The sequence below is a fragment of the Pseudomonas sp. lyk4-R2A-8 genome, from assembly GCF_030209095.1.
Taxonomy (GTDB): domain Bacteria; phylum Pseudomonadota; class Gammaproteobacteria; order Pseudomonadales; family Pseudomonadaceae; genus Aquipseudomonas; species Aquipseudomonas quebecensis.
On sequence record NZ_JARVSS010000004.1, the window covers coordinates 1 to 57,671 of the forward strand.

Annotated in this window: 25 protein-coding genes, 1 tRNA gene and 1 pseudogene (1 of these 27 running past the window's edge); 9 read left to right on the forward strand and 18 right to left on the reverse strand. The window is 61.7% G+C overall.

The window, feature by feature from the left end; genetic code table 11:
• The coding region (locus QRN10_RS04495) for a hypothetical protein (protein ID WP_285427913.1) at positions 1 to 239 on the forward strand (239 nt) is incomplete at its 5' end.
• A 766-nt stretch (positions 240 to 1,005) separates the two neighbouring features.
• Here the strand turns inward: QRN10_RS04495 and QRN10_RS04500 are convergent.
• The 3 genes from QRN10_RS04500 to QRN10_RS04510 are packed head-to-tail and all read right to left on the reverse strand — an operon-like array spanning position 1,006 to position 18,689.
• Positions 1,006 to 1,359, reverse strand: coding sequence for a hypothetical protein (locus QRN10_RS04500; RefSeq protein WP_285427914.1), 354 nt, complete (start codon positions 1,357 to 1,359; stop codon positions 1,006 to 1,008).
• Positions 1,356 to 16,934: a two-partner secretion domain-containing protein gene (locus QRN10_RS04505; RefSeq protein WP_285427915.1), complete on the reverse strand. Its 15,579-nt coding sequence runs from the start codon at positions 16,932 to 16,934 to the stop codon at positions 1,356 to 1,358. Before QRN10_RS04505 ends, QRN10_RS04500 begins: the two co-directional genes overlap by 4 nt.
• Before the next feature lie 33 nt (positions 16,935 to 16,967).
• Positions 16,968 to 18,689, reverse strand: a complete 1,722-nt coding sequence (locus tag QRN10_RS04510) for a ShlB/FhaC/HecB family hemolysin secretion/activation protein (protein ID WP_285427916.1) — start codon at positions 18,687 to 18,689, stop codon at positions 16,968 to 16,970.
• Between the two features lie 76 nt (positions 18,690 to 18,765).
• Here QRN10_RS04510 and QRN10_RS04515 point away from each other — a divergent pair, with 76 nt between their 5' ends.
• Positions 18,766 to 18,936 (forward strand): hypothetical protein, encoded by a 171-nt coding sequence (locus QRN10_RS04515; RefSeq protein ID WP_285427917.1) that lies wholly within the window; start codon positions 18,766 to 18,768, stop codon positions 18,934 to 18,936.
• 73 nt (positions 18,937 to 19,009) lie between these two features.
• Here QRN10_RS04515 and QRN10_RS04520 read toward each other — a convergent pair.
• The 3 genes and pseudogenes from QRN10_RS04520 to QRN10_RS04530 form a co-directional block, all read right to left on the reverse strand.
• Positions 19,010 to 19,435: pseudogene (locus tag QRN10_RS04520) on the reverse strand (ParA family protein); the annotation flags it as partial.
• Between the two features lie 121 nt (positions 19,436 to 19,556).
• A tRNA-Asn gene (locus QRN10_RS04525) sits at positions 19,557 to 19,632 on the reverse strand.
• Positions 19,633 to 19,692: 60 nt separating this feature from the next.
• On the reverse strand, positions 19,693 to 20,589 hold the full coding sequence (locus tag QRN10_RS04530; RefSeq protein ID WP_181075640.1) for a LysR family transcriptional regulator: 897 nt from the start codon (positions 20,587 to 20,589) through the stop codon (positions 19,693 to 19,695).
• Between the two features lie 101 nt (positions 20,590 to 20,690).
• On the opposite strand from QRN10_RS04530, the gene lldD reads away from it, so the two are divergent.
• A complete protein-coding gene (gene lldD / locus QRN10_RS04535; protein WP_266246224.1) occupies positions 20,691 to 21,833 on the forward strand; it encodes an FMN-dependent L-lactate dehydrogenase LldD in 1,143 nt (380 codons plus the stop codon).
• Positions 21,834 to 22,106: 273 nt separating this feature from the next.
• Complete coding sequence (locus tag QRN10_RS04540; protein WP_181075644.1) at positions 22,107 to 23,033, forward strand: GGDEF domain-containing protein; 927 nt, start codon at positions 22,107 to 22,109, stop codon at positions 23,031 to 23,033.
• Between the two features lie 21 nt (positions 23,034 to 23,054).
• On the opposite strand, the gene QRN10_RS04545 is transcribed toward QRN10_RS04540, so the two are convergent.
• The 5 genes from QRN10_RS04545 to trhO all read right to left on the reverse strand — a co-directional run bounded on the left by QRN10_RS04545 (position 23,055) and on the right by trhO (position 29,837).
• Positions 23,055 to 23,834 carry an iron-containing redox enzyme family protein gene (locus QRN10_RS04545; RefSeq protein WP_409567544.1) on the reverse strand — a complete coding sequence of 260 codons (780 nt, stop codon included), beginning with the start codon at positions 23,832 to 23,834 and terminating at the stop codon, positions 23,055 to 23,057.
• Between the two features lie 77 nt (positions 23,835 to 23,911).
• A complete protein-coding gene (locus QRN10_RS04550; RefSeq protein WP_285427919.1) occupies positions 23,912 to 26,374 on the reverse strand; it encodes an EAL domain-containing protein in 2,463 nt (820 codons plus the stop codon).
• Between the two features lie 72 nt (positions 26,375 to 26,446).
• Entirely contained in the window at positions 26,447 to 28,264 is a 1,818-nt protein-coding gene (locus QRN10_RS04555; RefSeq protein ID WP_285427920.1) for an ABC transporter ATP-binding protein, read from the reverse strand.
• The gene (locus tag QRN10_RS04560) at positions 28,257 to 28,892 is read right to left on the reverse strand and encodes a DsbA family protein (protein WP_181075651.1); all 636 of its coding nucleotides are present in this window, start codon (positions 28,890 to 28,892) and stop codon (positions 28,257 to 28,259) included. The genes QRN10_RS04555 and QRN10_RS04560 overlap by 8 nt, the downstream gene beginning before the upstream one ends.
• Before the next feature lie 3 nt (positions 28,893 to 28,895).
• Positions 28,896 to 29,837, reverse strand: a complete 942-nt coding sequence (trhO, locus tag QRN10_RS04565) for an oxygen-dependent tRNA uridine(34) hydroxylase TrhO (RefSeq protein ID WP_285427921.1) — start codon at positions 29,835 to 29,837, stop codon at positions 28,896 to 28,898.
• A gap of 235 nt (positions 29,838 to 30,072) precedes the next feature.
• Between trhO and QRN10_RS04570 the strand changes: the two genes are divergently transcribed.
• The 3 genes from QRN10_RS04570 to QRN10_RS04580 are packed head-to-tail and all read left to right on the forward strand — an operon-like array spanning position 30,073 to position 42,146.
• Positions 30,073 to 32,811, forward strand: a complete 2,739-nt coding sequence (locus QRN10_RS04570) for a Tc toxin subunit A (RefSeq protein ID WP_285427922.1) — start codon at positions 30,073 to 30,075, stop codon at positions 32,809 to 32,811.
• A gap of 27 nt (positions 32,812 to 32,838) precedes the next feature.
• Positions 32,839 to 37,668, forward strand: a complete 4,830-nt coding sequence (locus QRN10_RS04575; protein ID WP_285427923.1) for a Tc toxin subunit A-related protein — start codon at positions 32,839 to 32,841, stop codon at positions 37,666 to 37,668.
• Entirely contained in the window at positions 37,665 to 42,146 is a 4,482-nt protein-coding gene (locus QRN10_RS04580; RefSeq protein ID WP_285427924.1) for a SpvB/TcaC N-terminal domain-containing protein, read from the forward strand. The genes QRN10_RS04575 and QRN10_RS04580 overlap by 4 nt, the downstream gene beginning before the upstream one ends.
• Before the next feature lie 14 nt (positions 42,147 to 42,160).
• Here the strand turns inward: QRN10_RS04580 and QRN10_RS04585 are convergent, their stop codons facing one another.
• From QRN10_RS04585 to QRN10_RS04595, 3 genes are all read right to left on the reverse strand, one after another.
• Complete coding sequence (locus tag QRN10_RS04585; RefSeq protein WP_285427925.1) at positions 42,161 to 45,046, reverse strand: RHS repeat-associated core domain-containing protein; 2,886 nt, start codon at positions 45,044 to 45,046, stop codon at positions 42,161 to 42,163.
• Positions 45,047 to 45,163: 117 nt separating this feature from the next.
• Complete coding sequence (locus QRN10_RS04590; RefSeq protein ID WP_181075661.1) at positions 45,164 to 45,460, reverse strand: BolA family protein; 297 nt, start codon at positions 45,458 to 45,460, stop codon at positions 45,164 to 45,166.
• A 6-nt stretch (positions 45,461 to 45,466) separates the two neighbouring features.
• Positions 45,467 to 45,985 carry a DUF2059 domain-containing protein gene (locus tag QRN10_RS04595; protein WP_181075663.1) on the reverse strand — a complete coding sequence of 173 codons (519 nt, stop codon included), beginning with the start codon at positions 45,983 to 45,985 and terminating at the stop codon, positions 45,467 to 45,469.
• A 196-nt stretch (positions 45,986 to 46,181) separates the two neighbouring features.
• On the opposite strand from QRN10_RS04595, the gene QRN10_RS04600 reads away from it, so the two are divergent.
• Positions 46,182 to 47,570, forward strand: a complete 1,389-nt coding sequence (locus tag QRN10_RS04600) for a class II fumarate hydratase (RefSeq protein ID WP_181075665.1) — start codon at positions 46,182 to 46,184, stop codon at positions 47,568 to 47,570.
• Here the strand turns inward: QRN10_RS04600 and QRN10_RS04605 are convergent.
• From QRN10_RS04605 to pap, 3 genes are all read right to left on the reverse strand, one after another.
• Positions 47,567 to 48,523, reverse strand: a complete 957-nt coding sequence (locus QRN10_RS04605) for a DMT family transporter (protein WP_181075667.1) — start codon at positions 48,521 to 48,523, stop codon at positions 47,567 to 47,569. The two genes, QRN10_RS04600 and QRN10_RS04605, sit on opposite strands and share 4 nt — an antisense overlap.
• A 114-nt stretch (positions 48,524 to 48,637) precedes the next feature.
• Positions 48,638 to 49,822, reverse strand: coding sequence for a thiolase family protein (locus QRN10_RS04610; protein WP_285427926.1), 1,185 nt, complete (start codon positions 49,820 to 49,822; stop codon positions 48,638 to 48,640).
• Positions 49,823 to 50,061: 239 nt separating this feature from the next.
• Complete coding sequence (gene pap, locus QRN10_RS04615) at positions 50,062 to 51,576, reverse strand: polyphosphate:AMP phosphotransferase (RefSeq protein WP_181075670.1); 1,515 nt, start codon at positions 51,574 to 51,576, stop codon at positions 50,062 to 50,064.
• A 156-nt stretch (positions 51,577 to 51,732) separates the two neighbouring features.
• Here pap and mnmC point away from each other — a divergent pair, with 156 nt between their 5' ends.
• Entirely contained in the window at positions 51,733 to 53,715 is a 1,983-nt protein-coding gene (gene mnmC / locus QRN10_RS04620) for a bifunctional tRNA (5-methylaminomethyl-2-thiouridine)(34)-methyltransferase MnmC2/FAD-dependent 5-carboxymethylaminomethyl-2-thiouridine(34) oxidoreductase MnmC1 (protein WP_285427927.1), read from the forward strand.
• A gap of 53 nt (positions 53,716 to 53,768) precedes the next feature.
• Here the strand turns inward: mnmC and QRN10_RS04625 are convergent, their stop codons facing one another.
• Positions 53,769 to 57,671 carry the 3' portion of an NEL-type E3 ubiquitin ligase domain-containing protein gene (locus QRN10_RS04625; RefSeq protein WP_285427928.1) on the reverse strand. The gene runs 915 nt beyond the window's last position, so the window shows 3,903 of its 4,818 coding nt (coding positions 916–4,818); the start codon falls outside the window, past its right edge — the gene reads right to left on this strand; the stop codon is at positions 53,769 to 53,771.

Consider the following 57,671-nt stretch of genomic DNA (forward strand, 5'->3'; position numbering starts at 1 on the left):
TTCTTTTTCATGAAGATCAAGAGCGTCTTTCCCGGCAATCCGTGAAGAACCAAAAAAAAGCCTGCATCGCTGCAGGCTTTTCCCTATCTGGCTCCACGACCTGGACTCGAACCAGGGACCCAATGATTAACAGTCATTTGCTAGCTGTTAGTCGCAGCGGTGCCACGGAAGAACGTGGTGGAGAGATAAGGTTGCTGCATAGCGTGAGCCGCATGAGCGCAGCACGCCACGAAAGTTAGTCGGGTTGGATTAGGTTGTCAAAGCGTGGCAAAGCAATGACTTGTAGGAAAAGGAGGCGGAGGCAGTCAGCTACTGGATCACCTACGATGCGTGTCTGAGCGGTTCGACTTCCAGATTGCCTTACTTCAAAGTTGTGGCAATTCGTAGTTAAAGTACTAAAGGACAGACTATATTTAAAATTACTAAATCACCAAAGAATGGAATCGTGAGCTGACCTCGTTTGCTGACGCGCTATCCAGCAGCCTTCCTACAGAGGAAAATCCTTCCAACCGCGTAAAACCTGCTCGTAGTCATCCAAACTTATAGTTATTGAGAGGTCCTCATCATAGAGTGAATAAATTTTAACTCAACCTTTCGAAATATGGATTGCCCAGGCATCGCGAGCCCATTCAGTGGAGACCTCATCCTCTCGCCTCACTGCTATCAATCTATTCAAACCCTCGTCTAGCCAATGAATAGTTTCAACAAAAGGTCCCCCATCGTCGATCAATAGGCAAGCAAGAATATCTACATCATCAGGCCCCAACCCATCCGGGCTACACCAAGGTATTGCTGCCCCAGTTAACCCTTCCAAAAAATAACGAATATCTCCCTTACCTCTTACGTCAATGGGTACACGGCCCACTTCAAGATCCCCCACCTCATCTTGATTTCACTAAAACCGGCTATAACTCAAAAACCCATGATCATTTCCTTGAACTTGAATCACAGTAGGCAGCGTACCAGCTGCACACTGAAAATAAATCTGATTTCCTTAGCAAGCTGTCAAAGCTCATACTTAAATATCAACTTTTTGATATCACCAGCTCTTTCAGGATATTTATTCCCAAGAGCAAGCATAGATTCCTTCACGGCCTCCTTAACCACCTGAACACTATAAACACGGGAATTAGGAAAAATACCGCTCATGTCCTGATCAGCTGAGAAAACATAGTGCCCAGAACATGCATCCGGCTCGTATTCAAACTCCCAACCGGGGTCACCAGAAAGCCCTTCCCAACGTATAAACATCCTCTCCAAAAGCCCTTCTAAGTCGCCCTCTGAAAACGCACCGATAGCAAACCAAAGAATCCAATATAACAGATCCTCACTATCTCCCGGCAACTCACCCCACTTCATTTAACAACTCCAATTGGAAATGCAGTCGGAACATACATTTCTCCATCTTTTATATTAATCGGAACCTGAAACCTCAACTTACCAACAATAACTTCCTGCAGTCTCTCACCCGTCGCCTGATACTGAATTAGCGCTCTACGAGCAGCATCACTAGCCATATCCGACATTTCTGGATACACCTTGGGATCGTACACCGTCTTAACCGCATCCTTGGTAGCATTTGGCAGCTTATATTCTACCTTATATATTCCTGGCGCCACTTCAAGTGGCTTACCAGAAATCGTGCCAGAAGCATCTTTCAATGCTTGCATAAAATTTTCCAAATTATGCCCGCCGGATATTTGCTTTCCTGAGATAGCAGCATTGACAAGGTGATCTGCAAGGTCTGTTCGAACAATCCCTCGCCCAATAAAATCAGCGTCAGGCAACAATGTATCTGCTAGCCCTAAATTACTGCCGCTGCCTTTCGCAATTGCTGCTGCGTCATCAACAGCGTTACCTGCCCCAGATAAAACTTTCGACCCACCTGTAAGAACAGGGGCCAGTGCGCCTGCTATGGCTCCGCCATCACCTAAGGCCTCTAAAATTAGCTTACCCCACTGCCTTTGCCGAATATATTGCTCTTTCTGAGCCGTCCATGCCGATTCCCGTAAGCACGAAATGTCACCGCACTTAAGACCCGCTTGCTTCATGTTAATTACAGTATAGATGCTACAAAAATCCGAATCACAATTTTCCAATAGCTTATCGGTAAGGATCTGTTGGGCTTGGTCGTACTGCGCTTGCTCAGCAGGCGTAAAAAGGTTTTGCTTGTCTGCCAACGGCTTCCATTCATCAAGCTTTTCAAGAATGCAGGAAACTCTCCTTTCACAGGTCGCATCAATTTGTTTAGCCAAAGCTTCCTGCTGGCTGTGCTCTAAATAATTGTAAACCGTGCCCTGCTGCGCTACCCAGCCTGCAACCTCTTGGTCTTTTGCACTCCCTCCCAAACCTGCCGCAACCGTCATTCCGATCAATTGAGAAGTCATGGCCAAGAGCCGCTCGTGGGCCGCACCTGGGAACAAGTCGTCCCCAAATGCTTGCACCAGCGCTTTGTTAGCGCCTGCTGCAATAGCACCAGAGGCGAAATCTCCACCCGCAGCCTCCGCGATCAGTCCCCCAACGATCGCGTGTACCGCCACTTTAGTGGAAAGCTCTGAACCAACTAGCTTCGCACCCACCTGCTCATAAATCATTCCAGAAAGAAGGCTCGCACTGAGATCAAGGGCCGCTTGGCCAACATTTCTGGTAAAACTACCGCCATTCACGACGGTTTTAAGCGCAGAATTGACAGCGAGTTGTCTCCCTAAATCTGCTGCGGTGAATGCTCCAGTCACACCAAAAAGCTTTGCTATAGGGCCACTAAGTCCTGCGATCGCATAGCCTTTCAGACTGTCAGAAGATGTCACATCCTTAGCAATCTCTCCCAAATCCCCTTTATTATTGATAGCGCTCGTAGCTGTTTTTACAGCAACTCCTGTGTACACAGCGCTCGCAGCGAGGCCTGTCGTCGAAGTAGCTGCAGCGCCTACAAGTTCAGCCCCCAATCCCCAAGTAAAATAGGTGACTATGATGGCAATCACCAGGGCTGCACCACCGCCTAAACTTGAGTTGTTATATTTGAAGCTCTCGTGAATTTCTTGAACCTTGCGCCAGTCCACGTCACCGCGCTTCTCTGCCTCTTTAAGCCAAGCTAGTTGCGGATCTGCTTTGACCATTGCATCGATAGCTTGGCTGACCGTCTGCTGATTAACGTGTTTTACGTCGATGTTCAGCCCATCGACGGCCTTGATCACAATGCTGCCCTTGGCAGACATCTGAGTCTGCTTGAAAGTCTCGTCGGTGTTACCGGCACCGCTCATGGTGTTCCAGGCGAAGCTGCTTTTGCTCTTTGCATGACTTTCCTGGTGGAGATCCTTCATCCCCTCGAAGGTCACAGCGCCACCACTGACAATCGTCAGGTCTTCTCCACTTTCCAATCTGGCAACCTGATACTTCTGGTCACCCTGGCTCTGAATTGTGAGATCGCCCCCAGACTTGATCTGACTGCCAATGTTTTTGACATCCGTCACTTCGTCGCGCTGGGTTTTTCCTGAGCCGAAACCTCCCCCGCGCTTCATGTCGTACAATGAATAGTCACTGTCTTCAGCGGAAAGTATCCCGAGGTTGTTGCCTGCGACCAGATAGGCTTCATCACCCGAGCTGATACGGCTGGCGATCAACGCCAAGTCTTTACCCGCGCTCAACGTCACATCGCGGCCAGCGGTTACGCTCGTGGATATTTGGCTGACGTGGTCTTCTTGGCGCTTGGTGCTGGATGTCTTGGAATAGGAGTGCTGCTCATCAGCGCCAGAGGCCAAGTAGATATCGCCGCCCGTGCTCATCGATACGTCGCGCTTGGCCTCGATTTCACTGGCAATCGCAGTGAAGTCACGCCCCGCAGTCACTTTCAGATCACGCCCGGTCTCAACACTTGAACCACTCTGGGTAATTTCCTCGGAGCGATTACGCTTGCCCCCATTCATCGTGTCGTGCTGTTGCGCAGCAATCAGATTGACGTCGCGCCCAGCAACGATGGTGGTGTCATTGCCGCTTTGCAGCACGCCACCTTTACTGGTGACGTCACGACCGGCCCTGATGCTCAAGTCGCTGACAGCTTCGATGCGGGCAGCGCTGTCGATGTAATCGTTGTGTTTAGAGAAGCCGATGTTGTAACCCGCACCGGTCGTGGTGCGCTCGTTGATCACGTCGCCGTTGATCGTAGTCATCGACACATCGCGACCCGCAATAATGCCGCCGGACTTGTTGACGATATTGTTGCCGGCAAGCAGGTCCAGGCGGTTGCCAGCTTCAATCAAGCCTCTGTTGATCAAGTCGCTGCCCGCAACTGCCGTCAGGTTATTGCTAGCGCGCAATGTTCCAGCGTTTTCCAGGTCTTTCCCGGCGATCAAGTTCACATCTTGGCCCGCTATCAGCGCGCCATTGGGCGCCAGGCGACCGTCGGCCTGGGCCAGGTACAAAACTGGTACCAGCACTTTTTCTCCGTTGACCACGTGCTCTTCCAGCCAGACGATATCGTGGGTCAGTGCAGCCACTTGCTGCCCCGTCAGCGACACTCCTACCGATAGCCCGAGAGCCTGTTTGCTGCGGATAGCGTTGTCCATCAGGTAACGGAATACCGCCTCGTCCGAGGTCTGGCCGTCGATAAACCGTTGCCCGGTACGCTCAACAATGGCCTGCTGAATCAGGCGCTGTTCATAAAGACCATCACCCAAGCGCTTGGCGCTTTCATCAGGGTTATAGCCTAGGCCTGCAAGCAAGTAGTCTGAGCTCATGAACGGCCTGAGATCAGTGAGTACCGGGTTGGTTTCGACCAAGTATTTATGTGGCTGGGAAGCCGCCTTGCTTGATGGTAGGCCTTCCACACGTGTAATAGTCTGACGACTGACTGGCGAAGGTCCCTCGCCAACAGGCTGGTCTACCGCTGCCACACCCACGACGGCGAGGGCGGCCAGCGGAGTAACACCCGGAATGTTAAGGTCAGGGGCTATAACATCATGCTGACTACCGTCTACGCGAGTTGTGCGATCTACGGGCACACTCAACTCCGGGTGCTGCGATGGCGAGCTTCCTGGTGCGGTTATAGCAATACGAGGATCTCGATCCTCGGGTATAAGGTCGGAAATCTGAGATGCGCTGACAGCCGGAATACCGCTCGACGTCCCGACGCTAATCGCGCCAATTTGAACAATACCCCAGTCGGAGGCTCGTCCTGGCAAGCCTGTACCGGTATCGGCGTTCGCGACATCGGATACATTCACTGCAAGGGAATTCGCATTGACGTTACTCGCCTCGCGGGCGGCGACAGTCACTTGACGAGTGCTAGCCGTGATAAGGCTTGCGCCGTCGAATTGGATCGTACGCCCTTGTTTTTCTGGCATAACTTGTTGGCGCTGAGCCAAGCCAATTTCAGTTGCGCCCATGGTCCAACTTTGCACTTCAGGACGAGCCGGCCCCGCCTGCTGGGTGCTCACGCCCTGCTCGCTCAAGCGAAACAGGCCGTTTTTGCCGCTGGGCAAGCTGAACCCCGCTAGCGTCAATGGGTCGACTTTCTGCTGAGCTAGATCCGGAGGAAGTTGGCGATTGAGGTTGATGATCGTGGAGTTGCCAGTACCTGAAATCTGGGTATTGATGTCGCGAGATGATCCGGCAACGGTTGTACTAAAGGAACGCTCGACACCGTTCGTGATTTTGTTGGCCGCATTGATGGACACATTACCGCCGGCTTGAATAACGGCAGGTACAAAACTGGCCCCTGGAGAAGCAATTATTTTTTCGGCGAACGGTGTGGCGTTGAGGATTTCTGCCGGTGCCTGGACAGTAACCCCCGGTATGAAGTTAGCTTTAGGAACAGACGCGCCTTGCCCTCCCTTTGGCCCGAAATTCAAGTTATAGGTTGCAATAGTTTGATTGCGATAAGTGGGCTGCTTAAGTCCAACGATGCTTTCCTGTTCCGCCGCGTTCCAAAAATGGATATTTCTGTTGTACGTCGAATCGTTGGTTGCGTTGTAGTGGAATATCTGCCCCCACAGCCCCACACTGGGATACATTTGTATGTATTTGAGACTCTGATATCCCCCCATCGCGCTGGCTGTGTTATTAAAGTCGTTAACTGCAATATTGATATCGCTGACAGCGGAAACAGTAGAGTTAAAATTCTCGAATTTGTCGCCCAGCACACTCAGATTTTTGCCCGATACGAGACTGGCCGTCACCTGCTCACCCGTGGCCTCAACATTAAAGTTTTGCTGCCAGACGAGATGGGAGGTGAAAACACCATTCTGTCCGACATAGCTACAGTCAAGGCACCTCACCCCAATCGAGGCAGACACCGCGTTCGTGGCCTTGACATTGAAGCTCTCCATCTTATTCGCCACAACCGCCGCCTTAAGCGACATGTCCCCCGTCGACTCAATCCGCCCCGACAGGTTATCCACCCGCGCTGCACGCTCAACACCGTTATATCCACCCACCTCGACCCCGCCGAGGCTGTAAATATCGCTGTAGGTGTTGGCCAACGTCCCCACCTGCAACTTCATGTCGCCACCGCTGAGCAACAGCGAACCCTCATTGGCCCGAATCCGCTCGTTGGTCAGGGTCTGCGCATTGATCAGTAAATTCTGTGCGCTCGCCACAGTGCCAAAGTTACTGACTCCTCCGGTGTTGATCGTCATGCCACTGTTGGAGGTCAAACGCCCCCGGTTGGTCAACTGCCCGGCTACCGTCACGTTGGTCAGCCCGCCACCGGCCATGCTTGCCGGCTCGTTAAGCGTCATCTGCGCCGCCGATACGTCCAGCGCCCCAACGCTGCTAACCCGTCCATCCCCCTGGTAATCGCTGGTCAACTGCAACGCCAGGCTGCCGTCACTGGCAATCACCCCGTTGTTCGTCCAGTTCCCGCCCTTGCCTTCCAGGCGCTTGGACGCCAACAGTTGACCGGTTTGCGTTTGGGTGAAGTTATTGACGTTAACGTTCAGGCGCCCGGCCTGGATCACGCTGCTATTGGTCCAGGTGTCGGCGTTAAGTGTCAGGCCGCCACGGGTGACGATGCTACCGCCTGCGCCGGTGACGTTGGGCAGGGAAATATCAAAGTTACCCTCGCCCACATGCAACAGCTGGCCGCCGCTGTTCTGGAAGTTGTTCGCCGCCAGGGTCAGGTCGGTGTTGGCGGTTTCCACCACGCCATTGCGGTTATCAAACAGGTTGCCGATCTGGAACAGTGTCTTGCTTTCGCGTCCCAGGGCGCGCAGCTTGCCGCCCTGGTTGTCGACGCTGTCGGCAGCCACGCTCAGGGTTGTATCGCTTTCAATCACACCCGAGCGGTTGGCCAGTGCACCGCTCACGCCCAGGTCGATCGCGCCACCGGCCATCTGCCCGACGCTGTTGTCCAGGTTCTGGCCTGAGACACGCAGCAACCCTTTGGCGAACACGGCGCCGTTGGCGTTGGCGAAGTAGTCGGCGTTGACCACGGTGTCGCCCGCGAGGGCGGCGATGCGACCACCTTGGTTGTCGAGGCTGGCGGCGGTCAGGTTGAGGCCATGGCCTTGGGCGATACCGCCCTGGTTTGTCTGGCCGTATCCGTTACGCAGGACGCCGGTCACCTTGGCGTCCAGCAACCCTTTAAGGCTGGCCAAGGTACCGCCACGGTTATCCAGCGTGCTGGCTTTCAGGCGAGTGTCGCCGGTTTGCGCCAGCAGTTTTCCGCCCTGATTGTCGATGTCACCACTGATGTCCAAGTTCAGGCCGTTCTGGCCTTGCACCATGCCCTTGACGTTGTTCAGGCTGGCAGCGCTCAACTGTACGTCAGCGGTCTGACTGTAGATCAGCCCATCGGCCTGGTTTTGCAGCACACCGATGGTGGTGATTGCCACCCGTTCCTTGCCGGCGATGGTGCCGCGTTCGCTGTTGTTCAGCCCGCCAGCGAACAGCGTCAGTAGACCTTGGCTGGCGATCTGGCCGTCTGCGTCGTTGTAGACCTGGTTCGCCCGTCGCAGCGACAAGGGGCCGAAGCTGGCAAGTTTGCCGCCACCGTTGTTGAGGTTGCCTAGCAGATCAAGGGTCAACTGGCCATTGCTGACCAGGGTGCCGCCGTTGTTAATCAGGTCCGTGCCTGTGAAAGACAGGGCTTGCTGGGCGTTGATCGTGCCGGAGATGTTAGCCAGCGTGGTCGCTTGCATATCAAGGGCGGCGCCACTGTCAATCAGGCCACCGTTAGCATTACTCAGTAGCCCGGAGACCCTCAGGCTCTGTCCCGCGGCGCTGGAGAGAACCCCCTTGTCGCGGTTATCCAGGCTGGCCGCACTGACGTCCAGCCGATCCTGACTGACCAGTGCGCCTTCCGCGTTGTTGAGCAGCGCGCCCGTCAGGCGCACATCCACAGCACCGTTGCGGCTGGACAGCGTGCCTTGATGACCGTTGTCGAGACTCTCACCACTGACGTTCAAGCCTTGCCAGCCGGACATCAAGCCATTCGCTGTGTTAAGCAGACTGCCCGCATTGAGCGTCAGTGTCTGACTGCTGATCAGTTTACCGCTGGTGTTGTCCAGGCTGCGCGCCGTCAGGGAGAAGCTTTGCTGGCTGGAGATTTCACCGCCCTGGTTGTTGAGGTCACGCAGGTTTTTCAGGACCAGCGGGCCGTTGGCAAGGAGCAGGCCGTTACGGTTATCCAGGTCGCTGTTGTTAAGGTCCAGGTTCACGCCCTGGTCGCCGACAATACGACCGCCCGCCACTGCCAGGGCATTGACGTCGATGCCCAGCGCACCTTTGGCCGAAACCTCGCCACCACTGCCGGTATTGAGGCTGGCAGCGGTCAGGTTCAGGCTGCCTTTGCTGTTAATCAGGCCGCCCACGGTATTATCCAGAGCCATGGCGTTGAGGCTGACAGCAGCGCCCAGTACGTTGCCATTCTGGTTATTCAAATCACCGCTTTGTATGGTCAGAGTTTGCGCCGCGTTGATCAAACCCTGCTCGGTGTTCCTCAACAGACCATCACTACTCAACTGCAGGTCACTGCGGCTACTCAAGGTGCCGCCACGGTTGTCCAACGCCGCCGCGTGAGCATTAAGGCTGGCTGCGCCGATCAGGCCTTTGATGTTGTTCAGCGCTTGGTTGACGCGCAGGGTCAGGTCTTGGTTGCTGAGCAGTTTGCCGTCGCTATTATCCAGGCGTTGCGCGGCCAGGGTGAAGGCTTGGCCGCTGGAGATTTCGCCGTGCTGGTTGGTGACGGTGTTGAGGTTGTTGAGCAGCAACGGGCCCTTGGCGTTGAGCAAGCCGCCTGTGTTATTCAACACGCCGTTGTTCAGGTCCAAGCTCAAGCCGGCGTTGCTGAACAGCTTGCCCCCTTGCTGGTCCAGCCCGGTGACGCTGGAGGTCACGCCCTTCTCGCCGCCGATGTTGCCGCCGTTGTTCAACTGGCCGGTAGTCAGTGTCAAGGTGTCGCCGCTGTTGAGGCGACCTCCCTGATTATTCATCACGCCTGTGATGACTGAGACTGGGCCCTTGCCGCTGATAGTGCCCTGTTCGTTGCCGATGCTGGCACTGCGCAGCGTCAGGTTGCCATCGCTGACTAATTTCCCACTGTGGTTATTCAGGATTTCGGTGACGGCGATGTTCAAGCCTTGGGCACTGGAAAGGCTGCCCTCGCTGTTATTGAGGCTGCGCGCCTTGATACTCAGCGTATCTTCACTGCCCAGCACACCTTGGCTGTTGTCCAGGTCTCCTGCTAGTTCCAGCATCAACGGTTGTTGACTGAGCAGCTTGCCGCCGTTGTTGTCCAGCGACGTGCCGGTCAGGGCCAGGCGCTGGCCGCTCATTTCACCCAGCGTGCGGTTGATGATCTGATCAACCGTAAGGCTCAGGCCGCCGTCCGCATACACCACGCCCTTGTCACTGTTGTTCAATTGCTGGCCGGTGACGGCGACGTCGGCGTTGCCGGTCAGCTCGCCGTCGCGGTTGTCGATCATATCTACGTCGAGTTTCAGCGCTTTTGTGGCGCCTACCAGACCATTACGGTTATCCAGCCTGGCGCCGCGCAGGTGCAGGCCTTCGGTGCTGATCAGTTTGCCGTTCTGATTGTCGATGCTCGCGGTGGTAGCCGTAACCTGGGCCTTGCCGGCGATCTCGCCATTACGGTTATCCAGGGCTCCGCCGGTCAGCAGCAAGGCGCCGTCAGCAATCACACTGCCGCGTTGGTTATCCAACAGTTCGGTGGCGCTGATGTTCACATCGCCCCGGCCACTGAGCAGGCCCTCGGTGTTGTTCAAGCGGGTGCTGCGGGCGTCGAGGCCAGCGGCGTTAATATGGCCTTTGACGTTGGCCAGCACCTGGTCAACGCGCAAGGTCAGCGCTTGGTTGCTGATAAGTTTGCCGTTGCTGTTGTCGAGGTTTTTCGCGGCCAGGGTGAAAGCGTTCTGGCTAGAGATTTCGCCGTTCTGGTTGTCGATACTGGCGAGGTTATTCAGCGCCAGGAGGGGAGCGTTAATCACGCCTGCGTTGACCAGTTCGCCGTTGTGCAGGTCGAGGGTCAGTTGCGTGGTGCTGACCAACTCGGCGCCGCCCCGTTGAGTCAGGCCGGTGAAGTTGGCGCTCAGGCTTCCGACGCTGCCGATATGTCCGCTGTTGGTGACTTGGGTGGCCGTGAGGTCGAGGCTGTCTGCACTGGTGACACGCGCGCCAAAGCCGTTTGTGAACACGCCAGTAGTGAGGGTTGTGGTGCCTTGGCTTTTGAGCAGACCGTTGGTGTTATCGAGGCTGGCACTGGTCAGCTTGAGGCCTTGTGCACTCTCGAGGATTCCGCCTGTATTGAGTACGTCCGTGGCACTACTGAGGGTTAGAGGACCGGCGCCAGAGAGGCTGCCGCCAGTGTTATCGAGACGTTGAACAATCAGGTCCATCGAACCTTCACTGGTGAGGTTGCCACGGGTGTTGTCCAGGCCCGCCGACAGTTGCATCGCCAAAGAGTGCTTGGCGCCGAAGGTACCATCAGCGTTATTCAAGCGGGCGCCGGTAAAGCGGGTGCTCTGGGCGAAGACCAGACCCTTCGCTTGGTTGATCACCTCGTCCATCGCCAGCTCCAACGCAGTCCCGGCCAGCAGCTTGCCGCCACTGTTGTCCAGACGCTGACCGCTGAGGTCCATGTTTTGCTGGCTGGAAATTTCCCCGGCGCGGTTGTCGAGGTTGCTGACTTTGAGCTTCAGTGCTTTTGTAGCAGCTATTTGGCCCTTGTCGCTGTTATCCAGGGTGTCGCCGTTGAGGGTCAAGTTGCCCAGGGCGACCAACTCGCCGCCTTGCTGGTTCAAGACACCTACGATGGCCTCCAGATCATCCTGGCTGGCGATGCGACCCTTGGCATTGTTGACGTTGTCCAGCGTCAGGCGAACCGGGCCAATGGCGCTGGCAAGACCGCCCTGGTTATTCAGCGACTGCCCGGCGATAGCCAATGCCTGCTTGCTGTTGAGTACGCCTTCACGGTTGTCTATCTTGCCAATGTGCAGGTTTAGGTTCTGATTGGCACGTACCGCACCACCGCGGTTATCCAGGCTGGCACTGCGCAGGGTCAGAAGGTTTTGCCCGGATAGGCGGCCTGTGCGGTTGTCTACGCTGCCCGCCTGGATATCCATCACGCCTTTGGCCAGTACTGCTCCCTTGGCTTGGTTGTCCAGTAGTCCATTGACCTCCACCGTCAATCTACCATCGCTCACCAGGCTGCCGGACTGGCTGTTATCCAAGCTGGCCGACGTGACATTCAAACGCTGGCCGCTGCCCAAGGTGCCGCCCTGATTGAAGAGTGCGCCGGTGGTGGTCAGGTCGAGGCTGATATCGCCCATCACCTTGCCGCCATTTCGGTTATTCAACGTCATTGCGTTAACCACGCTGGCACCGCTGCTGGACACCTCACCATCGTCATTAAGCAGGTCGGCACCCAGGGTCAGCACTACATCCTTGGAACTGCTGAACACGCCGCTGCTGTTATCCAGACGGGCCGCCTGTGTGGTGATCCCGGCGGCAGAAATCACACCTTTAAGGTTGATCAACGCCAGGTCGATTTTGAGGCTTAACGCTTGATCACTGAGCACCTTGCCGTTGCTGTTGTCAAAGCTTTTTGCGGCCAGGGTGAAAGCATGCCCGCTAGAGACTTCACCGTTCTGGTTAGAGACCGCGGACAGGTTCTTGAGCCGCAATTGGCCTGGCGCATGGATCAGACCACCGGAGTTATTGAGGATACCTTGATTCATGTTCAAGGTCAGGTCGCTGGAGCTATAGAGCTCGCCGCCGCCGCGTTGATCAAGGTCGTTGATGCTGGCAGTAAGAGTTTTATTGCTCGCGATGGTGCCGTCGAAACGGTTATCTACCTGCCCGGCCGTCAAGTCGAGGCGATCAGCACTGGTCAGGCGCCCGCTGTTCTGGTTATTCAAAGTACCGGTGCTGATGCTTACGGCGCCATCGCCCATCAGCTTTCCGCCCTGGTTATCGAAGCTGGCGCTGTTCAAGGTTAGCGCCATGGCGCTCAGCAATTCGCCGTTGCGATTGCTCAGGGCGCCGGTGGTGGTCAATTGCTGCGCCGCTCCACTGCTGATGCGACCGCCGTTGTTGTTCAGCGTGGCGGCTTGCAGCCTCAGACTGCCGCCGCCGCGCACAGTGCCTTGTTGGTTGTTCAGGTGGTCTAGGGTCAGCTGCACCGCGCCATTGGCCAACAAGCGCCCACCGCGGCTGTTGTCGAACTGACCGCTGGTCAGGGATAAATCGGTGACGCTGGAAGCTTCGCCACCCTGGTTGTCCAGGCGATCGAACTGCAAGGACATAGCCTTACCCGAATTCAACAGGCCGCCACCACCGTTATCGAGTTGGTCACCGTTGGCCAGCAATGCCCCTGCCGCCGTTACGCGACCACCGCGATTATCGAACTGACCGATGCTCAGAGTGAGGTCATTATTGCCAGCGATGTTGCCTTTGGCTTGGTTATCCAAGCTGCCAGAGCTCAGGTACAACGCCTGGCCGCTGATCATACGGCCGTTGTGGTTGGTCAGTGCACCGGTATTGTTGAGTGTTAGCGTTTTATCGCTCTGAATGAGGCCGCCGCTATTATCCAGCACCGCACTGGCCAGACGCATGCGGGCGCCGAGGATTTCGCCCTGGTGGTTGTCCAGTGTCGTACCGACCTGAGCGACCAGTTCATCACGGGCCTTGAGTGCACCCTCGGCATTCAGCAAGCTGTTCGCCGACACGTCCAGCGCATTGGCATTGATCAAACCCTTGGTATTGTCCAGTGCCCGGGCAATACGGACGATCAATCCCTGTTCACTGAGCAACTTGCCGCTCTGGTTGTCGAAGCTGTCGGCCGTAAAACGCAGCGCTTGGTCGCTGGAGATTTCCCCGCCCTGGTTATTAACGCTGGCGAGGTTGTTCAGTAGCAGCGCGCCCGGCGCCTGTATCAAGCCGCCTTGGTTATTCAGGTGCCCATGGTTCAAATCCAGGCTCACACCCGACTGGCTATAGAGGCCGCCGCCATTATGCTGGTCCAGGCCAGTCACGCTGACAGTGAGTTGCTGTTGGCTGGTGATACGCCCGCCGTTGCCGTTGTCGACTTGCCCCGCACTCATTGCCAGGGTGCCGTCACTATAGAGCGCGCCTTGATCGTTATTCAACGACGTAGCCAGCATTACACCCAGATGACCCTTGCCATAGAGATTGCCCTTGGCGCTGTTATCGAGGCTGGCGGCGCTTACTTGCAAAACGCTGCCGGCACTGAACAGTCCGTTCTGGTTTAGCAATTGCCCGGCAATGCGTGCGGTCAACAACCCATCGCTGGTCAGCTTCCCAGCATTGTTGTCCAGGCCCGCAGCGGTGAGATCAATGCTCTGCGCCGCCACCAATGTGCCTTGGCGGTTGTCAATCAGGCCCAAACTGTTGAGGGTGATTGCCGTATCGCCTTGCAGCAGGCCCAGGCGATTATCTAGGGACGCACTATTGACCGATGCCGTACGCGCCAACACTTTACCGTTGCGGTTATCCAGTGCCCCATAAATCTGCGTGATCAAACCGTCACCGGCGCTAAGTACGCCGCCTTGATTATCCAGGCTGCCAGCGCGTATATCCAAGGTGTTAGCCGAGACCAGTCCTTGAGCGTTGTCGAGTGCACGAGCGATTCGCACGGTTAGAGCTTGTTCACTGAGGAGTTTGGCGTTGCGGTTATTCAAGGTATCGGCTGCCAGGGTAAAAGCCTGGCTGCTGGAGATTTCGCCGCCCTGGTTATCGACGTTGCCGAGGTTGGCCAGCAACAACTGGCCCGCTGCATTAATCACACCGCCCTGATTGTTCAACTGCCCGTAATTAAGGTCGAGGCTGACATCGCCCTGGCTGAACAACCGACCGTCATTGTGCTGAGCAAGACTCACAACATTGGCCTTGAGAGACTGGTTGGCGCTGATACGACCGCCCTCACTGTTATCGACTTGCCCAGCCTTGAGGTCGAGCCGGGTATCGCCTCGCAAGGTGCCGCGCCGATTGCTCAGCGCACCGTCCACATGCAGGTCCAGGTTATTTTGCGCGAACAGCTTGCCTTGCTGATTGTCCAGGCTGCCAAGGTTGAGATGCAGGTCACCTTGAGCGGCAAGCAAGCCGGTTTGATTGAGCAAATTCCCGGCAATGGCCGCGGTCAACACGCCGTCACTAGTTAACTGACCCGCACTGTTATCCACGTTGGTAGCGTTGAGCGTCAAGCTGTTGCCGGCGGCCAGGATGCCGTGTTGGTTGGCCAGTGCGCCGCTGTTGATAGCGAGGGTTCGGTCGCCTTGCACGCGTGCGTTACTGTTGTTGAGGCCTCCCGTCGTCAGTGCAAGGTCCTTTGCCAATAGCTCGCCATTGGTGTTATCCAGCAAACCGGTAACGGTGAAGTTCAGACTATTGCGAGCGCTGAACTTCCCCGACTGGTTGTTAAGGTCGCCAGTGACTGCATCCAGGCTCGTAGCAGAGACAAGACCCCTTCCATTCTCCAACAAACCCGCGATATGCAAGGCCAGGCCTTGATCACTGAGCACCTTGCCGGAGCCGTTGTCGAGGCTGCTGGCAGCCAGGACAAATGATCGCGTGCTGGAAATTTCGCCCTGTCGGTTATCAACGGCATTGATGTTATTCAGCGTGAGTTGACCACGGGTGTTGATCAAGCCATTTCGATTGTCGAGTTGACCGCGGTTAAGGTCCAGGGTGAGCCCCGTGCTGCCGACGAGATGGCCGCCATCATGTTGGTCGAGGCTACGCAGGTCAGCCGTCATGCCTTGGGCGCTAGCAATCTGGCCGCTAGCGCTGTTATCAACTGCGCTCGCTTTCAGGTCCAGGTTGCCCTGGCTGGTGAGCGACCCCTTCTGGCTAGTGTTGAGCGAACCGGCAGTAATCTGAACAGCCTGGCGCCCGGAAATACGACCACCCTGGTTATTGATCAGGCCCGAGGCATTCAAGCTCAACGACTGCCCCGCCGACACCAGCCCCGCCACGTTATCCAAATAGGCCAGTTGCAAGGTGACCTGTGCCTGGCTCGACAGTTCGCCATTGCGGTTAATAAGTTGCCCGATACCCGCCGTCAAGTTACCGGTGCCGGTAATCAGACCACCCTGGCTGTTGAGCAGTTGATCGGCCGTTATCCCGAGACTGCCCGCGCTGAGAATGCGGCCCTGGTTCTGGTTATCCACGTTCGTCGCGGTCAGTTGCGCATTGCGTTGGGCGCTCAACGTGCCACCCTGGTTTGTGAATTCGCCGGTTTGAACGCTGAGGTCACGACTGGCAATTACGGTCTTGCCAGTGTTGTCCATGGCTTGTGCTTCTAAGTGCACGTCACCTTGACTGTTGCGGCTGTTATCAGCGTTCACGCCCGCTTCGATAATCCCGTTATTGGTCAGCCGGCCACCGGCGTCCAGGGTGATGCTGTCCTTGGCCGCCAGGGCCTGTTGATTGGTCAGCGCGCCTTGGGTTTTCACCGACAAATCGGTACCGGCGTAGACCGCGCCTTTAGCTTCCAGGTTGGCGGTCTTGACTGCTAACGCCGCACCGGCCGAGGTCTGGCTCATGACCACATTGCCCGCAGCATCAATCCGGATATCACCACCGGCAACCATGTCCCCGGACAGTTTCACCCCCACGCCCGCTTCGGTGCCCACCAGCTTGACCGCGCCCACATACATCCCGCCCAGCGCCGACGAATCAATCGCCAGATCCGGCGCCTTGCTGCCGTCCGATGCCCGCGCGGTAGCATTCAGGGTGCGGGCGTCAACATCATTGCGGCCGGTGACGATGGTGAGCTTTTTCGCCTGGATCTGCGCGTTGAGGGTGGTGGCGCGGGTGATGATTTCGAACTGGTCAACGTTGCTGGCATTCAAGCCGGTGCCGTCAATGGCGACGCTGCCTTGATCGACTTGATAGCGGCTGATCTGACCGTTTTCGATCACCGCTTTACCGGTGGTCAATGTCGCTTGTGGCGTGTTGATAAAGCCGCAACCGTTGCAGCTGATGCCATAGGGATTGGCAACGATCACGTGGGCCGATTGCCCCGCCACTTCGGTATAGCCACGCAATTGGCTGGGACTGCCGCCGTTGACTTCATTGAGGATGACGTTGGCGGCGTTGCCGTTGAAGTTCGGGTTGCCAACGATGATGCCGCCAAGCTGGGTCGACTGGGTGCGGCCAGTGGCGTTGTTGAGGATCACGCCGTTGGCGCCGACGTTGTAGTCCTGGAACTGGTTGTGGGACAACCCGCTGCCATTGGGCGCGGCGATGTTGACGATGGGCACGCCGTTGCCCGCTTGCCCAAGCGTAGTGCCCGGTGCACTGACTACAATGCCTTCGGCCTGGGCGAGCAACGGTTGCCAAAACATCGCGTTGGCCAAGATCAACGCCAAGCCACGTTTAGGCAGCCCCAGGAAGTGGGAGCGGCTTTTTACGACAGCAGAAGGCTGGCGCGCAAGGAAGGCGAACTGGCGAACGTCCATGTCAGATCCCGAAGCCCGAAGGCGTTAAGCAATTTAAAGAAAGAAATCCAGGCGGAAATAAACCGGCGCTTCACGTTCAGTGATCGGCCCCGGTCGCTCCAAAGAGTGTGCGAAGGTCACCGTGGCGGCGACGTTCTGGCCGCGCGCGAACAGTTCCACAGAGTTGCTGGTCATCCGTCCGTGTTGTTCGGCGTTATAGCGACCGCGGCTGATCACGCCTTGGTCGTAGCCGAGGCTGGTGCCGTATTCATTGAACGCCGGCTGCAACCACCCGATGGTCACCGGTCGGCTCCAGCGCAGGTCGTTGCGCCAGTAGCCGCCGCTATCGCCGGCCAGGCTTTGATCCTTGTAACCACGTATCGATGACTGCCCGCCCAGGCTCATGCGCTGTGGGCTGAACAGCACATCTTCGCTGCGCTGGCCGGTCATCAGGCTGCTGAAACTGAAGGACTCGCCCCACAGTTTGAAGGGGTACAGGTAGCTCACGGTCGCCGTGTATTTGCGGTAGCGCGCATCGGCCTGGCCGTGGCGCGGATTGTGATTGGCCTGGGCGTCGAACGCGCCAATGCCATCCTGCATACCGAGGTCGATGTTGAGAAAGGAGGTACCGATACGCCGGCCATGATTAATGCCGAACTGGGCTTCGCTGAGCCGGTTACTGCTCAACGCGAGCTTGCTGTCTTCAATGAAGTTGTTAGTGCGCAGATAGGCCACGCCGGCGCTGAGGGATGTTTTGCTCAGGGCGTCGCGATGGATCACTCGCTCCAGGCGCAGTTGGTGGTTCTGGCTATCGCCGGACTGCTTGAAGTTGAAATTATTGGCCTGAGCCAACGAGCGGTATTCGGTTTCGTTGTAGCTGTAATTGAGAGTCCACCAGCCGAACGGCAGGCTGTAATTGAGCATCGAGTTGCGTGAGGTTTTCTGGTGGTCGCTGACTGCATCATGACCGCCGCGCAGCGACAATTGATCCGCTAGCCCAAGCGGATTATCCCAATCCAAGCTGGCGCCCCACTGCTGCTCGCCAGTCGCGCGCTGGCCGCCGTTGTGGCGTGATAGACCGACGCGCCAGGGTTTTTGCGGGGTGTTCTTAACCAATACATCACTGCCACCGACTTGCTTGCCCGGTGCCAGCTCCATCTGCGCCTGGTTGGATGGCAGACGGTTGAGTTGATCGACCATTTGCTCGATTTCGCGCAGGTTAAGTAGGTCGCCGGTTTTTCCCGGGAAGCTCATAGCCAATTGACGGTCGGTGATGCCACTGCCCTCGGCGCCCTTCAATCCTTCGAGTTTGCCTTCGACCACTTGGATCTTGAGAGTGCCGCGGGACAGGTCCTGCTGTGGCAGGTAAGCACGGCTGGTAACCAAACCTTTGGCCAGGTAGCGGTCAGTGATGACCTTAAGCAGTTCGTTGAGCTGCGGCACGCCCAGGCATTGGCCGATGTAGGGCTTGATCAATTCAGTGCGCTCGCCCTCAGACAGCGCGTCAGCTCCGGCGAGCTCAATGGTTTTGATCGCAAAACAACGTGTGTCGACAGGCGCTGTCGGCTTGGCAGCAGTAGCGGTTTTACCGGGCAGGTCCTTAAGCTCTTCGAGGCGGCGTTGTTGGTCTTCGAGAAGGCGATCCTGGCGGTCACGGATCAGGTCAGTAACGCCCGGCGTGTTCTGAGGAGTAGCGCCGTGAGCTGTCCCGACAAAGCCTACGCACAAAAAAGCGGTCAGCAGGCTGAGCCTGGTCTGACGTACCAAACGCCACATGTTTAGATCCCTCTACATGGCTTTGTGCCATTAATGGGCGGCGATCATAGGGTGGCGTTTTAGTGGCGTCAATTAAATGTACAAGTTTGTTTCACCAATGACATACGAACACTTTAATTTTAAAGAAATTAAAGCTTTTAAAATCAATCAGTTAGAAAAATTAAGAACATCCATTCCAAGTCCTTACCAGGCAAAGCAAGCGGGGAAAGTACGCGCCGTGGGGTTGGCTGGCCGTGTTAATGGCTGAAAACAGCTCAATCCTGATACTACTGCCTGATTGAGCTGTTCTTAGAGTTAGGGCTGCCAATGAGGTATCCCCCCATGTGTGCTCCAAGCAAGGCCATCTCCGGCACGATGGAGGGAGCGCCTTGGGTATCGATCAGAATCAGATCAAAGTCCTGCTCGAAAGCAGGCAACAGATTCTTGAGACGAAGGCGTCCGTCAGCAGCATGGAGCAACAAATTTCCCAGCTGATTGAACGGATCATTGGAATGGATCAGTGAGAGATTAGGAATGCAGGTGCGTGAAATGACCTGGTCGGCCCGGGTCTCGTTGTTCGCGATCAGTTGATAGGTTCCACCGGGCGCCTCGTGCAATAGCGCATAGAACGACGACAGCGATGGTTGATTATCCAGATCGATGAGCAGGGTACGGATCCCTGAATCGGCACAGAACGCGCCCAGATTGACGCCAACCGTGGTTTTACCCGGCCCGCCTTTGGTTGAAACGACCGCAGTGACTTTCATGACATTGACCTCGGAATCGTAGGATTTGAGATGCTTTCATGCAGGTCACGCTATGCGCTTTGATCACCCCGGAAAATCCAAGGCAAAAAAAAGCCTGCATCGCTGCAGGCTTTTCCCTATCTGGCTCCACGACCTGGACTCGAACCAGGGACCCAATGATTAACAGTCATTTGCTCTACCAACTGAGCTATCGCGGAATGCGCCGTATGTTACTGATTGAAAAGGAGAAGTCAAGCATTGCCTGGTAAACGGAGCGTTTAGATTCTTTGCGCACTGCCCAGTGGCTGTTCGGCGGCCAGGTCCAGCCAAGCGCGGGCGGCGGGTGGCAAGTGGGCATTGGCGCGCCAGGCCAGGGCGATGTGCCAGTCGGTGTGCGGTTCGTCCAGTGCGATCAAGGCGATGCCGGCGTGTTGATGCTTGTGCGCCAGCATGCGCGGCAGAAAGGCCACGCCAAGGCCGGCGGCGACCAGGTCGACGATGAAGTCGATCTGCCCGCTGCGTGCGGTCACGCGAGGGTTAACGCCTTTGCGTTCACAGGCGGCGAGGATCTTGGCGTTCAGGGCGAAGCCAGCTTCGAACAAAATGAAGGGCGAGTCGGCCAGGTCGGTGAAGTCAATGCGTTCGCGCCCGGCCAAGGGGTGATTGAGCGGCAGCACCGCGATCAGCGGTTCATTACGCACTGGTTGGTAGTCGAACACGTCATCGACCGGCAGCAGCAAGGCGGCCAGGTCCACCTCCCCCGCTTCCAGGCATTCGCGCAGTTTTTTGCTGCCGTATTCGGTCAGTTCGATGTCGATGTCCGGGTAGCGGCTGCGGTAGGTGGCGAACATGGTTGCAAACAGCACGCCGCAGCCCACCGGGGGAAGGCCGATGCGCAACCTGCCACGCTTGAGGCCGCGCAGGTCGTTGATCTCGCTGACCAGGTCGCTGTGTTCGGCCAGCAGTACCTGGGCGCGGCGGTAGGCAATTTCGCCGGCAGCTGTCAGTTGGTTACGATGGCCGAGGCGATTGAGCAGCGGCATGCCCAGCTCCTCCTCCAGGGTCCTGACCGCCTTGCTTACGGTGGATTGGGTCAGGGACACCACCTCGGCGGCCTGGGAGAAGCCGCCCTGGCGCACCACTTCGACAAAGGCGCGCAACGTTCTGAGGTTCATCGGTATTCCCTTGGCGACTGGCAGCCAGTAATAAAAGTTGTTTTTATCATGCCAGAAGTTGGCTTATGGTGGAGCCACCTTGCCCTGTGGATTGACTGTTGATGATCATTTCGTCCGCCTCCGACTACCGCGCCGCCGCGCAGCGCAAATTGCCGCGTTTTCTGTTCGACTATATAGACGGCGGTGCCTATGCCGAACACACGCTGCGAGCCAACAGCGCGGACCTGGCCGACATCAGCCTGCGCCAGCGCATCCTGCGCAATGTGGACAACCTCAGCCTCAGCACCACCGTGCTCGGCCAGACCCTGGCGATGCCGGTGATCCTGAGCCCGGTGGGCCTGACCGGCATGTACGCCCGTCGAGGCGAGGTGCAGGCGGCCAAGGCGGCGGCCAACAAGGGCATCCCGTTCTGCCTGTCGACGGTGTCGGTGTGTTCGATTGAAGAAGTCGCCTCGCAAAGTCCGCAAGCGATCTGGTTTCAGCTGTATGTGCTCAAGGATCGCGGTTTTATGCGCAATGCGCTGGAACGCGCACAGGCAGCCGGGGTCACCACGCTGGTATTTACTGTGGATATGCCCACGCCGGGCGCGCGTTATCGCGATGCCCACTCGGGCATGTCCGGGCCGTTCGCGGCATCGCGGCGCATGCTGCAGGCCGTCACCAAGCCACAATGGGCCTTCGATGTGGGGCTGATGGGCCGCCCCCATGACCTGGGCAATATCTCCAAGTACCTGGGCAAACCCACCCACCTGGAAGACTACATCGGCTGGCTGGCCAGCAATTTCGACCCATCGATCAGCTGGAGCGACCTGGAATGGATCCGCGAGTTCTGGAAAGGCCCGATGATCATCAAGGGCATCCTCGACCCCCAGGATGCCCGGGACGCGGTGAGCTTCGGTGCCGATGGCATCGTGGTATCCAACCACGGCGGCCGCCAACTCGACGGCGTGCTGTCCACCGCCAAAGCGTTGCCCACCATTGCCGATGCCGTGGGCGATGACCTGACGGTGCTGGTGGACTCCGGCATCCGCTCCGGCCTCGACGTGGTACGCATGCTCGCCCTCGGCGCCAAGGCGTGCCTGCTGGGCCGCGCGCCCTCCTATGCGTTGGCCGCCGACGGGCAGCATGGAGTAGAGAACCTACTGGATATCTTCGCTAAGGAAATGCGCGTAGCCATGACCTTGACTGGCGTGACGTCCGTCGCGCAGATCAACCACGATACGCTCGTGCAGGCAGCCAAATAACTGACGTGGCCCGCTGCGCGCCAGCTCGGGCGGTAGGGAAGCGTCATTGATTTAAAAGGATATTTATTTATTTAAACAAAGTGGCATGAATCTCGCTCTAACCTCTTCCAAGCAGGTCGAGCGATGACACGACGTGCGGCGGTGCCCAGGGGTTAAAACCCTCTGCAAAGCGGTTTAGACTGTTCCCCTGTTTTACGTAACTGACGGAACAGCAAGACCCCTCGCACTCGCCACACTCATCGGGCCTGTAAGACACTTAGAGGCCCTACGCTTATGAAAGCTCCTACCCAGACCAACGCAATTGATTTCGACCGCGCCAAATTGCAACGTCTGGGTTTCGGCCAGCCGTCTCTGCCGCCTCGACGCCCTACGACCATTACTCAACTGCGCCAGCAACTGACCCTGCAACTGCAGACCAGCCTGGAACCCGAGCGCATCCTCGGCGTGTTCTTTCGTGAGGTGCAACGCCTGGTTCCGCTGGACGCCCTGCATTACCGTCACGAAACCAGCGACCTGCGCCTGGAATTCGGCCAGCGCGGCCACCACTCCGTGAGCTACAGCCTGAGCCACGAAGGTGAACACCTCGGCGAATTGATCTTTCGGCGCAACCAGCGCCTGACAGAGGAAGAGCTGGGCCAGCTCGAATCGCTGCTGGCCACCCTGCTCTACCCGATGCGCAACGCCCTGCTCTACCGTGCGGCGACCCGCAGTGCCCTGCGTGATCCGCTGACCGAGACCGGCAACCGCATCGCCATGGACCAGACGCTGCAACGAGAAATCGACATGGCCCGTCGGCATATGAGCCCGCTGTCCTTGCTGATGCTGGATATCGATCATTTCAAGACGATCAACGACACCCACGGCCACGCCGCCGGCGATGACGTGCTGCGCAGCGTCGCGGCGACCATCAAAGCGCAATTGCGCAATGTGGACATGGTATTTCGCTTCGGCGGGGAAGAGTTTCTGATCCTGCTGTCCAACACCAGCCGGGAAGCGGCGGCAATGGTCGGTGAACGCCTGCGCAAGGCAGTGCAGGCCCAGGACTATTGGGCGGACGGCAAACGGATCGAATTGACGGTAAGCCTGGGTTGTTCGACTTTGCTGGCCGCCGAGTCGGTCGAAAGCGTGCTGCGCCGGGCCGACAACGCCCTGTATGTGGCCAAGCGCGAAGGCCGCAACCGCCTCGCAATGGCGGGGTAGGCACCCCGCCATCGCATCCTGTCAGGCCTCGCTGGCGACGCGTGCCGTGCGCTCGCGCACGGTGGCGCTCGCGATGCCGGCAGGCTTGTCTTTTTCCAGACGCATGCAGCTTTCCAGGAACAGGTACATATAGTCGTAGCTTTTGCACACAGCCTGGCGCAGCTCCACTTGCAGGGCCTTGCTGGGGTTCATCCCGGCCAGGGTGCAGATGATTTCCAGGGCTTCCCATGGGTGCGCATCGTCGTACTGGGCGTGCATCTTCAACCACTTCATCGCCCGCTTGCGCTCCTCCTCGGGGAAGGCCGCCGCGTACACGCCGGTGGAGCACACCACGGCCGACCACTCCCCGGTCGCGCCCTCGATCGCGTAGTTGGTGGCGGCAATGGCCACGATCAGCGAGTCGGCCGAACTGGTGTGCCAGCACCAATGACTCAACGCGTGCAACTCAGGCGGTACGTTCTGGGCCTGCAGCTCTTCCAGGCTGACGCCATGGGCCGCGGCCCAATTCACCCAATAATCGGCGTGGTTGAGTTCCACGCGAATATTGCGCATCAGCCACCGGCGCGCCATATCCTCCCCAGGATGGCGGGCAAACTTGGTCTTGGTGAGGTTCTGTGCCATGTATAAGGCAAACTGTTCCACCACGGGCCAGCCACCGATGAGGTAGTGGCGCAGGGTACGTGCGCTCAACGTGTTATCGCGCATGCGCTGGTACAGTTCGTGTTCGACCACCCGGCGCTTGCTCTCGCTACAGTCCTGGATCAGTTGCTGTGCCCAGGCGGGGTAACTTGAGGCTTCCATCAGCGGGCCGGTTCTGTTGAATGTGTCGATCACTATAAGGCTCCTTTTTAAGTGTGATTTACAGACCGGCGGTTGTTTCAGCGGAATGTGCCGGGCGCCTTGAGCAACAAAGGCTGCGGCCGCTCGGGTCGACACTGCAGGCTGTCAAAGGTAAACAATTGCGGCTGTTCGATCAGGTAGCCCTGAGCGTAATCCACACCTATGTCGAGCAGTGCCTGTTCGATCTGCGGTGTTTCAACAAACTCGGCAATTGTGCGCTTACCCATGACGTGGCCGATGTGGTTGATCACTTCGACCATGGCGCGGTTAATCGGGTCGTCCAGCATATCCTTTACAAAACTTCCATCGATCTTCAGGAAGTCTACAGGTAAATGTTTCAGATACGCGAACGAGGACATTCCGGCGCAAAAATCGTCCAGCGAAAAGTGGCAACCTAACGCTTTGAGTTCATTAATAAAACGAATGGCGCTGCCCAAATTGGCAATAGCGCTGGTCTCGGTTATTTCAAAACAAATCATTTCCGGCGCAATGCGATAAGTCTCGAATTTCTCATGTAAAAATCCTAAAAAGTCGTCATCTCCGATGGTGATGCCTGACAGATTAATCGCACACATGGCCATAGAACGGCCCGGACGCTCCTGCTGGCAACGGGCTATGATCTTGAACACGTTCTCGACCACCCAACGATCCAGGGATGTCATCAGGCCATAACGCTCGGCCGCCGGGATAAAACTGTCGGGCAGGATGATGCGGCCGGCTTCGTCGTGCAGGCGCAACAGGATTTCGATGTGCCCGCTGCCACCCTCGGTGGGGCCGAGGGCCGCGATTTCCTGGGCATACAGGCAGAAGCGGTTTTCTTCCAGCGCCATGTGCAGGCGCTGCACCCAGGCCATCTCGCCAAAACGCATGGACAGCTCGGAATCGTCGGGGTGATACACCTGCACGCGGTTGCGGCCCTTTTCCTTGGCCATGTAGCACGCCATGTCCGCGGCGCGCAGCGACGCTTCCAGGCTGGTCGGGGTATGGGCGATATGCACCAGGCCGATGCTCACGGTGGTCACGAACGGCCGGCCCTTCCACACAAAATGCAGGCTCTGCACGGTATGGCGCAGGCTCTCGGCGATTTTTTCCGCCGCGTGCGCCGGGCAGTTTTCCAACAAAATGCCGAACTCATCGCCGCCCAGGCGAGCCAGGGTATCGCCTTCACGCAGGTCCGACTGCAACAACGCGCAGATATGCCGCAACAGTTCATCGCCCGCCGCATGGCCACAGGTATCGTTGACCAGCTTGAACTGGTCCAGGTCCAGAAACATCAACGCGTGCCGCGCGCCTGGCTGACTGGCCGCAGGATGCAGCACCTGCTCCAGGCGGAATTCGAATTCGCGGCGGTTGGCCAGGCCGGTCAGGGCGTCGTGGGTTGCCTGCCATGACAGGTTGGCAATGTATTGACGCTCCTGGGTCATATCATGCAACACCAGCACCGCGCCGCTGACCTGGCCGCCGCTGCGGATGGGCGCGCCCACCAGGGTGACCGACACCGTGCTGCCATCCAGGCGCTGGATGGTCTTGGCATGCTCGCTGCCGCCCCTGAGCTGGCCCTTGACGATGTGCTCGATCAGGGTAAAGGCATCGGGCTGGGCATTGTCATCCAGCAGGTTGAACAGCGCCGCCAGGGGCAGGCCCTGGGCCTGGCTCGACTTCCAATGGGTGAGCGCCTCGGCCGCCGGGTTCATGTAAGTAATGGCGCCATCGACATTGGTCGTAATCACACCGTCGCCAATCGACTCCAGGGTGATCTGCGCCCGCTCCTTCTCTACCTGCAAAGCATTGGCAAAGGCATGACGCTGGGCCAGCAACTTATGGGTGCGCAACAGCGCCAGCACGATCAACCCCAGGGCGGTGGCCAGGTTGGTGATCAGTAACAGCCGCAGGATCACCCGCGAACCTTCGCCCAAGGCGTCGCTGAAGGCTTTGGCGGCCGGCGTCACACCGTCGTTGATCGCGATGATATGCGCCTTCCATTGACGCACATCGTTGGCGTTGACCCGGTCGGCACTGATCGCGGCGTGCATCTCGCGGGCCAGGTTGTCCAGCTGGACCAGGTAGCCATCGCCCACCGTCCATAGCTCGATGGCCTTTTCCAGGTAGCTGAAATGGCGAAAGTTCAGGTACAGCCAGATCAGGCTGGAGACGTCGTCCGGGTGATTGCCGCCCTTTAGGATACCCAGGCGCGCGGCGTTCAGGTCGGGAGTGGGACGATCCAGGGCGATGCGCAGCTCGTGGCCGCCCTGGGGCACCGCAATGGCCTGCTGGTATTTGAGGTAGGTGCTTTCGTCGCGGTTATCGGCGTACAGCGTCAGATAATAGATGGCATCCTTCTGGCCTTTGGACCACAGGCTTTCGCCGCCCACATAACCGCGCACCGCCGAAAGCATGTACAGGCTGACGCAGCCCAGCAGTGCCTGGAACAGCACAACCGCGATAAAGGGCCACACAATGCCCAACAGCCGAGGCGTTCCGAGAGTCCGCTTTCGCTTCATGAAGTCCCTTGCATATGCACCACTGACTACGCACGCTAAAAACCACTTTCATGTCGCACAGCCTAAGCTGAATCAACGCACTTGTTGCAAGTGTCCATAAAGCTTGGCGTATAGGCCGCCATCGGCGATCAGCTGCTGGTGGTCGCCATCTTCGGCAATATGCCCGCCATCAAACACTAATACGCGGTCCGCCTGTTTTACCGCCGACAGACGGTGAGCGATGATCAGTGTAGTACGACCACTGAGAAACCGCGCCAGCGCCTGGTGCAGGTTGTACTCGGTGGCGGCGTCCAGGGCCGAGGTGGCCTCATCAAGGATCACCACTTTCGGCTCGGCCAGCACCATCCGCGCAATCGCCAGGCGCTGGCGCTGGCCGCCGGAAAACCGTACACCGGAACGCCCCACCACGCTGTCCAGGCCCAGGGGCAAAGCCTTGACGGTCGTGTCCAATTGGGCGATTTCCAGCGCCTGCCAGCAGGCCTGGTCGCTGCGATCACGGCCCATGGTCAGGTTGGCGCGTACCGTGTCGTTGAACAGCGCCGGGTGCTGCAGCACCACCGCGACATGCTCGCGAATCATCTCCAGGCCAATCGCCTGCTGGGTGGCGCCACCAAAACGGATGCTGCCGGCCTGGGGCGTATAAAGCCCCAGGAGCAATTGCACCAGGGTACTTTTGCCGCCACCGCTGGCGCCGACAATCGCGACTTTCTCACCGGGAGCGATGCTCAGGTTCAACTGGTCGAGCACCAGGTCTTCGCCGTAGCCGAAATCCAGCCCGCGCACGTCGATGCCGACGGTATCGTGCCCGCTGAACGGATCTTCACCGCCGGGGTATTGCGGCTCATCGGCGCGCGCCAGCAGTTCGTTGATCCGCGTCAGCGCACCGCCCGCCGCGTAATAGGCGTATTGCAGGTTCAGCAACTGTTCCACCGGGCCGATCATGAACCACAGGTAGCTGAACACCGCGAGCATCTGGCCGATGGAAAGGTCGGAAAACAGCACGGTGAGCATCGCCGCCGCGCGGAAGATGTCGATACCGAACTGGAACAGCAGCCCGCTGGCACGGCTGGACGCGTCGGTTTTCCACTGCGAATGGATCGCGTAGTCACGCACTTCCTGGGCGCGCTGGCCGAGTCGGCCGAGAAAGAAGCCCTGGCGGTTGCCGGCGCGCACTTCCTGGATGGCGTCCAGGGTTTCGGTCAGCGCCTGGGTAAAGCGCGAGGTGCTGTCGTTTTCCAGCTTCTTGAGGTGTTTGACGCGCTTGCCCAATTGCACCGTGGCGTAGATCACCAGCGGGTTGAACAACAGGATCAGCAGCGCCAGTTGCCAATGCATCCACACCAGGATCGCCGAGGTGCCGAACAGCGTCAGCATCGCCACCAGAAAGCGGCTGAGGGTTTCACCGACGAATTTGTCCAGCGTATCCAGGTCGGTGACCAGGTGCGTGGTCACCGTGCCGCTGCCCAGGCTTTCGTATTCGCCCAGGGAGATGCGCTTGAGCCGCTCGATCAGACGCACGCGGATGCGGTACACGATGTCCTTGGCCAACCGGGCGAACAGCCGCGCCTGCACCACGTTGAACAGCAGCGCGCCGCAGCGCAGCAACAGGGTCACCAGCAGCATCAGGCCGATATAGCCGGCGGCTTTCTGCCAACCCAGAGGCAGCGCGTGGTTCATCACCTTGAGCGCGGCGTCGCCACGGCCCAGCAGCACTTCGTCCACCAGCAACGGCAACAGCAAAGGAATGGGCACGCTGCACAGGGTCGCCAGCACGGCGACGCCATTGGCGATCCACAGGGATTTTCTGTGACGCAGGGCCAGGCGGCGAATTTCCGCCCAGGTCAGTCGATCGGTGCGCTTGCCGGGTTCTTTATCGGGTTGATCATGCACAGGCTGCTCGCTCCAGCCATCGACCCAGTAACGGCGACAACTCGGACAGCGGCTGGTAGCCATTGGTCAACAGCGCCAGCTGGCCGTCGCGCTCGGCCAGCAGCGTCGGGAACCCGGCGATGCCCAGATCCTGCACCCAGGTGAAATCGGCGGCCGTGGCGGCATGCTGCTCGGCACGGTCGAACTCGCCGGCAAACTCGATTCGCGGGATGCCGGCTTGTTCGGCCAGTTCCACCAGCACCTTGGCCAGGGTCACGTCGCGCCCCTGGACATAAAAGGCCCGCTGGATCAGCCCCAGCAATGTCCACGCGCAATCCGGCGCCAGGCTGCGGGCGGTAACGATGGCGCGGCACGCAGGCTCGGTGTCATACACAAAACCGTCGGGCAACGCCCCTTCGCGCTTGAACGGCTGCCCGGTGGCCTCGGTGACCGCCTGCCAATGTTCAAGGATATAGCGCCGCGTGGTCGGCTCCAGCGCCGCGCCACTGCCGGTCCGCAGGCCGCCCACCACCAGGTGCACGTCGACGCCGGCCGCCTGGGCCTGCTCTACCAGTGCCTGCGCCACCGGGGCAAAGCCCCAGCACCAGGAACACATCGGGTCCATTACATAGAGCAGGCGCGCGGACATGGCTCAGGCCTCGGAAGGGGTTTGCTTGTAGTTGTAGCCAATCGGGTGCGGCATATTGCGGGCCTTGGCCAATTCAATCTGCTTTTGCCGGTCGATGGCGCTGCGACGGGTTTTCTCCGGCAGCTTATCCCAGCAATGCGGGCAACTGATGCCGGCCACATAGTGTTCGGATGCACGGTCTTCCACGCTCACCGGTGTGCGGCAGGCATGACATTGATCGTAGTCGCCTTCGCTCAAGTCGTGGCGCACGGTCACGCGGTTGTCGAACACAAAGCAGTCGCCCTGCCATTTGGTTTCTGCCTGGGGCACCTCTTCGAGGTATTTGAGGATGCCGCCCTTGAGGTGATACACCTCATCGAAGCCTTCGCTGAGCATGAAGCTTGAAGCCTTCTCGCAGCGAATGCCGCCGGTGCAGAACATCGCGACCTTCTTATGCTTGGCCGGGTCGAAGTGGGCTTTGATGTAGTCGGGAAACTCGCGAAAGCTGGTGGTCTTCGGGTCGATCGCGCCTTCGAAGGTGCCGATGGACACTTCATAGTCGTTGCGGGTGTCGATCAACAGCACGTCCGGATCGCTGATCAACGCGTTCCAGTCCTTGGGATCGACATAGGTGCCGACCTGCTTGTTAGGGTCGACGCCTTCGACGCCCAGGGTCACGATTTCTTTCTTGAGCTTGACCTTGGTGCGGTAGAACGGCTGCTCGTCGCAGTACGACTCTTTGTGGTCGAGGTCGACCATGCGCGGGTCGGTCTTCAGCCAGCCGATCAGGCCGTCGATGCCTTCGCGACTGCCGGACACGGTGCCGTTGATGCCTTCTTCGGCGATCAGCAGGGTGCCTTTGATGCCGTTGTCGACCATTGCCTGCAGCAGGGGCTCGCGCAGGGCGACGTAATCTTCGAGGGTGACGAACTTATACAGTGCCGCCACGACAATCGGTTGAGTCATGGGTGTTTTCTCCAGGTGGCTACCCTCGTAAAGGGTGAACCGGATACATAAAAAAGCGGGCCGGGGCGCGCGGCGCGCATTCTAGCAAAACCCTGGCGACGCCGCATCGACACTCAGTCGCCGATATTTCCTCGACACCCGCGCGGCATTGGCCGACCTCGGCACCGAAACCTGCGTGATAGCGTCTGGCGTTGCCCATTGGATCCACCTGTGGGCGCACTGGAAGACCGTCTTCATGCTCACTTCAAGCAGTCCGCTACTGGCCAGACTGGTAGAACGGCCCGTCCCTCCCGGCGAGGGAAAGGTCGACTTCTGCACGGCCCTGCATCAACTCGGCATCACCAGCGTCTTTGACATTGTGCGTCTGCCCCGCGCCGACTTCATCGGCCGACTGGGCCGTTGCAACGATGACGATGGCGCCCAGGCCTACGACACCGCGCTGGCCTACGCCACTCAGCTGCAATGGCTGCACGACCTGCAGCCGGACCATTCAGTGTCAGCCCCGGCACGCGACAAACGCGCGCTGGCGTCCGGCATTACCGGCCAGCCTGAGACAGACTGGGCCAACGCCTGCGCCCCCGACGCCCTGGCCGCGCTCGACTCGCCGGTGGCCTACCTGCGCACGCTGTTTCTATTCGCCCTGCAACTTGAGAAAAACGGCACGGGCACCCAGGACAAAATCCCCCTGGGCCAGCGGCGCCCGGACCTGGAAACCCTGCTGATCGACCACGACAGCACCTTTACCGAACGGCCCTTGCTCACGTTGGTCGATGAGCTGCTGCGCCGGCAGATCACGCTTCATCATCCCGGCCAACACCTCAATCGCCTGCTCAGCACCCGGCACTATCCGCTGGCGCTGCCGTATCACCATCACCACGCCCAGGTTCGCCTGGGGCTGGCGGGCACCGGGTATAGCCTTGGCGAATTGAACTACCGGATCAGCCGGCGCCTGCCCTTCGACGCCGCCGGCATTGCAGGTTACGCCACGGTGCGCGCGCGCAACGCCGATGTGCACTGCCTGATGAACGAACTGAACCCCGGTCAACACACGCTCCTGCTGCAGCCACCGATGGGCGGCAGCACGTTGTTTGAAACCTGTTTCGGCCAGGCGCTGGACCCGGTCACCCGACAGGCAGGCCCGCCGCCGACTCTGCAGGCGCTGCTCGACGCCACCGCAATGGACACCGCCCGGCTGCAGGCACTGCTGGCACAGGAACGCTTCGCCCCATATGCCTCGCCCTCGGCCCGGCACGGGTCGCTGCCCACTTACGGCGCGCGCTATATCAACGGTGGCGGCCAACGGCCGCTGACGTTGACGGGCAACGCCGCGCAGTTGCTCAACGCTTCAGACGAACACTTCGACCGCCTGCAGCGCATGATCCGCCTGCAACAAGGGTTCGACCTGCCATTTGCCGAACTCGACACCTTGCTCGTCAGTGCCATGGCGTGTGAACAGCCGGCCAACACCCAACTGCGCATCCGCCACGCCACCCTGCGCGCCCTCGGGGTGTATCGCTACCTGGCGCGACGCTACACGCTGACGCCGCTGGAATTCGGTGCGTGGCTGGACCGCCTGCCGCTGCAGGCCAGCGCCCCGGCCCAGCCGTTGTTCGACCAGGTGTTCAACCGCACCACGGTGGGCGCGCACGCCCTGGCATTGGACGAGCAACCCTTCGACGCAGCCACCCGACAACAGCTGTGCGCCGCGCTGCAACTGAACGACACCCCCCAGGCGCTGCAACTGCTGATCGACGCCAGTCCGACTCCAGTGCTGCGCAACCTGGCGACCTATACCGCGCTGTACCGGCAGGCGCATATCGCGCGCACCTTCGGCCTGTCGGTGTGGCACTGCAAACAATTGGCCGACCTGCTGGGCCCCTCAACCTGGACCACCCTCACGCGCCCCACCCTGCACGTCGAAGGCCACGGCGCGGCGGATTTCCTCGATGTGCTGATGCAACTGGACTGGGCCGTCACCTGGCTCAACGACAGTCACACCAGCGTGCCCCAACTGCGCCAACGCCTGCTGCTGGAGGCGGACACCGATAACCCGGCCCTGGCACGTTGGGTCGAGTTGCTGCAGCGCCCGCCTTACGAGCTGCCGTCCACCCGCCAACTGGCGGCGCTGTCGCTGCCGCAACCTGGCGCCGCGGACAACCTGGCCGCCATCGAATGGGCCGGGGTGCTGGCCCAGGCGCTCGGCCCGGCGCCGGACCTTTCCCTACCCTGGCAGCCGACGCTTGCGCTGGCCCACGCGATCAACGCCCTGACCCTGAGCCGCACGCCGACCGAGGACGCCGCATTGAAACGCCAAGCCCGGGAAATCCTGGTGCCGCGGCTGCAGCGCCTCGCTGACCAAAGCCTGCGCCTGTGCATTCAACGGCTGTTGGACAACCCGGTGCCGGCCCCATATAGCCGCGAGCTGACGCTGTACTACAACCAACACCTCAACACGCAGAAACAGCCGGTTGTGCTCAAGCACCTGATCCTGCTGGCCCCGGATATCACCACGCTGCTGGCGCTGCCGGTGAACGGCGCGAGCCTGCGGCAGTGGTTGCTTAACCCGCATTGGCTGGACAGCCACCTGACGCCCTCGACGCCGCTGGAACTGAACCTGGGCACGCTCTATCTGCTGCAGCGCTTCAAAGACTGCTGCGATACCTGCGGCCTGACCCAGGAGCGCCTGCTGGCGTTCTTCCAGGCCGCCAACCACCACGACGCTCAAGTCGCTGACGAGCGGCTCAGTCACTGGCTGGGCTGGAGCGAAACGGAGCTGCGGGTGCTCACCGACACCCTGCCCGCCGGCCGCGTGACGGCCATGGACCAATTGGACTGGGTGATGCGCTGCCGACAGGCGTGCGCGGTTACCCGCCTGTCCAGCCAGACCCTGCTGGACGCGAGCGAGCTGACCAGTACCAGCGATTTCAACCAATGGAAAGCGGTGGGCGAAGCGGTTATCGCCGCGCGTCACTGACGGCCGCACCCACCCAGGACTCAAGGAATGACGATGTCAGAGACCCTCGACAGCACCCTCAACCAAGCCCACCGCGATGCCATGCTGGGCTTCTACCTGGCGCACTGCGTCAGCGCGCCATTGAAAGCCGCGCTGCGCACCCCCAACGACCTGTACGACTACTGGCTGCTGGACGTACAAGTCAGCCAGGCCGTGCCCAGCAGCCCGGTGGCCAGTGCGATAACCAGCCTGCAGCATTACATCAACCGTATCCACGGCGGCCTGGAACCCGGCTACGAAACCCAGGGCCCGTCAGCGGATGAAAGCCAGGCCTGGCACGACAGCCTGCGCACTTACCCGTTGTGGCGCGCCACCCAGCAGTTGCGCTATCAACCGCACAACTTCCTCGACCCGGCGCTGCGCGAAGACAAGAGCGCCAGCTTCGAACAACTGGAAGCCGACCTCAACCAGCACCGCCTGCAGCCGGCCACGGTGCACAACGCCGTGCAAGGCTACCTGTCGCGGTTCGAAGCCATCGCCACCCTGCACACGCTCAATGGCTACATCGACGGCGATGTGCGGCAGCTGGATACCAGCACCTATTACTTCGTCGGCAAATCCGCCAGCGACAACCTTTACTACTGGCGTTCGCTCGACCTGTCCAAGCGCTCCAGCGCCCGCCCCGACACACCGGCGCCGCTGGCCTGGACTGACTGGAAGCCGATCAACCTGGCCTTTTGCGCCGACACCCCCGCCCACAGCATCCGCCCGGTGCGGTTCAACAACCGGCTGTTTATCGTGTGGGCCGAGAGCATCAAGCCGGCGCCCTACCACGCCGCGCAGGTAACGGGAAACGGCAATGGCGAGGATGACGATGAAGAGCAACAACAGCGCCAGACCGAATGGCTCAACAGCCGGTTCGTGAAGTTTCGCCTGTGCTTTTCCTATCAGAAGCTCGATGGCAGCTGGAGCGTGCCGCACACGGCATTGGAGGAGCATTGCGTCACCCGCGGCGTCAACGCGCTGACCCGCGCGCAGCTCGCCGGCATCACGCAGACCATCGCGGTGGTCGACGGCCGCACGCCCCATAGCCTGTTCCTCGGCATACGCGCCAACACCCTCAACCATGGCAGCGAACAGCCGGGCGAGTTCTTCCAGGCGGTGAGTGTCGATCAAACGCTGGGAGTGAAAGTCGTGGCGTCCGCCGGCAGCCCTGGACGCTACAAGATCGTGCCGGGCTCGGCCGTTGCGCTGGAGACCATTCGCCTGTTGGAAGCCTACGAGTCAACGCAGAACACGCCCTTGCAAACCGCGCTGCTTGGCGGCCCCGATGAGGACGACGTGTTTTCCAGCGTCTTGCTGACGCCCTTTGCCCATCGCTATTTCGGCCTGTTCTTCGACATCAACCACGGCAACCTGCAATTCAAAGCCAGCGTGGCGCAGGACCCCGCGCTGCCGGTGCTGGCCCTGATCCCGGACACCTCGCCGCCGGTGAAAGACTGGAATTTCGAATACCGCAGCCAGGACATCCTGACCGCCGACAGCCCCCATACGACGGTTGACCCGATCACCCACGAGCTGGTTTTCAGCTCGAAAACCGCCAGGAGTTTCCTGCAGACCTATCGCATCAACCTGACAACCCGGCACGGTGAGGCGAGTATCCATTTGGTCACCGAGTCGGCCATGCATGACGCGGCCAGGGAAGACGTCGCCTTGAGCCATGGCTCGGCCATCGTCCTGGACAGCGGGCTCGTCTCGGAACTGGATGTCACGCACTACGCGCTGTTTTTCAAAAACCCCAAGACCGGCAAGACCTTTGCCAATGCCATCTACGACCTGGGCAGCATGCTGTTGACCCTGTCGGGCCAGGCCGACACGCTGCGCGCCGGACAAACCGCCGACAGGAATGTCACGAGGTATTCACTGGAAGGCAAGTTCATCAACAAAAATGCCTTTCTTCACCTTTATGCCCATGCCCAGGACAACGTCCTGGCGATCCTGGATCGCTACAGCGGCTACTTATTGCCAGGGGACGACTCGTCCAGCAGGAAGCTGCATTTCGTCAATGACCTGAGGCTGGTGTACAGCAGCGCGTCCACCCCGATCCGCCTCTATCGCCACGTGATCATGCAGTCCAGGCTCAAGGACTTGCCCACGCCGCAGGCCGTCGGCAACAACACCATGCATATCCTCAACTTTATCGACACCGAACACGAAAGCCTGTCGGGCTCGGCACCGGAGTTGCCCGCCGGGCATGTCGCGACGGCACGCATAAAACTCCCTGACGGGCAACCGACCTCGGCCGTCACGTTGATCCATGGCGTCATCACCCTGGAGAGCCTGGGCAACGGCGCGCGCGTGCTGGGCTATGCGCTCAAGGCCGTCACCTGCGCCCTGAGCCAGACGCAGAGTATCGACGACCCGGCCCATTCTCCGCGTGTTCAACGCGTGCACGAGGAAACCGGCGAACCCAGCGAGTTCATCGACTTTTCCGCGAGCCTCAAGCCGGCGCTGCCGTCGATCCCACTCACCAGTCGGCTGGCCAGCCGCGTATTCAGCCAGGCCGGCGCCGGTCTTGAACAACTGTCTGCAGGCAGCCTGGCACGACTTGCCGGGGCGGCGCCGCAACCGAGCGACTTCCAGGGCGCGCATGGCCACTGCATGCGCGAACTGTTTATCTATTTGCCCTGGACCCTGGCCCAGCGTCTGCACCAGCAACAGCAATTCGCCGAGGCCGAGCGCTGGCTGCACGCGCTGTTCGACCCACGCCGGCCGGACACCGGGACACTGCGCATCCTGGCGACGGCCCCCATGGAACTGAGCTACGCCTGCCAGCATCCGCAGAGTCCCCATTACCTGGCCCTCAGTTTCCCCAGCTATCTGCGCAAGGCGCTGCACTTGCTCAACGTCGACATCCTGATCAACCGTGGCGACGCGGCCTATCGCCAGTTGAGCCCCGACAGCCTGGCTGAAGCCAAGCTCCGGTATATCCAGGCGCAGAACCTGCTCGGCCCGCGCCCGACGCTGACCCGCGCCGACAGCTGGACTCCGCGCACCCTGGCTAGCCTGGCCAACACGCCGGCCACGGCGATACGCGAACGGGAGCACTCGCCCGAGCAGCACCGCACACTCTTGCGTCAGTGCGGGACGTTCGGCCAGCGCACATGGCTCACCGACAGCGCTTACCTGCTCCGGCCGCTGAACCCGCAACAGGTGGCGCGCTGGGACACGTTGGACAGCCGCCTGCATGGGCTGCGTAATCACCTGGACATCACTGCAAAGCCGTTACGCCAGCCGCTGTACGCCGCGCCGATAGCGCCCGCCGACCTGCTCGCGCGACGGGCCGAGGGTGCCGCCGTGGGCATCGAGGGGTATATGCCGATGCGCCCGGAAGTCGGGCATTACCGCTTCCAGGTGATGGCCGCGCACGCCCTGAGTGCGGTCGACAGCCTGGCGCAGTTCGGCAGCACATTGCTCACCCTGATCGAACGCAAAGAGCAGGCGCACCTGCTGGAGGTGCAGCAGCAGAATGCCTGGGAGCTGGCCCGACTGGTGGTGACCCAACAGGCCCAGGCGCTGATGATCGACGAGAAAAACACCCACGCCCTGCAACGCAGCCGCGCGGTGGTCAAGGCGCGCCTGGACTTCCTTGCCCATCGCCTCGACGAAGGCAGCAGCGCCGGTGAAACCGCTGCCGGCCGACGCTATCTTGAGAGCGCCGCGTGGGAGCGCAAAGTGGCGATTGCCGGCGTCGGCGCCGGTGCGGCCATGCTCGCGCCGAACATCTTCGGCACCTCGTTCGGCGGCATGCGCTTTGAGGGTCTGTTCCACAGCTATCAGGCCTTTGCCCAAGGCGAGGCCAACCGCGCCCGCGCCACCGCGAACGACCTGGACCGCACCGAGCAGTTCAACCGCCGTGCCGAGGACTGGGCCCACGCCGCCCAACAGGCGCGCCTGGAACTGGCGCAGATCGACGCCCTGCTGCAGGCCCAGGCCGAGCAGGAAAAAGCCACCCGCCTGCAACTGCGCAGCGCCCGCACCGCCCTGGCCCACGCGCAATCGGCCTATCAACTGTTGAGTACGCGCGTCTCCAGGGCGCAGCTGTATCAGTGGCTGAATTCGCAATTGGCGACGTTCTATTACGCCCTGCATGACAGCGCGCACTCGTTATGCCTGGCGGCCGAAGCCTGCTGGCAGTACGAAACCGCCGAAGACCGCCGGTTCTTCCAGGGCGACAGTTGGCGGCAGGCCTCACAAGGCCTGCTGAGCGCTGAAGCCATGAAGCTCAACCTGATCAGCATGAACGCGGCCTACCTGCAACACACGCCCCGGGAGCTGGAGATCACCAAAACCGTGTCGCTGCGCGATCGCCTGATCGCGTGCGCGGTCAACATCCCGCAGGCCGGCGCGCCTCTCAGCGGCCAGACTTGGGACGATCACAAGGCCGCGCTGATGCAGCACGGCAGCCTGTGTTTCGAGCTGCCCCAGGCTGTGTTCGACGAGGACTACCCCGGCCACGTGCTGCGTCGCATCAAGCACGTCAGCGTGTCGCTGCCCGGCACACTGGGGCCGTTCGAGGACCTCAAGGCCACGCTGACCCAGACCCGCAACGAGCTGAACGTTGCCGGCGGCGGCACGCGCACCGAATGGCGCGCGCGCCAGCAAATCGCACTGTCACGCGGGCTGGATGACAACGGCCTGTTCACGCTCACCTTCGACAACGACCCGCGCTATCTGCCCTTCGAGTACACCGGCGCGGTGTCGTCCTGGCGCCTGGACTTTCCCCATCCGCAGCGCCAGAAAGACTTGCTGGCGTCGATCACCGACATCATCTTTCACCTGCGCTACACCGCTCGGCCGGCAGGGAGTGACGCATGAATCCGTCTACCGATCTATCGCCCCTGCCGGCGCCGCCGACCACCGCCACCGCCCCGCAAGGCGCCGCCAAAGGCTGGGCCCCGGTCGGCGCCGACGGTGCCGCATGTTTCGAGATCGCGTTACCGATCAGCGCCGGCCGTGGCTACGCACCGACCCTGGCCCTCACCTACCGCAGCGATGCCGGCAACAGCGCGTTCGGCTTCGGCTGGACGGTTGCCGTGGCGGCCGTCACACGCTGCAGCCGTCGCGGCGTGCCGACCTACACCGAAGCGGACACGCTGCTGGGGCCGGACGCCCAGGCATGGATGCCCGAATGCACTGCCGATGGCACGCCGCTGCGCACCCAGCGCGACACCTTCAACCAGGTGCCACTGGGCACGACCTACACCGTGACCCGCCACTTTCCACGCGTGGAGAGCGACTTCTCGCGCATCGAGCATTGGTGCTCGGCCCTTGACGGCGCCGGCTTCTGGTGGGTACAGGCCAGCGACGGCAGCCAGCACCTGTACGGCAAGACCCCGATCGCGCGGATCGCCGACCCCGAGCAACCGCACCATGTCGCGCAATGGCTGCTGGAAGAAAGCCTGAATGCCCACGGCGAACATATCGGCTACCGGTACCAGGCCGAGACCGATAGCCGCACCTTCCCCCATGACAGCCGCGCCCAGCGCTACCTGCACAGCGTTTACTACGGCAACGCCACCGCCCGGGAACAAGAAGCGCCGTACCTGCTCAAGAGCGACGACCTCACCCGCCACGCCTGGCACTTTCACCTGCTGTTCGACTATGGGCAGCGCACCGACGCCTTCGAGCAGCGCCCCAGCTACGCGCCGCGGCACGCGTGGACGCCGCGCGCCGATCCCTTCTCCCGTTATGCCTATGGGTTCGAACAGCGCACCTTGCGCCTGTGCCGGCAAGTCCTGATGTTTCATGCCTTTCCCGACGAGCCAGGCATGGGCCCCGAACCGGTCCTGGTGCGGCGTCTGCTGCTGGAGCATCACCTCAGTCGCAACGGGGTAAACCAACTGATGGCCGTGCACGAACAGGCGGTGGATGCCCACGGCAACCTCACCTGCCTGCCGCCGCAGGAATGCCTGTATCAGGGCAGCACACCGAAACTGGACAGCGCGCGCTATCGGCCGCTTGAGGATTTCCCCGGTTTGAACGACGGTCACCGTTATCAACTGGTGGACCTCTATGGCGAAGGCGTACCGGGGATGCTGTACCGCACCGCTCACGCCTGGTATTACCGCGCGCCGCAGCGGGCCGACGACCCCGCCGATGCCGACGCCGTCACCTATGGTCCGGCCCAGGCGCTGCCCATCAACCCGGCCGGCGAGTCGACGTTCCAGGCCTTGCTGGACGTGGACGGCGACGGCTGCCCGGAGTGGGTAGTGGCACGCCCGGGCATGGCCGGCTTCTTCAGGCTCGGCCCGCACTCGGCGCGGTTTGTGCCGTTCGACGCCATCCCGGTGGAGCTGTTGCACGCCGATGCGGTATTCGCCGACCTGCTGGGCAGCGGCGTGGCCGACCTGGCCCTGGTAGGCCCGCGCAGTGTGCGGCTGTATGCCAATCGGCAAGCCAAAGGCTTCGCGGCGGGCGTCGACCTGGCGCATGCCATCGACGGTGATGACTTGCCCAGTCTGCGGCCCTGCGCCAGCGAGTGGGTGGGGTTCAGCGATGTGCTCGGCAGCGGGCAGCCGCACCTGGTGCGCATCCGCCATGACCGGATCGAGTGCTGGCCGAACCTGGGCCGCGGGCGCTTCGGCAAGGGTCGGGTATTGGCCACGTTGCCATTTCGGCACACCGCGTTCAAGGCGGCCAATGTGCTGCTCGCCGACCTGGACGGCGGCGGCGCCAATGACCTGCTGTACCTGACGCCGGACGCGGTGCGCATCTACCTCAACCAGCGCGGCAATGGCTTCGCCGCCACACCGCTGGTGCTGCCGTGGCCGGCCGGGGTACGGCACGACGACCTGTGCCAGGTCAGCCTGACGGACCTGCGTGGCCAGGGTTTCGTCAGCCTGGTGGTCAGTGTCATGCACCCGCGCCCGCGCCACTGGTGCTACGACTTTTTCGATACCCGCCCCGGCTTGCTGCGCTACACCTGCAACAACCTCGGCACCGTCTCCCGGCTCACCTACCGCAGCAGCGCTCAGGAATGGCTGGATGAAAAACATCAGCGCCAGGCTAACGGCCTGCGCGCCCACTGCCGGCTGCCGTTCGTTATCGATGTGGTCAAACAGCAGGTGCAGCACGACGAAATCACCGGCAACACGCTGACCCAGCGCCTGAGCTATCGGCAGGCGTATTACGCGCCCGAGGAACGCGCCTTTAACGGCTTCGGCCTGGTGCTGCAACGCGACAGCGACGCTGCGCCCGGCGGCCTGCTGAGCAAACGCTGGTTTCACACCGGCCAATCACTCGACATGCCGCGCGACGATTACAGCCAGCACGACCCCCACGCCATCACGCCAGGCCCCACGCTGATCGGGCGGCACACCACGCCCGATGCGATGCAGCCCACCGATCACCACGACAGCCTGATCACCCCGCCCACCCCACAGCAACAACGCGAGGCCGCCTACGCACTTCGGGGGTTGCCGTTGCGGGTCGAAGTGTTCGCCCTCGACGCCGCCGATGGGGTGCCGTTGTCCGTGCAGCAGCACCGCTACATGGTGCGCCGGCTGGCCCCGGCGCATGGCGCACAAGCCTGGGCGCGACTGCTGCCGCTGAGGCTGGAAACCCTGGACTGTCACTACGAGCGCGTGCCCGACGACCCGGTGTGTCAACACCAGCTCAACCTGCGCTGGGATGCCTACGGCAGCCTGGTGCACAGCGTCACGTTGCATCACGCGCGGCGCAAGACCGCCACCGATGCCCCACCCGTGCAGCTCAGCGATGCTCACGCACGCCAGTGGTGGCGCGAGACCCACGACGCGGCGCAACAGCACTATTACCTGAGCGAAACCCTGGCGCAGTGGATTCACCTCCCTCGGCCGGATCAATGGCGCCTGGGCCTGCCCTACCGCCAGCGCAGCAATGCCTGGACGCTGCCCAAGGGCGAATGGCCCTCGGGCCTCGCCCCCGCGACCGTCAGCTACGAAAGGTTTATCGACCGGCACAGCGGGCCGCTGGGGCCGCAGGCGCCTCGGCAATTGAGCGGCTTATCGGTGCAGCGCTACCGCGAACCCGGCGGCAAGGGCCGCACGCTGGACGCGGGCGTCGCCACCGTGCATGCCCTGAGCGATTACCTGGAAAGCGCCGAACTGGGCCCCGACGCCCTGCAGGCCTACGCGCATATTCCCACGCTGCCGGGCCAGCCGGCCTGGGACCGTCAGGCGCAGTTGCAGCACCTTGGCTACCAGCCCATGGCAGTGTTTTTCTTCGCCAATGCCGCAGAGCAAAGCGCACCGCCGGAACTGTGGTCGGTGCGCAGGCGGTTTGCGCGCTACCTCAATGCCAAGCGCTTTTGCCGCCTGCGCAGCTGGCGCCTGACCCAATCCTTGGGCGAAACCACGCTGGAATACGACGCGTACGGCTGCCACGTGCGCCAGGTGACCCAGGCCGACGGCTGCGTGATCCGCGCCACTTACGACTATCGGCTGTTGCAGCCGCTCACGTGGGTGGACCCCAACGGCACAGTGCAGGAAGTGCGCTACGACGGGTTCGGACGGGTCCTGGCCAGCAGTGTCTACGGCCACGAATCCGGCACGGCCACGGGTTTCGCCCCCTTGTCGTCCGCCGAAGCCGCGCAGCCAGCGCCCATCGCGCAGGTAATCGAAGCGCCCGAGGCCGTGCTGGGTAACGCCGCCAGCGCCTGGGTGTACGCGCCTTTCAGTTGGATGGGCACCCTTGCCGAGGCCGACCTGCGACCGGAATGGGTGAGCCAGCACTACCTGTTGCCCGGCGGACAGATCCGCGCAACCGCGCGGCTGCGCCTGCAAAAAAGCCTGTCGACCGCCAGCCAGGATCAACAACTATTGAGCCGGCTGATCAGCCAGGCGCATCGCGAACCGGTGCACTGCCTGACGCTGCAGGCCGATCGTTACCCCGACGATCCGGCCAGGCAGGTTCGCCTGCTGCTCAGTCACTGGGACGGCTTTGGACGCGCACTGCAGAGCAAGCACAAAACCGAACCGGGTCCGGCCTATGCCGTGGCGGTCGACGGCACGCTGATCCTGCACAACCAGCGCATCCGGGAGGTCGACGCCAACCCGCGCTGGCGCGTCAGCGAGCGGGTGGAGTACAACCTGCGGGGCCAGCCGATGCGCGTCTACCGGCCCTATTTCGCCGACCGGCACGGCTACATCAATGACGCGTCGCTGCGCACCGGGGGGCTGTGCGACCAGCACACCTACGACGCGGCCGGCCGCGTGGTGCAGACCCTCAACGCCGACGGCACGCTCAAGCGCACCACCTATTGGGCCTGGTACACCGTCAGCGAAGATGAAAACGACACCGCCGCCGACGGTTGACCCGCCCCCAGGGCTCAGCGCCGATGGGGCTGGCGCACGCCTTCGACGCGGTACCGGCTGCCGCCCAGGTGGCTGACCATCAGGCGGTAAGCGCCGCGCCCTCGTGCGGCGGCATAGCCGTGCAGGTCGGCGGACCACAGGCGATCCTGGTGCTGGTGCCAATGGACCGCACCAAAGCGCCGCTCGCGCAAGTGGCTGAGCGTGAGGGCGATGCTGCGACCGGCGCGGCTGACGGGGTCGACATCGGCGACGGCGCCGCTGTCGATCTGCATCATCGGCAGACCGGCGCTGCTGGCCGTCGACGCCACGCCGGGCAACGTCGCGCCCGGCTTGCGCATCCGGCGCCCGGCACCGGTCGCCTGGATCGTCGGGCCGACCTCGAAGGCACTGGAAGCGCCTGATTTACCGCCGGCGGCCAACGCCTCCCTGACCGGCCCGCGCAGCACAATGGCGCTGTAGCCCATACGCTTGAGCTCCGGGACGGGGTTGCGACTTTCCTTCAGAGCCCTGTCGGCTTGCGCGCTTTCTTCCACCGGCCCCACATAGCCATAGATGCGTTCTTCACGGGCTGACAGGTAGATCGAAACACCCTCTTCAGCGTGCCGACGCTCATAGGCGAAGTTGACCAACCGCGCCGTTTCTTCGTGACTCAAACTGGCCTGTTGCGCCAGTGTGAGCGCCATTTCCGCGACCGACTGGGCAAACAGCGCCTCCTGCGCCTGCGTGTCCTGGTCCTGCGGTTGCAGTTGCCGGTAACCAGCGTAACGGCTGGTGCCAAACAGCACACCGCCCACCAGCCCACCCACGGCGGCACCGGTGGCGGCATTGCCCAGCAACGCGCCGACGCCCAGGCCCACAAAAATAAATGCTGCGAGGAGGATAAGCCCGCCGAGGATGCGCGTGCTTTCGGCGCTGGCCGGCTGCAGGCCCATGAAATCAACCAAAGTCACCGGGTTGTTGGCGGCCATCCGGTAGGGGTTCGATCCGCCCTGCTCGGCGATCGGATCGGGGTTGATCCAGCGCTGCAACCACGGTGCGTAATAGCGAAAACCGTAGTAGTACAGGCCGCTGGCATCGCGCTCCTTGCCGCAATAGCGGCGGCTCCTGTCGCGCACGTCGACGGCACTGTGCGACGCCCACCAGGCGGTGCCGCCGTAGGGAAAGTAGCTCTCCTGGCTGAGCACTTGTGCCTGCTCATCCAGCTCCAGGCTGTGACTGGACTGATGGTCGGCCAGGCAAAAACGCAGCGCCTCATGACGGTCGCCCGGCTCGCGCCCGTGTTCCCACTGCAGAACCTCGACCGTGCACAACGCCAGCTCAAGGCGCACCACATTCAGATGACGCTGCGCGCTCTGGCGGATCTCCAGTCCCGGCAGGTAATACACCCGCGTCGTGCGGCGCTGCCCGCCGACCTGCTGTCGACAGAGCTTGAGCGCGCGCTGGCCGTCACTGGCGTAAACGTAGACTTCGTCGTCGGCCGGCCCATCCTCGCGCGCTACCTGCGTGACCCCGGCCAACTGATTGCGCACATTCCACTGCATCGCCTGCCCCTGGGCCAGTTCCTGCTGGTTGCCGTTGGCATCGAATCCCTGTGTGGGCCTGTCGCCAGCCACGGCGCGATTGCTGTCGGCCGCCACCTGCAACGTGCGGGTATAGCCGACACCGCTCGATGGCGTATGCCGCAACCGCGTCAGGTTGCCGCCTTCATCGTAGACGTACTGTTGGGTGTAAGTGCGCCACAAGCCGCCGTCGGTAACACCGAATGTCAGGCGCGGCGGCAAGTGCGGGCCGACACTGGCCGCCGCGCTTTCGCGGCCCGTGGCTTGGGTGAGCTGGTACAACGAGTCGTAGGTATAGCGGCTCACCGCGTCAACTTGAAAGTTGTGCCGCCATTGCGTCGGTTGCGCCTGATCACGCAGGCCCAGCACATTGCCCACCGGGTCGTAGACGTAGTGCAGGTCCTGCAAGGCCGTCCGCCGCGCCGCCGTGCGATACGCCGTCAGCCGCTGCAGGCGACCATTCTCGGCGCGGTAGTGCGCTTCGCGCTGAACGCCGTTGCCCAGCAGCGCCGATTGCACCTGGCCGGCGGCGTTGTAGACGTGGCGTTGCAGCAGCGCTTTTTGTGCGCCGCCCTTGAAGCTGAGGCTGCTGGTTTGCAGCAGACCATCGACCCCATACAGAAATTGCCGACCGTTGCCCTTGGCGTCGATCTGTTCCAGGGTGGCGCCCAGTGCGTCGAATCGCCAGCGCGTGGTGTAGGCCTCGGGTTGTAGCTGCGCGTCCTGCTCGGTGACAGCCTGGGGCCAGTCGACCTCAAGGGCGCCCGCATGAAAGCGCCGAGTCTGACTCAGCACTTGTCCGTCGATGCCATAGGCGTCATACAGCTGGGTGCCGGCCGGATCGGCATGCCGCACCAGGCGACCGCTGCGGTTGAGCGCCTGGTGGTCGGGCGTCGGCGCCGCGTAGACCAACCGCTCGACGCAACGCGGCTGCGCCTGCGAGGCGGCCTGCTCGTAGACCGCCACCGGGCGCTGCAGCGTGTCGTATTCATGCCGCTGATGGGCACCGCGCCCATCCCAGGCCTGTACCAGCTGCCCGCCAGGCGCGGACAGCAGCAGGCGCAGGCCGGCGTCGACGTCCTGTCGGCGCACCACCGTGCCGGACAGGCTGTAGACAAATTGCTGATTGGGCACGGTGCGTGGTTCGCGCTGGCGCAAGGCATGCAGGCGCGGGTCCCACTGTTCCAGCACCAGACCGCTGGCGCTGTGGACGCGACGACTCACTCGCGGCGCAGGGGCCGCCTGGGCCGTGGCACGGTGATAGGCAATGGTGCGGACCGTCAGACCACGCGGGTCGAACGCCGTCAGCGAGGGGGTGTTGCGATGCAGTGAAGCAGACATGGACTCATGACCCCAATGACACAATGGTCACCTGAGCCTAGGGAGCCTGTACGGGGAATGGCGGTAGCCGCGTATGCGCGCTCCAACCGGTCAGTACCGGTTGAAGCCCGCCACTTTTTACGCGTGCCCGCCGGCGCAGGTCGGCGAGGCCGGCGCTGCGTCGATGGTCGCCCATTCTTCGGGCGTGTAGGTGTGCAGCGCCAGCGCATGAAATTCGCTCATCAGGTCACCCAGGGTGGCGTAGACCTTCTGGTGGCGCTTGACGCGGTTAAGCCCTGCGAACTGCTGGCTGACCAGCACGGCCTTGAAGTGGGTCTGCAACCCACGGCTGTGCATATGGCTTTCGTCCAGCACGCTTAAGTGGTCCGGGGCCAGGGCGGCGAGCGCCATTTCGATACGCTGTTGCATGGTCATTGCTGCTTACTTCTTCTTGGCCGGAGCGGGGGCTTTTGGCGCCAGCTCGTTGGTCATGTCTTCCAGCAGCTTGTTGACCACCGGTACGGCGCTTTCCAGCTTGGCCTGGGTCATCTGGGCCGATTGCTGGGTCAGCTGGGGCATTTTTTCCAGGACTTTCTTGCCCAGGGGCGACTGGTAGAACGCGACCAGGTCCTTGAGCTCGGACTCGCTGAAGTTGGTGGTGTAGAGCTTGACCATGTCCGGCTTCAGCTTCGGCCAGCCGATAGCCTGGTCCAGGGCGGCGTTGGCCTTGGCCTGGTAGCTGTCGAGCACCGATTGCTTGGCGGCGGGTGCCTTGGTCTGTTCGAAACGCTGGGCGAACATTTGCTGCACTTGCATGTACACCGGGGTACCCAGCTTGTCAGCATGGGCCAGGGTCAGGAACGCTTCGGCACTGGCGTTGTGGCTGGCGGTATCGGCAAAAACCTGGCCGCTGGCGCAAACCAGAGCAACCGCGGTACAGATGGCACGAAGACGAGTCATCGAGTTTCCTTTCTAGCTGGCGAGGTAAAACCCCAAGGGCGACCATTCTGCGCCTAAAAAACCTCGCGGCTCAACCCCACCCCCTTGCGAGGCCTGGTTTTACGGGGCGCGGTCGCACAAATGCAAGTTTGTGGAACCCATCGCGGCGGCCAGGGCCTAAACTGACCGATCACGACTGGATTAAGGAGGATGCACGATGAGCCGTATCGAAACCGACAGCCTGGGCGACGTCGAGGTGCCGGAGGACGCGTATTGGGGCGCGCAGACCCAACGCTCGCTGGTCAATTTCGCGATTGGCGAGCAACGCATGCCCCTGGCGGTCCTGCATGCGCTGGCCCTGATCAAGAAAGCCGCGGCGAGGGTCAACGACCGTAACGGCGACCTGCCCGCCGACGTCGCCCGCCTGATCGAACAGGCCGCCGACGAAGTACTCGCCGGCCAGCACGACGATCAGTTCCCCCTGGTGGTCTGGCAGACCGGCAGCGGCACCCAGAGCAACATGAACGCCAACGAAGTGATCGCCGGGCGCGCCAACGAGCTGTCGGGCAAGACCCGCGGCGGCAAGAGCCCCGTGCACCCCAACGACCACGTGAACCGCTCGCAGAGCTCCAACGACTGTTTCCCCACGGCCATGAGCATCGCGGCCGTGCAGGCGGTGCATCAACGTCTGTTACCGGCGATCGCCACGCTGTCCGGCGGTTTGGCGGAACTGGCAGCACGGCACATGAAGCTGGTGAAAACCGGTCGCACCCATATGATGGACGCCACGCCGATCACCTTCGGCCAGGAACTCTCGGCCTTCATCGCCCAGCTCGACTACGCCGAACGCGCCATTCGCAGCGCCCTGCCCGCCGTGTGCGAGCTGGCCCAGGGCGGTACGGCGGTGGGCACCGGGCTCAATTCGCCTCAGGGTTTCGGCGAGGCGATTGCGTCCGAACTGGCCGCACTGTCGGGCCTGCCCTTCGTGACCGCGCCGAATAAATTCGCCGCGCTGTCCGGCCATGAGCCGTTGGTGACGCTGCACGGCGCGCTGAAGACCCTGGCGGTGGCGCTGATGAAAATCGCCAACGACCTGCGCCTGCTGGGCTCTGGCCCACGCGCCGGGCTGGCCGAGGTGAAACTGCCGGCCAACGAACCGGGCAGCTCGATCATGCCGGGCAAGGTCAACCCCACCCAGTGCGAAGCGCTGTCGATGCTGGCCTGCCAGGTGCTGGGCAACGACGTGACCATCGGCCTGGCCGCCAGCCAAGGGCATTTGCAGTTGAACGTGTACAAGCCGGTGATCATCCACAACCTGCTGGAGTCGATCCGCCTGCTCGCCGATGGCTGCAACAACTTCCAGGAACACTGCATCGCCGGGCTGGAACCGGATGCCGGGCAAATGGCCGAGCACCTGGAGCGCGGCCTGATGCTGGTGACCGCGCTCAACCCGCATATCGGCTATGACAAGTCGGCGCAGATCGCCAAGAAGGCCTATGCCGAAGGCGTGACGCTAAGGCAAGCGGCGCTGGACCTGGGCTACCTCACCGACGCCGAGTTCGATCAGTGGGTGCGGCCGGAGAACATGCTGGAGGCGGGGCATTAAGACGCCATGCGCAGTCGCCGGGCCTTGAGCCCGGCGAACAATGACGGCGCCAGGGCGACCGCCGCCGAGCCCAGCACCACCACCACCGCGCCGAAATAGCCGAGCGCGTTGATCTCTTCGGCCTGCACATAATCGGGCCACAGCCACGCCGCCAGCGCCACGGCGACAAACGTCACCAACGGCGTGAGCGCCAAAGTCGCGCTGACCCGCGAGGCTTCCCAATGGGCCAGGGCTTCGGCGAACGCGCCATACGCCACCAGGGTATTCATGCAGCAGGCCAGCAGCAGCCAGCCCTGCAGCGTGCTCAGTTGCAGGGCCTCCAACGGATGCGCCCAGGGCGTCAGCAGCGCGGCGCAGCAGAGGTAAATCACCATCATCACCTGCAACGAATTCCAAACCGTGAGCAATTGCTTCTGGCCCAGGGCGTAGAACACCCAGATAGAGGTGGCGAGCAGTACCGTGAGTACACCGGCGGTGTAGGCGCCGAGGGAGGTCAACAGCTCCGTCAAACGCTGGTTGAAGAACAGCCCGAACCCGACGATCAGCACCACCAGCCCTATCACCTGGCCCAGGCTGAAGCGCTCCTTGAACACGAACACGCTGGCGATCATCAGAAAGATCGGGCCCATCTGCACCACCAGTTGCGCAGTGCCGGGGCTGAGCAACTTGAGGCCCACCAGGTACAACACGTAGTTGCCCACCAGCCCGCACACCGCCATGGCCACCAGCCAACCGCCCTTGGGACCCAGCACCTTGCGGCTGGGCAGGCGCCGGGTAGCGGCCAGGTAAACGAACAGGCAACCGCCGGCCACCGTCAGGCGAAACCAGGTGACAGTGATCGGGTCCATCACCTGCAGCACTTGCTTGAGTTTGATCGGCAGAATGCCCCACAGCAGCGCAGTCAGCAGGGTCAGGAAGAAACCGTAGACCCAGCGGCCGGAAGAGATATGCATGAGTGCCCCAAAAAAGACCAGAGGTGGAGGAGCGGCCATTCTAGGGGCAAGTGCACGAATTGGGATACGGCGCCGTTTAACGGTGGGAGCGGTTGCGCCCCTCCCACCTGTGGCTCAGCGCACGGCTTCGAAGAGTCCGGTGGCCCCCATGCCGCCGCCCACGCACATGGTGACGATGCCGTAACGCAGGTTGCGCCGTTGCAGTTCACGCACCAGATGCCCCACCTGCCGCGAGCCGGTCATGCCGAACGGGTGGCCGATGGAAATCGAGCCGCCATTGACGTTGTATCTGGCGTTGTCGATTTCCAGGCGATCGCGCGCATACAGGCACTGCGAAGCGAACGCCTCATTGAGTTCCCACAGGTCGATGTCCGCCACCTGCAGGCCCTTGGCCTTGAGCAACTTGGGCACCGAGAACACCGGGCCGATGCCCATTTCATCCGGCTCGCAGCCCGCGACGGCGAACCCGCGGAAAAACGCCTTAGGCTTGAGCCCCAGCGCCAGGGCCTTGTCCAGGCTCATCACCAGGGTCATCGAGGCGCCGTCGGAGAGCTGCGAGGAGTTGCCCGCCGTGACCGAACCGTCTTCGGCAAACACCGGCTTCAACCCGGCCAGGCTGTCCAGGGTGGTGTCGGGGCGGTTGCAGTCGTCGCGGTCGACCACGCCATCGAGGATCTGCACCGCGCCGGTGGCTTTGTCTTCGACTTTGTATTTGACGGCCATGGCCACGATTTCATCGTCGAACAAGCCGTCCGCCTGGGCCTGGGCCGTGCGTTGCTGGCTTTGCAGGGCGTAGAGGTCCTGGGCCTGGCGGCTGACGTGGTAGCGCCGCGCGACGATCTCGGCGGTCTGGCCCATGGGGAAATAAATGCCGGGCACCTGCTCCTTGAGCAATGGGTTGATCAGGTTGTCGATGTTGACGCTCTTCATGGTCAGGCTGATCGACTCCACGCCGCCGGCGACAATGATGTCGCTGCAGCCGGAGGCGATCTGGTTGGCGGCGATCGCGATCGCCTGCAACCCCGAGGAGCAGAAGCGGTTGAGGGTCATGCCCGCCGTGCCGGTGCCCAACTGCGAAAGCACCGCCACATTGCGCCCGATGTTGTAGCCCTGAGCGCCCTCGTTGGAGCCGGCACCGACGATGCAGTCCTCGACGCTGGCCGGGTCGATGCCGTTGCGCGTCAGCAGCGCATTGACGCAATGGGCGGCCATGTCATCGGGGCGGGTCTGGTTGAACTTGCCGCGAAAGGACTTGGCCAGGCCGGTTCGCACGCTGTCGACGATCACTACTTCACGCATGGGCTACCTCGATCTTGTCATTGTTGGGAGATGGATCGAGGATAGATCCGTGCCTGCCCGACCGCGATGATCATTCATCGGGCGTATGCAAAAGCATGGTTCGGTGCAGGCGCTTGCTGTGGTGAGGGGGCAGTTGTGGTGAGCGGGCTTGTCGAATCGCCGCACCGCCCGCGCTGGGCAAGCCTGCTCACCACAAAAAACCTGTTCGCCACGACAGTCCCGCCTTTCATACAAGGGGATTATTTTTTGGTTTTCTTGCCGTGTTTATCGGACTGCGCAAACGCCTCTTCCAGCGCGCGGTTGATGGTGCGCAGGACCTTGATCCGGGCCCAGCGTTTGTCGTTGGCTTCCACCAGCGTCCATGACGATACCTCGGTGCTGGTGCGGTCGACCATGTCGCCCACGGCGGTGCGGTAGTCGTCCCACTTGTCGCGGTTGCGCCAGTCGTCTTCGGTGATCTTGAAGCGCTTGAACGGGATCGACTCGCGGGCCTGGAAGCGTTCCAGCTGGGTTTGCTTGTCGATGGCCAGCCAGAACTTGACCACAATCACTCCCGCATCGCGCAGTTGCTCTTCGAAGTCATTGATCTCGCCGTAGGCACGCATCCAGTCCGCCGGGGTGCAGAAGCCTTCGATGCGTTCAACCAGCACGCGGCCGTACCACGAGCGGTCGAATACGGTGAACATGCCCCGCGCCGGGATCTTCTGCCAGAAGCGCCACAGGTATGGCTGGGCACGCTCGTCCTCGCTCGGCGCGGCAATCGGCACGATGTGGTACTGGCGCGGGTCCAGCGCCGCCGCCACGCGACGGATCGCGCCGCCCTTGCCCGCCGCGTCGTTGCCTTCGAACACCGTGACCAGCGCGTGCCGACGCATACGCTTGTCGCGCATCAGGCCTGAGAGGCGCGCCTGTTCGGTGATCAGTTGTTCTTCGTACTCGTCCTTGTCCAGGCGCAGGTTCATGTCGAGGCTGTCGAGCAGGCTCTTGCGGTCCACCGACGCCAGCAGCGGCGCAGGGTTCATGCCGCTGGTCCTGGCCTTGGCCAGTTTCAGGGCATTGTGCAAGCCATCGAGGAGGATCTTGCCCACGGTCAGCCCACGATAATGCGGGTCGACACCTTCGATCACATGCCACGGCGCATAGTCGCGACTGGTGCGACGCAGCACGCGTTCGCCGAAGTGCACGAATTTGTCGTAGGTCTTGGACTGCTGCCAGTCCAGCGGGCTGATGCGCCAACTGTGCAGCGGGTCGTCGGCCAGCGCCTTGAGCCGCGCCTTCATTTGTTTCTTGGAAAGGTGGAACCAGAACTTGAAGATCAGCGCGCCTTCGTCGCAGAGCATTTTCTCCAGGCGTTCGGCGCCGGCGATGGCCTGGTCGAGCCGCGCATCCTTGATCTGGCCGTGCACGCGGCCTTGCAGCATCTGGCTGTACCAGTTGCCGAAAAACACGCCCATGCGCCCCTTGGCGGGCAGCTGGCGCCAATAGCGCCAGGCCGGCGGGCGCGCCAGTTCTTCGTCGGTCTGCTGGTCGAAGGTGCGCACCTCGATCAGGCGCGGGTCCATCCATTCGTTGAGCAACTTGACGGTCTCGCCCTTGCCGGCCCCTTCGATGCCGTTGATCAGCACGATCACCGGAAAGCGTTTTTGCTGCTGCAGCTCGTACTGCACTTCCAGCAAGGCTTCGCGCAGGGCCGGCACTTCGGCGTCGTAGGTGGCTTTGTCAATGGCGTGACCGATTTCGGCAGATTCGAACATGGGCGGCTCCGTTCCAGAAGTGAGCAAGACTAGCGGATTGGGCAACGCCGCGCGGGAGGAAATTCAATGCACCGTTGCCATAGGTCAATTCAGATCGAGTTGATCGGCTAGAATGGCGGCCTCGCCTTTACCTGCTGCCATTTTTCAGAGCCGCCCATGAACCCCGTACCGCCCAACGCCCAACTCGACTGGGACGCAGAAGGTCGCCCGCATTCGCGGGTGTTCGACGACGTGTATTTCTCCGACCAATCGGGCCTGGAAGAAACCCGTTATGTGTTCCTGGAACAGAATCGCCTGCGCGAGCGCTTCGCCGCCCTCAAGCCCGGCGAGCGCCTGGTGATCGGCGAAACCGGCTTCGGCACCGGCTTGAACTTCCTCTGCGCCTGGCAATTGTTCGCGCAGCACGCCTGCGCCGGGGCGCGCCTGCACTTTATCAGCGTGGAAAAATACCCGCTTACCCATGCCGACCTGCACCGCGCCCTCGACCTCTGGCCGCAGTTGCAACCGCTGGCCGAGCAGTTGCTGGGCCAGTACCAGGCGATCCATCCAGGCTTTCAACGGCTGCTGCTGGACCGCGGCCGTGTGACGCTGACGCTGCTGGTCGGCGATGCCATGGAGCAATTGTCGCAACTGGACGCCCAGGTCGACGCCTGGTTTCTCGACGGGTTCGCCCCGGCCAAAAACCCCGACATGTGGACCGCCGAGCTCTTCGCCGAACTGGCGCGGCTGGCGGCGCCTGGGTCGACCATCAGCACGTTCACCAGCACCGGTTGGGTGCGGCGACTGATCAACGCCGCCGGGTTCAAGATGAAACGCACTCCGGGCATTGGGCATAAATGGGAGATCCTGCGCGGCGAGTTTGTCGGTTGGCCGGCCGACACACCGCCACCGGCGCCGGATAAACCGTGGTTCGCCCGCCCGCCTGCGGCCCACGCTGAGCGCAGCGCCCTGGTGATCGGCGGCGGCCTGGCCGGCTGCACCACGGCGGCCAGCCTCGCTGCCCGCGGCTGGCGCGTGACCTTGCTGGAACGCCACGCGGGCCTGGCGCAGGAAGCGTCGGGCAACCCGCAGGGGGTGCTGTACCTCAAGCTGTCGGCCCATGGCACGGCGTTGTCGCAGCTGATCCTCAGCGGCTTCGGCCACACCCGGCGCCTGCTCGAACACCTGCAGCGCGGTGTCGACTGGGACGACTGCGGCGTGCTGCAACTGGCGTTCAATGCCAGGGAAGCCGAGCGCCAGGCTCAGTTGGCCGCCGCCTTCGCGCCGACGTTGTTGCACCCCCTGGACCCGGCCCAGGCCCAGGCTCGCGCCGGCGTGGCGGTGGATCATGGCGGGCTGTTTTTCCCGGAAGGCGGCTGGGTACATCCGCCGGCCCTGTGCGAATGGCAAGCGCGTCACCCGCTGATCGAGGTGCTGCAGCACCGTGAAGTGGTGCTTCTGCAACGGGCGCGAGGCCAGTGGCAGGCCCGCGACGGCGACACGGTGCTGGCCAGCGCCAGCGTGGTGGTGCTGGCCGGTGCCGCCGAGATCAAGCGCTTCCCCTTCAGCGCCGAGCTGCCGCTCAAACGCATTCGCGGGCAAATTACCCGCCTGCCCCAGACCGTCGCCAGCCAGGCCCTGGCCACGGTGGTCTGCGCCGAAGGCTACGTCGCCCCGGCGCGCCTGGGGGAGCACACCCTGGGCGCCAGTTTCGATTTCAAGAACGACGACCTGACCCCGACAGTGGCCGAGCACGTCGGCAACCTGGCCATGCTGCGCGAGATCTCCCAGGACCTGGCGCAGCGCCTGGACGCCGACCGCCTGGCCCCCGAACACCTGCAAGGCCGCGCGGCGTTTCGCTGCACCAGCCCCGACTACCTGCCGATTGTCGGGCCGTTGGCCGAGCGCGGCGCCTTCGACGAGGCCTACGCGGCGCTGCGCAAGGATGCGCGCCAGGTGCCCGACGCCGCCTGCCCGTGGATCGACGGCGTGTATGTGAACAGCGGCCACGGCTCACGCGGCCTGGTGACGGCGCCCTTATGCGCCGAACTGCTGGCGGCCTGGCTGGACAACGAGCCGCTGCCCGTGCCACGCAGTGTGGCCGAGGCGTGCCACCCCAATCGCTTCGCCTTGCGGGCGTTGATGCGCAATCAATCTTGAGATTCGCGCCAGGTATGGGGCGAGCGGGCAGGCTCTACCGTGGCCAATCAAGGTCACGGAACAGGAGCCTCGCATAAGCCCTGCGCATCGTTTTTCAGGGCCTCTTCGGTCAGACCATTGAGTTCGGCTTTTTCCGCGGCCGCCTGCTCCACCATCAGCAGGTTCACCTGCCGGCTGTAGTCCGCGTACTCCAGCGTATCGACCTGCTCAAACAAGGCATTCATGCGTTGGTCGAACGGCTCGTACAAGCGTTCGAACCGGTCTCTGTAGGTTTTTTTCAGATAGCGGACCCATAACGGTAACTCGACCAGATAATTGACCAGCGCCGGGGACAACTCCGCCGAGCGGAGTTCAAAGGCTGCGCTCGTCATGTCTTGCGGCGTCACCCCACCCAGGCGGGCATAACGCATATGCCGAGGCTGGCCCGGCAGATAAAACCGGTCGGCCAGGCCGGTCCGGAACGCGAGGCTCACCTCCAGAGGATCGGCAGCCGGATTCTGGTCACTGTGGCGCTTGGCATATTGCTCAAGCCGCTCAAGACGAAACAGTCCCTGGCCCAGACGCAAAAGCGGCTTGGCCGTGAGCACCCCACCTTCAACGCTTTCGGCCGCGATATGCACTTCGACGAGCACCTCAAGGCTGGCGAAGTTCACAGCGGCGGCGTCATCACAATTGATCGGGGTGGCCGCGCGATCGAAGATTTCGTCGCGCAGGTTTTCGTTGGCGGCGGCGGCCTCCAGTACCCGCCAGACCCGCCGGCGCATGTCTTCACACACTTGGGTGGCATCGGCCGTGCCCCCCACCTCGGTGAGCAACTTGAACAGGCCGTCGGAGCGAGGCTCGTTCTTGAGTGCCGCCCAGGTCGCCTCGCGGGCCGGGAAGTCCGCGCCGCTGTCCTGCAGCCATAAATCGCGGGCCTTTTGTTCGTTCATGCGTGCGATGTTGTCTTCCAGAATGCCCATGCCGATGCCCGTACGCTTGCGGTAATCGCCAAGCAACCGGTGGCTGGGCGTGTCCAGGGGGTTTTGGCGCAGGTTGAGGGTTCTGGCCACGCGGCTGGGCAACTCGAACACCCACGGCGGCAGGCTGGAGATGTCGTTCTCGCGCAGGTCCAGGTACTCCAGGTAAGGCAGCCTGGCCAACCCGCCGGGCAGTTCCTTGAGTCGGCAGTTGCGCATGAACAAAGCGCGCAGGCTGAACAGGCGGCTGATGGGCGGCGGGTCTACCAAGGGGTTGTCATTGAGTCCCAACACCTCAAGATCGCTGAAGCCCGCCAATTTGGTGCGGGTGTATTGGGTCAGTTGCAGCCGGTTGTTATCCAGATACAGGCGCTTGAGCTGGGGCATCCGCGACAGCGCTTCGGGCAGCCGGCTTATGCGGTTGCCTTGCAGCTCCAGCGTTTGCACGCCCGGGAAGTGCTTGAGGAAATACGCCACATCGTCATTAAGCCCCATGTGGTTAAGCGACAACTTGCGAATAGCTGCAAAGCTGACCTCGGCCGGCAACGTCGGCAGCGGCCCCACTTCCATGCCATCGAGGTTCAGCGCCAGCACCCTCACCCCTTCGGCATCCGGCTGCCGGGTCATCTGCTTCCAGGCGTCTTCGATCCTGCGCATCGTGTAATGACGGCTCATGCGGTAGTCATCGATGGGCCTGGGCAAGCCGGCCAATGAGGTCTTGTCCCGCCGCCAGGCCTTCAGCGCGCGGTGCAGGGCGTCGAACTCTTGTTCAAGCGCCTGCACCGCTCTGGCACGGGATAAAGGGTCGGCGCCCTGCTCATCAAGAAACGCCGCGATCTGCGCATCGCTGAACATCGGGTACAGATGCCTGACCTTGGCCACCAGTGCGCGCGGGTGCTGCGCCGGGTTGATCTGGGCAGCCACTGTGCACAGCGCCGGCGGCTCGGGCACGGCACGCTCCGGATACAGGTAGCGCGACAGCCGCGGGCGCCGGGTTTCGGCCTCCGTCATCAGCGCATAGCGCAGATAGCCACTGTTTGCCCTGCCGGTCACGCTCAGGTCACGGCGCTGATCCGGCGAGAGGGTGTCGAGAAGCGCTTGATAAATGCCCTCGTGGCCCGAGGCGATTTCACCCGCGGCGCGGCCCTGCTCGTCAAACGCCTGAAAGCCCTGTTCGGACTTGACCACGACACGCCGCACAGTGGCCGCCTCGGCACTGGACTCACCCAGCACACGCCCACTGAAAGAACCCTCGCGCAGTTGCACGGATAACTCGCCCGGCCAGCCGGGTACCCGCCTCAGCAGGCCGACGGCCAGACGCTGGGTATTTTCATTGGCCAGTTCCGGCAGCAACAGGCCGAACAGCGCCTGGTCTTGCTCCAGATCCTGCAGTGCCGCACGGGTACGCTGCGCCAGCCCCAAGGGCACGCGCCGGCTGTCGCGCAGGCGCCAGCGCTGTGTGGTGGGGCTGTCTGACAGCAACTCCCAGGCGACCCGGTTCGGCAATGCGGGGTAATGGGATTTGAGCACGCCGTAGTCGGTGTCCACCTGCGCTTCGGTTTGTTCGTACAACTGCTCGTAGAGCGGGCGGTGGGTGCGCGCGAGGGAGGCGAGCAACTGCCGCGCCAACGTGGCCTGGCGCGCTTGAGGCGCTACTTCGGCACCAAGCAAAGTCTGGACCTCCTCGGGCTCCAATGCGTCCAGCAAAGTGGACATCACCTCGCCCTCGTGCAATTGCTGCTCGGTGATGTGAATGCTCAGGTCCTCATAATCAAAAGGCGCTGTGTCGGGGTAGCGCTCGATCAAGTAGCCTTCACTGTCCAATACCTCGAAAAAACGCCCCTTTGGCCACCCCGACATCAGCGGCAACGCCAGCAATTGCGTAGGGGCCGTGTCGGCATCCGGACGCGGCTGATGCTCCAACTGCCAGATCAGGTCACGCACCTTCTGGTTCTGCTGCACGCGCACGATGCCGTCGCGAAAACGCTTGGGCAGCGCAAGATTCTGCCGGAAATGCAAGCGCAGGCGCGGCACGTCCAGGCCGGTGATGCTCGCCACGCTCCGCACGTGCTCCGGCGGCAAGGTCGCCAGGCTGGGGTCGAGCCGGATCAACAGGCGGTAAGCGTCGTCCCAGTCGTCCGGGCGCTCGAAAGCGAACCGCCAGCCGCCCTGGAAGTTGTGGCTCAAGGGCGGACGATACGCGCTGTCACGCAGGGGGTGGCGGACCCGCCAATGGCCGGAGGGCGCATCGTAGGCGATGGAATAAAGCGCGCCGTCGATCTTGACGTAGGACTGGCCGTTGACCTGATAAATACCGCGCGTGTTGGCACTTGTCTGCGCGTCGACGTCCAGGGACTGCCGATAGGTCCCTGGCCGTCGTCGCCACAGCCGCGGTCCGACACCCTGTTGTTCGATGGCTTCCATTTTGTCGAAGAAGCGCGTCGCGCCGATGCGGGTCGTCTGGACGACCTTGCTGACAGCCTTGACCCCGGCGGCGAACAGTGCCATGCCGGCGAGGTTCTCCGCTACGTTGACCAAGTGCCCGAACGCCTCGGTTTTCTCGCCGTGGGTCCAGTCATCAATGCCTTCGAAGACTTCACCGAGCAGTTGCCCGATGGCCACGCCGGTCATCAGTTGCCCGAGTACCGGCACCACCAGTCCGGCCAGGCCCAACACGGTCAGCCCCGCATTGAGGTAGTCCTGCAGGCGCTGCCGCTGTTGCTCCTGGTCCGCGCTGGGCACGGGCACCGCCAGCACTTCGGCATCGCGCTGGAGCTTGCACACCAGCGCCGTAAAAAAGAACCACGACAGGTTGGCGGTGACGGGCATCGGTTCAACCCGACCGAGGGTTTTGTCCTGGTCGATGTGCTGGAAAAAGTCGAACCGCTGCGACTCGTCGAGGTAGCGGGTGAAAAAGCGCCGGTACTCGGGCACCTGCAGCTTGAGCGACAGGTAGGTGGTGAAGTCCTCCAGCGACGGGTATTCGAACCATGGCCT

Excerpts from the sequence above, each read along its gene's own strand:
- QRN10_RS04500 (WP_285427914.1), bottom strand. The coding sequence starts at position 1,359 with ATGAAGTGGGGTGAGTTGCCGGGAGATAGTGAGGATCTGTTATATTGG.
- QRN10_RS04505 (WP_285427915.1), bottom strand. The coding sequence starts at position 16,934 with ATGGACGTTCGCCAGTTCGCCTTCCTTGCGCGCCAGCCTTCTGCTGTC.
- QRN10_RS04510 (WP_285427916.1), bottom strand. The coding sequence starts at position 18,689 with ATGTGGCGTTTGGTACGTCAGACCAGGCTCAGCCTGCTGACCGCTTTT.
- QRN10_RS04515 (WP_285427917.1), top strand. The coding sequence starts at position 18,766 with ATGTACAAGTTTGTTTCACCAATGACATACGAACACTTTAATTTTAAA.
- QRN10_RS04530 (WP_181075640.1), bottom strand. The coding sequence starts at position 20,589 with ATGAACCTCAGAACGTTGCGCGCCTTTGTCGAAGTGGTGCGCCAGGGC.
- lldD (WP_266246224.1), top strand. The coding sequence starts at position 20,691 with ATGATCATTTCGTCCGCCTCCGACTACCGCGCCGCCGCGCAGCGCAAA.
- QRN10_RS04540 (WP_181075644.1), top strand. The coding sequence starts at position 22,107 with ATGAAAGCTCCTACCCAGACCAACGCAATTGATTTCGACCGCGCCAAA.
- QRN10_RS04545 (WP_409567544.1), bottom strand. The coding sequence starts at position 23,834 with ATGGAAGCCTCAAGTTACCCCGCCTGGGCACAGCAACTGATCCAGGAC.
- QRN10_RS04550 (WP_285427919.1), bottom strand. The coding sequence starts at position 26,374 with ATGAAGCGAAAGCGGACTCTCGGAACGCCTCGGCTGTTGGGCATTGTG.
- QRN10_RS04560 (WP_181075651.1), bottom strand. The coding sequence starts at position 28,892 with ATGTCCGCGCGCCTGCTCTATGTAATGGACCCGATGTGTTCCTGGTGC.
- trhO (WP_285427921.1), bottom strand. The coding sequence starts at position 29,837 with ATGACTCAACCGATTGTCGTGGCGGCACTGTATAAGTTCGTCACCCTC.
- QRN10_RS04570 (WP_285427922.1), top strand. The coding sequence starts at position 30,073 with ATGCTCACTTCAAGCAGTCCGCTACTGGCCAGACTGGTAGAACGGCCC.
- QRN10_RS04575 (WP_285427923.1), top strand. The coding sequence starts at position 32,839 with ATGACGATGTCAGAGACCCTCGACAGCACCCTCAACCAAGCCCACCGC.
- QRN10_RS04580 (WP_285427924.1), top strand. The coding sequence starts at position 37,665 with ATGAATCCGTCTACCGATCTATCGCCCCTGCCGGCGCCGCCGACCACC.
- QRN10_RS04585 (WP_285427925.1), bottom strand. The coding sequence starts at position 45,046 with ATGTCTGCTTCACTGCATCGCAACACCCCCTCGCTGACGGCGTTCGAC.
- QRN10_RS04590 (WP_181075661.1), bottom strand. The coding sequence starts at position 45,460 with ATGACCATGCAACAGCGTATCGAAATGGCGCTCGCCGCCCTGGCCCCG.
- QRN10_RS04595 (WP_181075663.1), bottom strand. The coding sequence starts at position 45,985 with ATGACTCGTCTTCGTGCCATCTGTACCGCGGTTGCTCTGGTTTGCGCC.
- QRN10_RS04600 (WP_181075665.1), top strand. The coding sequence starts at position 46,182 with ATGAGCCGTATCGAAACCGACAGCCTGGGCGACGTCGAGGTGCCGGAG.
- QRN10_RS04605 (WP_181075667.1), bottom strand. The coding sequence starts at position 48,523 with ATGCATATCTCTTCCGGCCGCTGGGTCTACGGTTTCTTCCTGACCCTG.
- QRN10_RS04610 (WP_285427926.1), bottom strand. The coding sequence starts at position 49,822 with ATGCGTGAAGTAGTGATCGTCGACAGCGTGCGAACCGGCCTGGCCAAG.
- pap (WP_181075670.1), bottom strand. The coding sequence starts at position 51,576 with ATGTTCGAATCTGCCGAAATCGGTCACGCCATTGACAAAGCCACCTAC.
- mnmC (WP_285427927.1), top strand. The coding sequence starts at position 51,733 with ATGAACCCCGTACCGCCCAACGCCCAACTCGACTGGGACGCAGAAGGT.